Source organism: Streptomyces sp. H39-S7 (assembly GCF_027158205.1).
Classification (GTDB): domain Bacteria; phylum Actinomycetota; class Actinomycetes; order Streptomycetales; family Streptomycetaceae; genus Actinacidiphila.
Window position 1 is genome coordinate 1 of the sequence record NZ_JAPVLU010000049.1, and the last position, 55,898, is coordinate 55,898.

Annotated in this window: 53 protein-coding genes (1 of these 53 running past the window's edge); 33 read left to right on the forward strand and 20 right to left on the reverse strand. The window is 72.7% G+C overall.

Annotation, left to right across the window (positions count from 1 at the left end):
- Both O3X23_RS34685 and O3X23_RS34690 read left to right on the forward strand, forming a co-directional pair.
- A partial coding sequence (locus tag O3X23_RS34685; RefSeq protein WP_269276508.1) for a PucR family transcriptional regulator occupies positions 1 to 468 on the forward strand: 468 nt, incomplete at its 5' end.
- 193 nt (positions 469 to 661) lie between these two features.
- Entirely contained in the window at positions 662 to 1,399 is a 738-nt protein-coding gene (locus O3X23_RS34690; RefSeq protein WP_269276510.1) for a hypothetical protein, read from the forward strand.
- 54 nt (positions 1,400 to 1,453) lie between these two features.
- Here the strand turns inward: O3X23_RS34690 and O3X23_RS34695 are convergent, their stop codons facing one another.
- Positions 1,454 to 2,215, reverse strand: coding sequence for a GntR family transcriptional regulator (locus tag O3X23_RS34695; protein WP_269276511.1), 762 nt, complete (start codon positions 2,213 to 2,215; stop codon positions 1,454 to 1,456).
- Between the two features lie 120 nt (positions 2,216 to 2,335).
- Between O3X23_RS34695 and O3X23_RS34700 the strand changes: the two genes are divergently transcribed.
- Both O3X23_RS34700 and O3X23_RS34705 read left to right on the forward strand, forming a co-directional pair.
- Positions 2,336 to 3,160: a (2Fe-2S)-binding protein gene (locus O3X23_RS34700; protein ID WP_269276513.1), complete on the forward strand. Its 825-nt coding sequence runs from the start codon at positions 2,336 to 2,338 to the stop codon at positions 3,158 to 3,160.
- Between the two features lie 133 nt (positions 3,161 to 3,293).
- Positions 3,294 to 4,424 (forward strand): DUF2637 domain-containing protein, encoded by a 1,131-nt coding sequence (locus O3X23_RS34705; protein WP_269276515.1) that lies wholly within the window; start codon positions 3,294 to 3,296, stop codon positions 4,422 to 4,424.
- A 50-nt stretch (positions 4,425 to 4,474) separates the two neighbouring features.
- On the opposite strand, the gene O3X23_RS34710 is transcribed toward O3X23_RS34705, so the two are convergent.
- The 3 genes from O3X23_RS34710 to O3X23_RS34720 form a co-directional block, all read right to left on the reverse strand.
- Positions 4,475 to 4,924: an ATP-binding protein gene (locus O3X23_RS34710; protein WP_269276516.1), complete on the reverse strand. Its 450-nt coding sequence runs from the start codon at positions 4,922 to 4,924 to the stop codon at positions 4,475 to 4,477.
- Between the two features lie 122 nt (positions 4,925 to 5,046).
- Positions 5,047 to 6,789: a pyruvate dehydrogenase gene (locus tag O3X23_RS34715; protein ID WP_269276518.1), complete on the reverse strand. Its 1,743-nt coding sequence runs from the start codon at positions 6,787 to 6,789 to the stop codon at positions 5,047 to 5,049.
- A gap of 286 nt (positions 6,790 to 7,075) precedes the next feature.
- A complete protein-coding gene (locus tag O3X23_RS34720) occupies positions 7,076 to 8,512 on the reverse strand; it encodes a protein phosphatase 2C domain-containing protein (RefSeq protein WP_269276520.1) in 1,437 nt (478 codons plus the stop codon).
- 240 nt (positions 8,513 to 8,752) lie between these two features.
- On the opposite strand from O3X23_RS34720, the gene O3X23_RS34725 reads away from it, so the two are divergent.
- The 3 genes from O3X23_RS34725 (at position 8,753) to O3X23_RS34735 (ending at position 10,780) form a co-directional block, all read left to right on the forward strand.
- Positions 8,753 to 9,736 carry a helix-turn-helix transcriptional regulator gene (locus O3X23_RS34725; RefSeq protein WP_269276521.1) on the forward strand — a complete coding sequence of 328 codons (984 nt, stop codon included), beginning with the start codon at positions 8,753 to 8,755 and terminating at the stop codon, positions 9,734 to 9,736.
- Between the two features lie 54 nt (positions 9,737 to 9,790).
- The gene (locus O3X23_RS34730) at positions 9,791 to 10,273 is read left to right on the forward strand and encodes a DUF456 domain-containing protein (protein WP_269276523.1); all 483 of its coding nucleotides are present in this window, start codon (positions 9,791 to 9,793) and stop codon (positions 10,271 to 10,273) included.
- 84 nt (positions 10,274 to 10,357) lie between these two features.
- Entirely contained in the window at positions 10,358 to 10,780 is a 423-nt protein-coding gene (locus O3X23_RS34735; RefSeq protein ID WP_269276526.1) for a PPOX class F420-dependent oxidoreductase, read from the forward strand.
- On the opposite strand, the gene O3X23_RS34740 is transcribed toward O3X23_RS34735, so the two are convergent.
- Both O3X23_RS34740 and O3X23_RS34745 read right to left on the reverse strand, forming a co-directional pair.
- On the reverse strand, positions 10,754 to 11,275 hold the full coding sequence (locus tag O3X23_RS34740; RefSeq protein WP_269276527.1) for a methylated-DNA--[protein]-cysteine S-methyltransferase: 522 nt from the start codon (positions 11,273 to 11,275) through the stop codon (positions 10,754 to 10,756). The genes O3X23_RS34735 and O3X23_RS34740 overlap by 27 nt on opposite strands.
- Entirely contained in the window at positions 11,272 to 12,669 is a 1,398-nt protein-coding gene (locus O3X23_RS34745; RefSeq protein ID WP_269276528.1) for a DNA-3-methyladenine glycosylase 2 family protein, read from the reverse strand. The genes O3X23_RS34740 and O3X23_RS34745 overlap by 4 nt, the downstream gene beginning before the upstream one ends.
- Positions 12,670 to 12,814: 145 nt before the next feature.
- Here O3X23_RS34745 and O3X23_RS34750 point away from each other — a divergent pair, with 145 nt between their 5' ends.
- Both O3X23_RS34750 and O3X23_RS34755 read left to right on the forward strand, forming a co-directional pair.
- On the forward strand, positions 12,815 to 13,861 hold the full coding sequence (locus O3X23_RS34750) for a LacI family DNA-binding transcriptional regulator (protein WP_269276530.1): 1,047 nt from the start codon (positions 12,815 to 12,817) through the stop codon (positions 13,859 to 13,861).
- Positions 13,862 to 14,051: 190 nt separating this feature from the next.
- Positions 14,052 to 14,180: a hypothetical protein gene (locus O3X23_RS34755; RefSeq protein ID WP_269276532.1), complete on the forward strand. Its 129-nt coding sequence runs from the start codon at positions 14,052 to 14,054 to the stop codon at positions 14,178 to 14,180.
- A gap of 69 nt (positions 14,181 to 14,249) precedes the next feature.
- Here the strand turns inward: O3X23_RS34755 and rsgA are convergent, their stop codons facing one another.
- Complete coding sequence (gene rsgA / locus O3X23_RS34760; protein WP_269276534.1) at positions 14,250 to 15,350, reverse strand: ribosome small subunit-dependent GTPase A; 1,101 nt, start codon at positions 15,348 to 15,350, stop codon at positions 14,250 to 14,252.
- Positions 15,351 to 15,632: 282 nt separating this feature from the next.
- Here rsgA and O3X23_RS34765 point away from each other — a divergent pair, with 282 nt between their 5' ends.
- The gene (locus O3X23_RS34765; protein ID WP_269276536.1) at positions 15,633 to 16,040 is read left to right on the forward strand and encodes a VOC family protein; all 408 of its coding nucleotides are present in this window, start codon (positions 15,633 to 15,635) and stop codon (positions 16,038 to 16,040) included.
- A gap of 35 nt (positions 16,041 to 16,075) precedes the next feature.
- Here the strand turns inward: O3X23_RS34765 and O3X23_RS34770 are convergent, their stop codons facing one another.
- Entirely contained in the window at positions 16,076 to 16,765 is a 690-nt protein-coding gene (locus O3X23_RS34770; protein WP_269276538.1) for a helix-turn-helix domain-containing protein, read from the reverse strand.
- An 88-nt stretch (positions 16,766 to 16,853) separates the two neighbouring features.
- Positions 16,854 to 17,993 (reverse strand): YihY/virulence factor BrkB family protein, encoded by a 1,140-nt coding sequence (locus O3X23_RS34775; protein ID WP_269276540.1) that lies wholly within the window; start codon positions 17,991 to 17,993, stop codon positions 16,854 to 16,856.
- Positions 17,994 to 18,114: 121 nt separating this feature from the next.
- Between O3X23_RS34775 and O3X23_RS34780 the strand changes: the two genes are divergently transcribed.
- Positions 18,115 to 19,752: an acyl-CoA dehydrogenase family protein gene (locus O3X23_RS34780; RefSeq protein WP_269276541.1), complete on the forward strand. Its 1,638-nt coding sequence runs from the start codon at positions 18,115 to 18,117 to the stop codon at positions 19,750 to 19,752.
- Positions 19,753 to 19,910: 158 nt separating this feature from the next.
- On the opposite strand, the gene O3X23_RS34785 is transcribed toward O3X23_RS34780, so the two are convergent.
- Positions 19,911 to 20,855, reverse strand: a complete 945-nt coding sequence (locus O3X23_RS34785; RefSeq protein ID WP_269276542.1) for a carbohydrate kinase family protein — start codon at positions 20,853 to 20,855, stop codon at positions 19,911 to 19,913.
- A gap of 101 nt (positions 20,856 to 20,956) precedes the next feature.
- On the opposite strand from O3X23_RS34785, the gene O3X23_RS34790 reads away from it, so the two are divergent.
- The 13 genes from O3X23_RS34790 (at position 20,957) to O3X23_RS34845 (ending at position 33,879) form a co-directional block, all read left to right on the forward strand.
- A complete protein-coding gene (locus tag O3X23_RS34790; protein WP_269276543.1) occupies positions 20,957 to 21,529 on the forward strand; it encodes a GNAT family N-acetyltransferase in 573 nt (190 codons plus the stop codon).
- 92 nt (positions 21,530 to 21,621) lie between these two features.
- Positions 21,622 to 21,705, forward strand: coding sequence for a putative leader peptide (locus tag O3X23_RS44030; RefSeq protein WP_331283982.1), 84 nt, complete (start codon positions 21,622 to 21,624; stop codon positions 21,703 to 21,705).
- Between the two features lie 166 nt (positions 21,706 to 21,871).
- The gene (locus O3X23_RS34795) at positions 21,872 to 23,569 is read left to right on the forward strand and encodes a nitrite/sulfite reductase (RefSeq protein WP_269276544.1); all 1,698 of its coding nucleotides are present in this window, start codon (positions 21,872 to 21,874) and stop codon (positions 23,567 to 23,569) included.
- Positions 23,566 to 23,760, forward strand: a complete 195-nt coding sequence (locus O3X23_RS34800) for a hypothetical protein (protein WP_269276545.1) — start codon at positions 23,566 to 23,568, stop codon at positions 23,758 to 23,760. The genes O3X23_RS34795 and O3X23_RS34800 overlap by 4 nt, the downstream gene beginning before the upstream one ends.
- Positions 23,757 to 24,461, forward strand: a complete 705-nt coding sequence (locus O3X23_RS34805; protein WP_269276546.1) for a phosphoadenylyl-sulfate reductase — start codon at positions 23,757 to 23,759, stop codon at positions 24,459 to 24,461. Before O3X23_RS34800 ends, O3X23_RS34805 begins: the two co-directional genes overlap by 4 nt.
- On the forward strand, positions 24,461 to 25,051 hold the full coding sequence (gene cysC / locus O3X23_RS34810) for an adenylyl-sulfate kinase (RefSeq protein ID WP_269276548.1): 591 nt from the start codon (positions 24,461 to 24,463) through the stop codon (positions 25,049 to 25,051). Before O3X23_RS34805 ends, cysC begins: the two co-directional genes overlap by 1 nt.
- A complete protein-coding gene (cysD, locus tag O3X23_RS34815) occupies positions 25,048 to 25,974 on the forward strand; it encodes a sulfate adenylyltransferase subunit CysD (RefSeq protein WP_269276550.1) in 927 nt (308 codons plus the stop codon). The genes cysC and cysD overlap by 4 nt, the downstream gene beginning before the upstream one ends.
- Positions 25,975 to 27,333 carry a sulfate adenylyltransferase subunit 1 gene (locus tag O3X23_RS34820; protein WP_269276552.1) on the forward strand — a complete coding sequence of 453 codons (1,359 nt, stop codon included), beginning with the start codon at positions 25,975 to 25,977 and terminating at the stop codon, positions 27,331 to 27,333.
- A 211-nt stretch (positions 27,334 to 27,544) separates the two neighbouring features.
- On the forward strand, positions 27,545 to 28,669 hold the full coding sequence (locus tag O3X23_RS34825) for an aliphatic sulfonate ABC transporter substrate-binding protein (RefSeq protein ID WP_269276553.1): 1,125 nt from the start codon (positions 27,545 to 27,547) through the stop codon (positions 28,667 to 28,669).
- A gap of 113 nt (positions 28,670 to 28,782) precedes the next feature.
- Complete coding sequence (locus tag O3X23_RS34830; protein WP_269276555.1) at positions 28,783 to 29,592, forward strand: ABC transporter ATP-binding protein; 810 nt, start codon at positions 28,783 to 28,785, stop codon at positions 29,590 to 29,592.
- Positions 29,579 to 30,499 carry an ABC transporter permease gene (locus tag O3X23_RS34835; protein WP_269276558.1) on the forward strand — a complete coding sequence of 307 codons (921 nt, stop codon included), beginning with the start codon at positions 29,579 to 29,581 and terminating at the stop codon, positions 30,497 to 30,499. The genes O3X23_RS34830 and O3X23_RS34835 overlap by 14 nt, the downstream gene beginning before the upstream one ends.
- Complete coding sequence (locus O3X23_RS34840; RefSeq protein ID WP_269276560.1) at positions 30,500 to 31,249, forward strand: sirohydrochlorin chelatase; 750 nt, start codon at positions 30,500 to 30,502, stop codon at positions 31,247 to 31,249.
- 386 nt (positions 31,250 to 31,635) lie between these two features.
- A complete protein-coding gene (locus O3X23_RS34845) occupies positions 31,636 to 33,879 on the forward strand; it encodes an MMPL family transporter (protein WP_269276594.1) in 2,244 nt (747 codons plus the stop codon).
- 89 nt (positions 33,880 to 33,968) lie between these two features.
- Here O3X23_RS34845 and O3X23_RS34850 read toward each other — a convergent pair whose 3' ends face one another.
- Complete coding sequence (locus tag O3X23_RS34850) at positions 33,969 to 34,523, reverse strand: CGNR zinc finger domain-containing protein (RefSeq protein WP_269276562.1); 555 nt, start codon at positions 34,521 to 34,523, stop codon at positions 33,969 to 33,971.
- A gap of 131 nt (positions 34,524 to 34,654) precedes the next feature.
- On the opposite strand from O3X23_RS34850, the gene O3X23_RS34855 reads away from it, so the two are divergent.
- Positions 34,655 to 35,914, forward strand: a complete 1,260-nt coding sequence (locus O3X23_RS34855) for an MFS transporter (protein WP_269276564.1) — start codon at positions 34,655 to 34,657, stop codon at positions 35,912 to 35,914.
- Positions 35,915 to 35,920: 6 nt separating this feature from the next.
- On the opposite strand, the gene O3X23_RS34860 is transcribed toward O3X23_RS34855, so the two are convergent.
- Genes O3X23_RS34860 through O3X23_RS34870 form a run of 3 tightly spaced genes read right to left on the reverse strand, consistent with a single transcriptional unit; the run spans position 35,921 to position 38,987 of the window.
- Positions 35,921 to 37,231, reverse strand: coding sequence for an ABC transporter substrate-binding protein (locus tag O3X23_RS34860; protein WP_269276566.1), 1,311 nt, complete (start codon positions 37,229 to 37,231; stop codon positions 35,921 to 35,923).
- Complete coding sequence (locus O3X23_RS34865; protein WP_443048066.1) at positions 37,231 to 38,085, reverse strand: carbohydrate ABC transporter permease; 855 nt, start codon at positions 38,083 to 38,085, stop codon at positions 37,231 to 37,233. The genes O3X23_RS34860 and O3X23_RS34865 overlap by 1 nt, the downstream gene beginning before the upstream one ends.
- A complete protein-coding gene (locus O3X23_RS34870; protein ID WP_269276568.1) occupies positions 38,082 to 38,987 on the reverse strand; it encodes a carbohydrate ABC transporter permease in 906 nt (301 codons plus the stop codon). The genes O3X23_RS34865 and O3X23_RS34870 overlap by 4 nt, the downstream gene beginning before the upstream one ends.
- A 210-nt stretch (positions 38,988 to 39,197) precedes the next feature.
- On the opposite strand from O3X23_RS34870, the gene O3X23_RS34875 reads away from it, so the two are divergent.
- A complete protein-coding gene (locus tag O3X23_RS34875; protein ID WP_443048067.1) occupies positions 39,198 to 40,124 on the forward strand; it encodes a phosphotransferase enzyme family protein in 927 nt (308 codons plus the stop codon).
- Positions 40,125 to 40,296: 172 nt separating this feature from the next.
- Here the strand turns inward: O3X23_RS34875 and O3X23_RS34880 are convergent, their stop codons facing one another.
- The gene (locus tag O3X23_RS34880; protein ID WP_269276570.1) at positions 40,297 to 41,082 is read right to left on the reverse strand and encodes a 3'-5' exonuclease; all 786 of its coding nucleotides are present in this window, start codon (positions 41,080 to 41,082) and stop codon (positions 40,297 to 40,299) included.
- A 118-nt stretch (positions 41,083 to 41,200) separates the two neighbouring features.
- Complete coding sequence (locus tag O3X23_RS34885) at positions 41,201 to 42,442, reverse strand: SAV2148 family HEPN domain-containing protein (RefSeq protein WP_269276599.1); 1,242 nt, start codon at positions 42,440 to 42,442, stop codon at positions 41,201 to 41,203.
- A gap of 286 nt (positions 42,443 to 42,728) precedes the next feature.
- Here O3X23_RS34885 and glgX point away from each other — a divergent pair, with 286 nt between their 5' ends.
- Positions 42,729 to 44,849, forward strand: coding sequence for a glycogen debranching protein GlgX (gene glgX, locus O3X23_RS34890; protein WP_269276572.1), 2,121 nt, complete (start codon positions 42,729 to 42,731; stop codon positions 44,847 to 44,849).
- 51 nt (positions 44,850 to 44,900) lie between these two features.
- On the forward strand, positions 44,901 to 47,234 hold the full coding sequence (gene treY / locus O3X23_RS34895) for a malto-oligosyltrehalose synthase (protein ID WP_269276574.1): 2,334 nt from the start codon (positions 44,901 to 44,903) through the stop codon (positions 47,232 to 47,234).
- A 124-nt stretch (positions 47,235 to 47,358) separates the two neighbouring features.
- Here the strand turns inward: treY and O3X23_RS34900 are convergent, their stop codons facing one another.
- Positions 47,359 to 48,120, reverse strand: coding sequence for an SDR family oxidoreductase (locus tag O3X23_RS34900; protein ID WP_269276576.1), 762 nt, complete (start codon positions 48,118 to 48,120; stop codon positions 47,359 to 47,361).
- A 5-nt stretch (positions 48,121 to 48,125) separates the two neighbouring features.
- Between O3X23_RS34900 and O3X23_RS34905 the strand changes: the two genes are divergently transcribed.
- Positions 48,126 to 49,106 carry a helix-turn-helix transcriptional regulator gene (locus O3X23_RS34905; RefSeq protein ID WP_443048068.1) on the forward strand — a complete coding sequence of 327 codons (981 nt, stop codon included), beginning with the start codon at positions 48,126 to 48,128 and terminating at the stop codon, positions 49,104 to 49,106.
- Between the two features lie 116 nt (positions 49,107 to 49,222).
- Positions 49,223 to 50,371: a low temperature requirement protein A gene (locus O3X23_RS34910; protein ID WP_269276579.1), complete on the forward strand. Its 1,149-nt coding sequence runs from the start codon at positions 49,223 to 49,225 to the stop codon at positions 50,369 to 50,371.
- Here the strand turns inward: O3X23_RS34910 and O3X23_RS34915 are convergent.
- Positions 50,314 to 50,823: a GNAT family N-acetyltransferase gene (locus tag O3X23_RS34915; RefSeq protein WP_269276580.1), complete on the reverse strand. Its 510-nt coding sequence runs from the start codon at positions 50,821 to 50,823 to the stop codon at positions 50,314 to 50,316. The two genes, O3X23_RS34910 and O3X23_RS34915, sit on opposite strands and share 58 nt — an antisense overlap.
- Positions 50,824 to 51,000: 177 nt before the next feature.
- On the opposite strand from O3X23_RS34915, the gene O3X23_RS34920 reads away from it, so the two are divergent.
- From O3X23_RS34920 to O3X23_RS34930, 3 genes are all read left to right on the forward strand, one after another.
- The gene (locus O3X23_RS34920; RefSeq protein WP_269276581.1) at positions 51,001 to 51,909 is read left to right on the forward strand and encodes a GNAT family N-acetyltransferase; all 909 of its coding nucleotides are present in this window, start codon (positions 51,001 to 51,003) and stop codon (positions 51,907 to 51,909) included.
- A gap of 141 nt (positions 51,910 to 52,050) precedes the next feature.
- The gene (treZ, locus tag O3X23_RS34925) at positions 52,051 to 53,811 is read left to right on the forward strand and encodes a malto-oligosyltrehalose trehalohydrolase (RefSeq protein ID WP_269276582.1); all 1,761 of its coding nucleotides are present in this window, start codon (positions 52,051 to 52,053) and stop codon (positions 53,809 to 53,811) included.
- Positions 53,808 to 53,996 carry a hypothetical protein gene (locus O3X23_RS34930; RefSeq protein WP_269276583.1) on the forward strand — a complete coding sequence of 63 codons (189 nt, stop codon included), beginning with the start codon at positions 53,808 to 53,810 and terminating at the stop codon, positions 53,994 to 53,996. The genes treZ and O3X23_RS34930 overlap by 4 nt, the downstream gene beginning before the upstream one ends.
- A gap of 15 nt (positions 53,997 to 54,011) precedes the next feature.
- Here the strand turns inward: O3X23_RS34930 and O3X23_RS34935 are convergent, their stop codons facing one another.
- Both O3X23_RS34935 and zapE read right to left on the reverse strand, forming a co-directional pair.
- On the reverse strand, positions 54,012 to 54,941 hold the full coding sequence (locus O3X23_RS34935; protein ID WP_269276584.1) for a polyphosphate kinase 2 family protein: 930 nt from the start codon (positions 54,939 to 54,941) through the stop codon (positions 54,012 to 54,014).
- A 19-nt stretch (positions 54,942 to 54,960) separates the two neighbouring features.
- On the reverse strand, positions 54,961 to 55,898 hold the 3' portion of the coding sequence (gene zapE / locus O3X23_RS34940; protein WP_269276585.1) for a cell division protein ZapE. Its footprint extends 199 nt past the window's final position; the window shows 938 of its 1,137 coding nt (coding positions 200-1,137); the start codon falls outside the window, past its right edge — the gene reads right to left on this strand; it ends in the stop codon at positions 54,961 to 54,963.

Sequence of the window (55,898 nt, forward strand, 5' to 3'; positions counted from 1 at the left end):
ACCCTGCGGGGCCCGCTGAGCCGGGGCCTGGCCGACGACGGGCGCCTCACCATCGGCGTCAGCGCCACCGTCCACTCCGCCGAGGGGCTGCGCGGCGCCCTGGAGGAGGCCCGGCACGCCCGGCGCGTCGCCGCCGCCCGCCCCGGGCGGGTCTGCGTGGCCGGCCACGAGGAGCTCGCCTCGCACGTCCTGCTGCTGCCCTTCGTGCCCGACGACGTCCGCCGCGCCTTCACTGCGCGGCTGCTCGACCCGCTGCGCGCCTACGACCGGCGGCACCGCGCCGAACTCATCCCGACCCTGGAGGCGTTCCTGGAGTGCGACGGCTCCTGGACCCGCTGCGCGACCCGGCTGCATCTGCACGTGAACACCCTGCGGTACCGTGTCGGCCGGATCGAGCAACTGACCGGGCGTGATCTCGCGCGTCTGGAGGACAAGTTGGACTTCTTTCTCGCGCTGCGCATGAGCTGAGCCGGCCCGTGGGAACCTCGACCCTTCGGATCACTCGAATCATTCTGCTTGTTCGGATCATTCCGATCACTCGGATCACTCGGATCGCGAGTAATTGATCACCGCCCTCTTGGCGCGGGCCCTTACGGCATGCTGGACTTCGACCACTGGCTCGACGATGCGCTTGGGGGGATAGGTTGTGGCGGATACCGCCATGCCGGAATCTGTGGTGGGCACGCCCGATGTGTGGCGCCTCAGGGCCCGCGGTTGCTGGGCGGAGGCGGCGGCGATCCTCGCCCCGCACTGCGCCGACAGCCCGGCCACGGCGCTGCACCGGGCCGCCCTGCTCGTCGAGGGGTGCATGTTCACCCTCGACGGCTGGTCCGAGGCGGAGGACGCGCTGCGCTCCGCCGAGGCACTGGCCGGCAGCGACGAGGAGCGGGGCGCCGCCGCGTGCGAGCGCGGCCATCTGGCGTACGCCGCCACCCTCTTCTCCGTCCGCGACCGCGCCGACGAGGCACGGGCCGCGTTCGGCCGCAGCGCGGCGCTGCTGAGCCAGGTGTCGCCGGGACGGCCGCTGCTCGACTTCCGCCGCGGCCTGTTCGCCGAGAACGTCGCCCAGAACCCCACCGCCGCCCGCGCGGCCTACCGGCGCGCCCACGCGGGCGCCGTCGCCCACGGCGACGCGCTCCTGACCTCGTTCACCTGGCGCCACCTGGCCGGCCTCGCCGCCGCCGACGGCGACCTCGCCGAGGCCCACCGGGGCTTCACCGAATCCCTCCGCATCCGCGTCGAGATCGGGTACCTGGTCGGAACGGCCCCGGCCATGCTCGCCCTCGCCGACGTGGAGCCCGAACCCGTCGCGACCGCCCTGCGGGCGGAGGCCGCCCGCCTCCACGCCCTCCTGGGCGGAATCCCGGTCTGGCTCCCCCACCCCGCACCGAGCGCCTGACCGGCGGGGCGCCGGTACGCGGGAGGGACCGCGGGCCCCGGCACGGGGCCGTTCCTAACCCCAGGCAGAGCCGGAGAAGTGTTCGCGGACGAGGGCTTCGACCGTGACCACGTCCCCGGCCACCAGCGCCTCCAGCAGCACGGCGTGCTCCGTCGCGTCGGCGAGCAGCTCCGCAGGACGCGACGGCGTGCGGGAGGGCCCGGAAACCGGCCATTGGGAGCGCCGGTGCAGCTCGTCCGCGACGGCGACCAGTTGGAGGTTCCCGGAGAGTTCGAGCATCGCGCGGTGGAAGAGCCGGTCGGACTCCGCGTAGGCGGCCCGGTCGCCGCGCGCCGCCGCGGCGACGGTGGCTGCGGCGAGCGGCCGCAGCGACTCCCACCGCTCGGGGGCGATGGTGCGGGCGAGGCCGAGGACGACGGGAACCTCGATGAGGGCCCGCACCTCCGCCAGCTCCGCGAGGTCGCGCGCGCTGCGCTCGGCGATCCGGAATCCGCGGTTGGGCATGGCCTCGACCGCGCCCTCCCGGGCGAGCAGCTGCATCGCCTCGCGGACCGGTGTGGCCGACACGCCGTAGCGCTCGGCGAGCAAGGGCGCCGAGTAGACGTCGCCCGGCCGCAGTTCACCGCTGACCAGGGCGCTGCGCAGCGCGTTGAGCACCTGGTCGCGGACGGAGTGGCGCTCGGGCAGCCGCCGCTCCCCGTCGGCCGGCGCGGCGAACGCGCCGCCCTGCGGGCGAGGTGCGCGGAACTGACCGGGGCGGCGGGGCTGCGGGACGGAGGTGGCTCCGGCGGGGCGCGCGGCGGCGGTGTCGTTCACCGGGTCCTTCCCTCTTCGGGCGACACCACTCGTGTGGCGTAGTGCCGTTAGGTTAAACCCCAGCGGGGTCGGCTAAGGTAAGCCTTACCTCCCTTGGAACTTCTTTCAGGACGGTCCGCCATGCTCGCCATGCCTGTCACCGCCCCCGCCTACGCCCGCCTGACCGGGGTGTACCCCTCGTTGCGCGTCACCGAGGAAGCGCCCCGCAGCGGCGACGGCTGGGTGCGCGCGGACGAGCTGGCGGCGGGCGGGCCGGCACTGGACGACTACCTGGTCTGGGACGAGCAGCAGGTGCTGCGCGACCACGGCAGGCGCGCCCGCCCCGATGTCGTCGCCGGCTTCGGCCTGCACCGCTACGCCTGGCCGGCCTGCCTGCTCTTCACCGTCCCGTTCTTCCTGCACCGCAGGGTCCCGCGGCTGCCGGTGTCCGACGTGTCGTTCCACCGCACCCAGGGCCGGCTGACGGTCCGCACCGGAGCCTTCAGCTGCCTGCCGGACGACCCGGCCGCCGTACTGCCCGGGGCCCGCGTCGTGCCGTCCGAGGAGGCGCTGCGCCTGGAGCTGCGCTCCGCGCTCGCCGAGCACCTGGAGCCGCTGCTGGACGGGTTCCGGCCCCGGCTGCGGCGCGGCCGGCGCGCCCTGTGGGGCATGGCCACCGACGAGGTCACCGAGGGCCTGTGGCGGATCGGGCACCTGCTCGGCGAGGGCGAGCGGGCGGAGGCCGAGCTGACGGCCCTGCTGCCGGGCACCACCGCCCCGTACACGGGCGGCGCGGACTTCCGCGCCCTGCGCGCGCCGCGGCCGCTCCCCGACCGGGTGCCGGCCCGCACCCGGGACCGGATCTCGTGCTGCCTGTTCTACACCGTGCGCCCCACGGAGACCTGCGGCACCTGCCCCCGTACATGCGACGCCGAACGCATCGAACGTCTGGCCGCCACCGGCTGATCTGTTCGACTTTTCCATTCAAAAGCGTGCTATTCCGGCGAAACCTCTTCAAGCGCGTGCGCTCTTCGCCAAGATGGCGCCCGTGAGCCGTCCCGCGGCCCGAGCGCGACGGAAGCGACGCTAGGAATCGCACATGAGACTTACCGACATATCGCTGGACTGGGCGCTCTCGGGGGCCGTGGGCCTGGCGGTCCTCGCGGCCTCGGCGGTCGCGCTCCGCAACCGCCGGGCACGCGGCGGCGACGAGAACGTACCCGGCAGCGATTCATGGGAGCGCAGCGAGGAACGCCGACGCCGCAAGGAGGCGGTCTACGGGAGCGCTTCGTACGTCCTGCTCTTCTGCTGCGCGGCGGTCGCCGCGGCGCTCTCCTTCCACGGGCTGGTCGGCTTCGGCCGGCAGAACCTGAACCTCGACGGCGGCTGGGAGTACCTGGTCCCGTTCGGCCTCGACGGCGCGGCGATGTTCTGCTCGGTGCTCGCGGTGCGGGAGGCCAGCCACGGCGACGCGGCGCTCGGCTCCCGGATGCTGGTGTGGATGTTCGCGGGCGCCGCCGCCTGGTTCAACTGGGTGCATGCGCCGCGCGGTATCGAGCACGCCGGCGCCCCGCAGTTCTTCGCCGGGATGTCCCTGTCGGCGGCGGTGCTGTTCGACCGGGCGCTCAAGCAGACCCGGCGGGCAGCACTGCGCGAACAGGGCCTGGTGCCCCGTCCGTTGCCGCAGATCCGGATGGTCCGCTGGATGCGTGCCCCACTGGAGACCTACGGCGCGTGGTCCCTGATGCTGCTGGAGAACGTGCGCTCGCTCGATGAGGCGGTGGAGGAGGTCCGCGAGGACCGCAAGCAGAAGGAGGTCAACGACGTTCGCCGCCGCGACCACGTGCGGCTGGAGCGGGCCCGCGTCAGGGCGCTCAACCGCCAGCACCGCGGCTGGAACCGGGACCGGGGCGAACGCCGCCCGGAACTGACCGGCGGGGGTTCGGGCGGCAGCGGTCCCGGGGGCACCACGGAGCCCGTCATAGCCGCCGGCACGGCCGAACTGCCGGTGCGCCCGCGCCCCGCGCTGCCGCCGACGGAACACTCACGGTCGGAACGGCGCTGGGCACGGCTGTCGGAACGCTCCGAACCGCCGGCGCCGTCACCCGCGCCCGCCTCCGAGGAGGAGCCGTACGTCGTCGACCTGACGGCCGAGGACGACACGATGACGATCCCCCGGCTGGACTCGCTGGAGCGCAAGCTCCAGGATCTGGAGCGGCAGTTCGGCTGAGAGTCGCGTCGAGCCGCGTCGCATGCCGAACCGCGTCGAGCCGAACCGTGTCAGGCGGCCTCGACGTCCAGTTCGAACCAGACGACCTTCCCGGTGCCCTGGGAGCGAACGCCCCAGGAATCGGCGAGCGCCTGCACGAGCAGCAGCCCGCGGCCCGACGTGGCGTTCTCACCCACGGGGTGCAGCCGGGGTCGCCTGGCCGTGTGGTCGTGCACCTCGACGCGCAGCCGGTGCACGGGGCCGTCGGAGAGCGTGGCGGTGAGCACCGCTCCCTCATCGGTGTGCTGAAGGGCGTTGGTGACGAGTTCGCTGGTGAGCAGCTCGGCGATGTCGACCAGTCCTGGTACGCCCCAGCGCCGCAGCTGCTCGCGCAGCAGCCTGCGCGCCTCGGCTATCGCCGACAGATCCGCGTGGCCCAGCGCGTGCCGTAACTCCCGCGCCTCGCTGGCGCCTTGGCCATGGTGAAGCCGGCCGCCCATGTGCTTTGGCTGACGCTCCATCACTCCGCTCCGACCGCAGGCCTCGTCCCCCCTCGAACACCCTGTCGGGATGCATTCCCACCACGGGGCCATCCACGCATGGGACCGGGAAGCCGGCGGCGGGACACGGGCGGCGGCGGAGCTTACGGCCGGGGTACGTTCCGCAGGTTGGAGCGTGCCAGCTGCAGCATTCTGCCCACTCCGCCGTCGAGCACGGTCTTGCTCATCGACAGGGCGAAGCCGCCGATCTGCTCGCCGGTGATCTTCGGCGGGATGGAGAGCGCGTTCGGGTCGGTGACCACGTCCACCAGCGCGGGCCCCTTGTGCTTGAACGCGCCGCGCAGCGCGGCCCGCAGCTCCTTCGGCTTCTCCACCCGGACCCCGTAGGCACCGCACGCCCGCGCGACCGCCGCGAAGTCCGGGTTGTGGTTGGACGTTCCGGAGGCCGGCAGGCCCGCCACGAGCATCTCCAACTCGACCATGCCGAGCGAGGAGTTGTTGAAGAGCACGATCTTCACCGGCAGATCATGCTGCACCAGGGTCAGGAAGTCGCCCATCAGCATCGAGAACCCGCCGTCGCCGGAGAGCGCGACGACCTGCCGGCGCCGGTCCAGGAACTGCGCGCCGATCGCCTGCGGCATCGCGTTGGCCATCGAGCCGTGGGTGAACGAACCGATCACCCGGCGCCTGCCGTTCGGGGTGAGGTAGCGGGCCGCCCAGACGTTGCACATGCCGGTGTCGACGGTGAAGACCGCGTCGTCGGCGGCCTCCTCGTCCAGGACCGATGCCACGTACTCGGGGTGGATCGGAACGTGCTTGTCGACCTTGCGGGTGTAGGCCTTGACGACGCCTTCCAGGGCGTCACTGTGCTTCTTCAGCATCCGGTCGAGGAACTTGCGCCGGGTCTTGACCCGCACCTTGGGCGTCAGGCAGCGCAGGGTCTCCCGCACGTCGCCCCACACCGCCAGGTCCAGCTTGGAGCGCCGGCCGAGGTGCTCGGGGCGGACGTCCACCTGCACGATCTTCACGTCGTCCGGCAGGAAGGCGTTGTACGGGAAGTCGGTGCCCAGCAGGATCAGCAGGTCGCACTCGTGCATCGCCTCGTAGGCGGCGCCGTACCCCAGCAGTCCGCTCATGCCCACGTCGTACGGGTTGTCGAACTGGATCCACTCCTTGCCGCGCAGCGCGTGGCCCACCGGCGCCTTCACCCGTTCGGCGAAGGCCATCACCTCGTCGTGCGCGCCGGCCGTGCCGCTGCCGCAGAACAGCGTCACCTTGTCCGCGGCGTCCACCATCCGGGCGAGCGCGTCGAGCTCGGCGTCACCGGGCCGGACCGAGGGCCGGCGGGTCACGAGGGCGTGCTCGATGCTGCGCTGCGGGGCCGGCTGCGCCGCGATGTCGCCCGGGAGGCTGATGACGGAGACGCCGCCGCGGCCGATGGCGTGCTGGATGGCGGTCTGCAGCACCCGGGGCATCTGCTGCGGGTTGGAGATCAGCTCGCTGTAGTGGCTGCACTCCTTGAACATCTGGTCCGGGTGGGTCTCCTGGAAGTAGCCGGTGCCGATCTCGCTGCTGGGGATCTGCGCGGCCAGCGCCAGCACCGGGGCCATCGAGCGGTGCGCGTCGAACAGGCCGTTGAGCAGGTGGACGTTGCCGGGCCCGCAGGAGCCGGCGCAGGCCGTCAGTTTCCCGGAGATCTGGGCCTCCGCGCCCGCCGCGAAGGCCGCCACCTCCTCGTGGCGCACATGTACCCATTCGATGGCCGCGTTGCGCCGGATCGCGTCCACTACGGGGTTCAGGCTGTCGCCGACCACCCCGTACATCCGCTCCACCCCGGCACGCACCAGGACATCGACGAACTGCTCGGCCACGGTCTGCTTCGCCATCGGGCGCACCAATCGCTCGTCGCGGGACTTGCCCCCATCTCCCCACGCGGGGAGCGGACCCGCCACTTAAGCGCCTGCGGCGCGCGCTTCGACGACGAACCCGGGACGCGTTCCCGCTACCGCGGGGGTGCCCGGCGGGAGCCTCGGCGCCGCCCGCGCCGCCGGTGGCGTGCCCCCGCGAGCGCGGGCCTTCCGGCGGCAGCCGGGAAGCCCGCGGCTCAGGGACCGCGGCGCGCGGGCATCCTGGCGGCGGGCCGCCTGGAATCCGGCCGGTAGCCGGTTGGCGTTACGCGTCCCAGACGCCGACTGCTGTGCGGTCGTCCGCGTAGCCCTTGACCCGGGTCTGGGCTTCGGCCAGGAAGGCGGTGAGGCCTGGGGGGTGGCCGTTGCCCCACTGGTGGGCCAGGCGGGCGGCGAGGGCCGGCTCGCCGCGCAGCGGTTCGGCGAGGCCGCCGCTGCACAGCAGCAGCGCGTCGCCGGGGTGCGCGACCGAGGCCCGGAAGCGGAAGCGTTCTTCCGGCTCCGCGTCCTTGTTCACCGGGTCCAGGTCCTGCCAGCTGCCGTCGCGGATCCGGAACAGTCCGCCGTCCCCGACGCCGAAGAACAGCCGGATGCGGCAGGACGGGTCCACCGGCAGCAGCAGGCAGCGCAGCGAGGCCGTGTACTCGCCCTCGTCGAGGCCGAGGTCCTCACCGCGGGCCCGCAGCCGCCCGTAGCAGCGGTCGGTGAGCCGGTGCAGTCCCGACTTGAGCGAGCCGCGGCGGGCGGCGCGGATGTCCTCGGACAGCCGCTGCCGGCTCCGGCCGACCGCGCCCGCGATCCACCGGCAGGCGTCCTGGGCGGCCCGGGGGGCGTCTTCGGAGGCCCGTACTCCGCTGGCGACCGCCAGCAGCAGCAGGCCGTCGTCACCGGTGCCGAAGCGCGCCGTCAGCAGCGCGTCCCGCCGGGGCTGGCCCCGGTACCGCGCGGAGTCCCCGCGCATGGAGGCGGTCCGCAGCGTCAGGACGCCGTACTGCGCCCCGTCCAGCACGGTGTCGGGGACGAGGCTGTCGAGCTCGTCCGGGTGCGCCACCGGCCAGGCCGTCGGCTCCGCGGCGTACGTCGGGGGCCGGTCGCCGACGAACGGCGGCGCCGTCTCGACGGGCGGCTCCGCCGCCGCCCACCCCGGCGGCAGGTCCGGCGCCGGACCGGGATCCGGATCGCTCCACGTCACCGGGCCCTCGCCGAAGGCGGTCGGCGCGAGCGTCGTGCGCCGCTCCGGGGGCGGCGGAACGACGGCTTCCGGCGGCAGCGGTGGTGCCGGGGCGTCGGGCCGGGCGGCCGGGCCCGGCTGCTCCGGCGCCGCGTAGGGCTGCTGCCGGTACGCCTGCTGTCCCCACGCCTCGCCGGCGGCGGGAGTCACCCCGCCGTGCGGCGACCGGTCCTGCGGGGCCGCGCGGCGGAGCCGGATGGTGTCCGGCGGGCCGTGGTCGTCGTGCTCGGCCGTTTCCTGGTCGTAGGGCTCCCGGGCGGGCGGCACCGCGTCGGCGGGCGGTTCTGCTCGAACAGGCGGATCGTCCCGAACAGGCGGATCGTCCGGGGCGCCGACGGCGGACAGGACCGAGGCGTAATGGTCGTCGACCGTGTCGGCCGACGCTTGGGGTTCGCCCGTCTCCGGGCCCCCGTACAACTGGCGCCACCACTCGTCCTCTTGACGAGGGTGCGTCTCCCCCTGCTGGCTCATGCCCTTATTGTCCACCGCGAAGGGCCTTCGGAAACGGTGGACGGCATACCTGACGCGGGTCCGTCGGCCGGCCCTCCCCCCACGGTTGGGTCGGCCGACGGCGCTCGAGCGAAACGACCCAAGTCGTGCCAAGTCATGCCCGCATCGCCGCCACACTGGCAGAACAGGGGGGTGAGCAGGGAAGATGTCCGCGGCGGGAAACCGCCGTGGCTCATTCCCGCCACCTTGGGAGGGGGCGCCGTGCTCGGTGCCATAGGACTCGACGACGTCCAGGAGTCCGCCTACCGCGCCTTGATCGGTCTCGGCGCCGCCGAGATATCCGATCTCGCGCAGCGCCTCGGCAGGTCCGAGGAGGAGGCGGCACGCACCTTGCGGCGGCTGGAGGGGCACGGGCTGGTGGCCCAGTCCTCGGCCCGGCCGGGCCGCTGGGTGGCCGCGCCGCCGGGCGTCGCGCTGGCCGCGCTGCTCACCCAGCAGCGGCACGAACTCGAACAGGCGGAGCTCGCGGCGGCCGTGCTCGCCTCGGAGTTCCGGGCCGAGGCCACCGAACCGGCCGTCCACGACCTGCTGGAGGTGGTGACGGGCGCGAAGGCCGTCGCCCAGCGCTTCCTGCAACTGCAGCTCGGCGCGGAGAAGGAGGTCTGCGCCCTGGTCACCGGCACCCCCGTGGCCGTGACCGGCATGGACAACAGCGCCGAGGAGCAGGCCGCGGTGCGCGGCGTCGCCTACCGCGTGGTGATCGAACGCGAGATCCTCACCAGCCCGGACGGCATCACGGAGCTGTCCGCCGCGATGAACCGCGACGAGCAGGTACGGGTGATCGACCGGGTCCCGACGAAGCTGGTGGTGGCCGACGCGTCGCTCGCCATGGTGCCGCTGACCCGCCGCACCGGGCAGCCCGCCGCGCTGGTCGTGCACGCCAGCGGCCTGCTCGAATCCCTCATGGGGCTCTTCGAGGGGGTGTGGCGCACCTCGATGCCGCTCCGGTTGAACGGTCTCGGCGTCGACGAGGTACCACTGGACGCGCCCGACTTCGTCGATCTGCAGATCCTCTCGCTGCTCCTCGCGGGCCTCACCGACGCCAGCGTCGCCAAGCAGCTCGACCTCGGGCTGCGCACCGTGCAGCGCAGGGTCAAACACCTGATGGAGATCGCCGGGGTGACCACCCGGCTCCAGCTCGGCTGGCACGCCTACGAGCGCGGCTGGATCGCCCGGCACGGCTGACCGGCCGGCCGATATCCGGGGGCGGCCACGGCGACTATCCGGCAGGGTGAGTCCATGGGGACCCCACAGCTGTGCCTGATCGGCGTCGTGATGCTGCTCGGCCTGCTCGGCGTGCTGGTTCCGGGTGTGCCCGGGACGCTGCTGTGCTGGGGCGCCGTCCTGTGGTGGGCGACCAATCTGCACACCACGCTCACCTGGGGCATCCTCGCCACCGCCACCGGGCTGCTCGCGCTCAACCACGTGGTCCAGTGGCTGCTGCCCGCCCGCCGCGTCCGCGACTCGGGACTCACCTGGCGCAACCTCTTCGCCGCCGGCTCCGCCGCCATCGTGGGGTTCTTCGTGGTCCCGGTCATCGGCGCGCCCATCGGCTTCGTGGCGTACATCTACGGCGTGGAACGTGTCCGGCTCGGCACCCACGGCGGCGCCTGGACCGCCACCCGCACCGCCATGCGCGCCGTCGGCCGCTCCGTCCTCGCCGAACTCTTCGCCTGCCTGCTGGTGGCGGGCGCCTGGCTCGGCGCGGTCGTCCTCGGCTGACGCGCGGGACCCGTGGCATCCGGGTCCGAAGGCCTAGGTCAATGAGCCGATGCCCGGCCCGCGTCCCGGTGTGAGGGTGGCCGTATGACGATTTTCAGTGCGGGCGAGCGGGCGTATCTGGACGGGCAGCAGCTGGGACGGCTGGCGACCGTGGACCGGAAGGGGCAGCCGCAGGCGAACGCGGTGGGGTTCGCGGTGCGGGACGACGGTTCGGTCGACATCGGCGGGTTCGCGATGGGGACGACGAAGAAATGGCGGAACATCGCGGGCAATCCGCTGGTGTCGCTGGTCGTCGACGATGTCGTGAGCCGGCAGCCCTGGGTGGTGCGCGGGATCGAGATCCGGGGCGAGGCGGAGCAGGTGGTCGGTGCGCACGACCTCGGGGCCCACTTCGGCCCGGAGGTGATCCGGATCCGGCCGCGCCGGGTGATCGCCTGGGGCCTCGAGGGCGGGGAGCCCGGGATGCACGGGCGGACGGTGTCAGAGGACGCCCTCCAGCGTGAGTAGCGTCCGCTTGCGGTCCAGGCCGCCGGAGTAGCCGGTGAGGCTGCCGTCCGCGCCGATCACGCGGTGGCAGGGGCGGATGACGAGCAGCGGGTTGGAGCCGACCGCGCCGCCGATGGCGCGGACCGCGCCGGGCGATCCGGCGGCTTCGGCGAGCCCCCGGTAGCTGACGGTCGCGCCGTACGGAACGTCGTCGAGGGCGTTCCACACCCGCTGCCGGAAGTCGGAGCCCACGGGCGCGATCGGGAGCTCGAACGTGCGGCGTTCGCCCGCGAAGTACTCCCCGAGCTGGCGCTCGGCCTCGGCGAACGCCGCAGGCTCGCGGCGCCAGCCGGGCAGGACCGTGGCGCCGCCGCGCTGGCCGGGGACGGAGAGCGAGGTGAGGGCGATGCCGTCGCCGGTGAGCAGCAGCTCTCCGACGGGGCTGTCGACGGTGGTGTACAGGGTCACCGGGGCGGCGGGGACCGCGGGGTTCACGAGGGGTGCGGGCGTGCTCATGTGGTCGTCAACTCCAGTCGGGGACGGGCGCGGTGGCCCGCGGCCCAGAGGTGGTGCAGGGCGTAGCTCCGCCACGGGCGCCACGCGTCGCTGAGCGGTGGTTCGTTGGGCAGGGCGACGTCGGGGTCGCCGAGGGCGCGGAGCCGGATGTATCCGGCCGTCCAGGCGTCGATGCCCGGCAGGGCCGCCAGCGCGCGGCCCGCCTCGGCGCGGTCGGCGCCCGGGTCGAGGCGCAGGGTGCCGGCGGCGAGGGCGCCGGTCAGCGGGCGCAGGGCGGGGTCGTCGATGCGGGCGGGTTCGGGGAACAGGTGGGTGAGCCCGCCGTCGGGGGCGGGGAGCGGGTCCCCGTACGCCATGACGAGCTTCCCGGCCGCGGCCGGGTCGCCGAGTACGGCGCGCACGGCGAGTTCGTCGGGGTCGGCCGCCCCCGGTGAGCGCAGCCCGGGCCGGGCGGCGACCAGCGGGCCGAGGAGCGGGTCTCCGCGCAGCAAGTCCGCGATGGCGAACGGGTCGGCGTCCAGGTCGAACAGCCGGCGTACCCGCTGGACGGCGGTGGTCAGGTCGCGGAGGTCGGCGAGGCGGAGCCGGCAGTCGAGCCAGCCGTCCCGGTGACGTTCGTCGACCTCGGCCACGCCGGAGCCGTGCGGCAGCCGCAGGGTCCGCCGGTAGGTGCGCCGGCCGGGCGGTCCGGTGATCTCCTCGATCCCCGGCACCAGGTCGGCGCGCAGGAAGTCGAAGACGCCCGCCGCGTCGTAGGTGCCCCGGTAGGCGAGCCGCAGGGGCACTCCGGAAGCGGAGCCGGGCTCCGCCGCCCGCCCGGCGGTGGGGGTGCCGGTGCGGGCGGCGGCGCGCAGTTCGCTCGGGGTGCGGGCGTAGATCTCCCGGATGGTGTCGTTGAACTGGCGGACGCTGGCGAAACCGGCCGCGAACGCCGTGTCGGTGACGGAGAGGGTCGTGGTCTGGAGCAGGACCCGCGCCGCCAGGGCACGCTGCGCGCGGGCCAGGGCTACCGGGCCGGCGCCGACCTCGGCGGTGAGCTGGCGGTGGACCTGGCGGGAGCTGTACCCCAGCCGGCCGGCCAGGCCCGCCACGCCTTCGCGGTCGACCACGCCGTCGCCGATCAGCCGCATGGCGCGGCCCACGACGTCGGCCCGGACGTTCCACTCCGGGGAGCCGGGGACGGCGTCCGGGCGGCAGCGCCGGCAGGCGCGGAAGCCGCCGGTCTGGGCGGCTGCGGCCGTGGGGTAGTAGCGGACGTTCTGCTGCTTGGGCGTCACCGCCGGGCAGCTGGGACGGCAGTAGATGCCGGTCGTCGCGACCGCGAAGAAGAACACGCCGTCGAAACGGGCGTCACGGCCGCGTACCGCCGCATATCCGGTCTCCTCGTCAATCATGTATCCCAGTCTGCGGCATCGGACGGCCGTGGACTGGCGGGAATCGGACAGGGCGATCGTGGGTGCGAGCAGCTTGTGAGAGCGCTCTCCCGACATCGGACCGGAGCGATACCCTGTCCGCATCCAGCTCGCAGAGGAGCGTGCAGTGTCCGAGCAGACCTTCCCGTCCCGCCCCACCCTGGAGGCCGTCGCCGAACGGGCCGGGGTGTCCCGGGCCACCGCCTCACGCGTGGTCAACGGCGGCGCGGGAGTGCGCGCACTGCTGGTCGACCGGGTGCGGAAGGCGGTCGAGGAGCTGGGCTACGTACCGAACCAGGCGGCCAGGACGCTGGTCACCCGCCGCAACGACGCGGTGGCCGTCGTGGTCGCGGAACCCGAGACCCGGTTCTTCTCCGACCCGTTCTTCGCCCAGCAGGTGCGCGGCATCAGCAAGGAGCTGACGGCCCACGACAACCAGCTGGTGCTGCTCCTCGTCGAGGGCACCGCCGACTACGACCGGGTCGGCCGCTATCTGGCGGGCGGCCATGTCGACGGCGCGCTGATCTTCTCCCTGCACGCGCACGACCCGCTGCCCGAGCTCGCCCGCAAGGCGGGCATCCCCACCGTCTTCGGCGGGCGGCCCGGCTGGGCGGAGACCGAGCGCGACCGCAACGCGCTCTACGTCGACTGCGACAACCGGGGCGGGGCGCGCACCGCCGTACGGCATCTGACCGGGCTCGGCCGCGGCCGCATCGCGCACATCAGCGGGCCGCTCGACCAGACCGCGTCCGTCGACCGGCTCGACGGTTTCCGCGACATCCTTCCGCAGACCGACCCGGCGCTGATCGTCGAGGGCGACTTCACCCCCGACGGCGGCGAGCGCGCGATGGCAGAGTTGCTGGACCGCTGCCCGGACCTGGACGGGGTGTTCGCCGCCTCCGACCTGATGGCCTCGGGGGCGCTGCGGGTGCTGCGGCAGCGCGGGCGGAGCGTGCCCGACGACGTGGCACTGGTCGGCTTCGACGACATGGTCCAGGTCGCGCAGCTGACCGATCCCCCGCTCACGACGGTCCGCCAGGACATCGAGGAGATGGGCCGGCTGATGGCCCGGCTGCTGCTGCGCAGCCTCGATCCGCGGCGCGACGCCCCCGGCGCCCTGCCGCTGTCCTCGGTGGTCACCCCCACCCACCTGGTCAGACGGCAATCCGCCTGACGCGGCGGGCGGGAGGGTCCGACGACGGGGTCTGCGGGATGCCGGGCCGATGCCGTCGAGGCCGGTGCGTCCGGCGAAGTACTGGTCCCCATGGGGACGGTTGGGAACGTGGGGCAACGGGAAGGTCACGGAACGACAGCGATTGTGAAGGTGCGGTGATGGAACGCACCCCGCCGACAGGAGGACGCTCATGGTCTACACGATCATCCTCGGCATTGTGATCGTGGCCCTCGGTATCGCGAGCGTCGTGGCCACGTTCTGGAGCGAGGGAAGCCCGATCGCGATCCGGCGCCGTCATCGCCATAACGGCGCCGGCTGAACCCGCGCTCGGCACCACCTGATCGAAGGCCGGGCCGGGCCCGTGACCGGACCCGGCACCGGAGCCTTCTCAGGCCTCCCTGCGGTGGCCTCCACCGCGCTTCGCCTCGTACATCGCCCGCCCCGCCGCCGACTTCATCTTCCAGTCACGGCGCATCTCGGCGCGCAACCGCTGGTCGGTGCGGGAGGCGATCCACGCGTTCTCCCGGAGGAGCTTGCGGTAGCTCTCCAGCCTGCGGTGCGGCAGCGTGCCGTCCTCCAGGGCGGCGAGCACCGCGCAGCCGGGCTCGGCGACATGCGCGCAGTCGTGGAACCGGCAGTCGGCGGAGAGCGCCTCGATCTCCGAGAAGACCTGTGAGAGCCCGGACTCGGCGTCCCAGAGCCCGACCCCCCGCAGCCCGGGAGTGTCGATGAGCACCCCGCCGGACGGCAGCGGCAGCAGATCCCGCGTGGTGGTGGTGTGCCGCCCCTTGCCATCGGCGTCACGGATGGTCTGCACCTCCTGCACCTCCTGACCCAGCAGGGCGTTGGTCAGGGTGGACTTGCCCGCGCCCGACTGTCCGAGGAGCACGGAGGTGGTGCCGGCCAGAACGGCGGCGAGCACGTCGATGCCCTCGCCGGTCGTGGCGCTCACCACGAGCACCTGCACACCGGGCGCCGCACCTTCGGCGTCGGCGAGCAGATGGGTCGTGTCGCCCGCGAGGTCCGCCTTGGTCAGCACGACGAGCGGCTGCGCGCCGCTCTCCCAGGCCAGCGACAGGAACCGTTCCAGCCGGCCCAGGTCGAGTTCGGCGGCCAGCGACACGGCGATCACGGCGTGATCGATGTTGGCTGCCAGCACCTGCCCCTCGGAACGGCTGGACGAGGTCGAGCGGACGAACGCCGTCCGGCGCGGCAGCAGCGCCCGCACCACGGGACCGGTCGGAGCGTCCCGGTCGACGGCCACCCAGTCGCCGGTGCAGGCCAGCTTCATGGGATCGGAGGAGGAGTTGACGAAGGCGGTGTCCGCGCGCAGCGCGCCGTCGGGCGTGACGACGTCGCAGAGCCCGCGGTCGACCCGGACGATCCGGCCGGGCAGCAGGCCCTGGGCGGCGTACAGCTTGAATGCGGTGTCGAGAATGGAGTCCCAGCCGTACGAGGTGAACGGCAGGGAAGCAGATCCGTTGGTCAACGGAATGCCCTTCGAAAGGGCGGCCCCGGAGCTGAGGTTCAGGAAGTGGTCAGCCGGCGACCGCGGAGGTAAGGATGCTGTGCGACGGGATCAGGGCAGCGCCCTGCGCAAAGACAGTCATCGAGATACACCTCCACGTATGTGTGCCGGCCGCGGTCTTCCACCGCTGCGGTCCTGAGGAGATTACGACGGGCCGCAGACACTGTCCACCGATTTACGGCCCCCGCCGGATGTCCGATTCGTTCAAGACCCCGGGCCCGTGGCGCGCCTAACGTGGCGGGCATGACTCCTCGTTTCGCGTTCATCGGCCTGCTCGCCTCAGACATGGCCGCGTCCCTCGCCTTCTACCGCCGGCTGGGGCTGGACATCCCGGCGGAGGCCGACAGCCGGCCGCACGTCGAGGCGGCGCTTCCCGGGGGCCCGCTGCTCGTCTGGGACACCGAGGAGGTCGTGCGGTCCTTCTCCCCGGACTGGCAGGCCCCGCCGGCGGGCGGCGGGCGGGCCGGGCTGGCGTTCACGTGCGACGGCCCCGCGGAGGTCGACAAGGTGTACGCCGACCTCACGGGCGCCGGCTACACCGGGCACCTCGCGCCGTTCGACGCGGTCTGGGGCCAGCGCTACGCCACCGTCCTGGACGCCGACGGCAACCACGTCGACCTGCTGGCCGTCCTGCCGGATGCTTCCGCCTAGTCCTTCTGCCCGGTCCTTCCACCCGGTCCTTCCGTTCAGCGGACGAGTTCGCCGAGCGGCACCCCGGCCAGCGCCTTCACCTCGCGCGCGAGGTGGGCCTGGTCGGCGTAGCCCGCCGCCACCGCGACCTCGGCGAACGGGGTCCCCCGCCGGGCCAGTTCCAGCGCGCGCTGCAGGCGCAGGACCCGCGCGAGCGTCTTCGGGCCGTAGCCGAACGCCGCCAGGCTGCGCCGGTGCAGCTGCCGTTCGCCCAGCCCGGCGGCCGCGGCCGCGGCGGCCACGCTGCCGCCGGACGCGAGCCGGGCCGCCGTCGCGGCCAGCAGGGGATCCGCCGTACCCGGGCCGCGTACGGCGCCGGTCACCGCGTCCTCCAGGGCGCTCCCCGGATCAGCCGCGTCGCCGATCCGCTCGGCGATCCGCCGGGCGGCGGCGCCAGGCCACACCGCGTCCAGCGGCACCCGCAGGTCACGCAGTTCGTTCGCCGGGACGCCCAGCGCCGCGGGCCCCCTGCCGGGCGCGAACCGCAGCCCGGCGAAGCGCGCGCCGGCGGGGGTCCGCGCCACGTGGGCGCGGGTGTCGGGGCCGGTGACGATCAGCTCCCCGTCGCACCAGATCACGTCCATGCAGCCGTCGGGCAGCACGCGGTAGGGCCCGCCCTCCGCGGCACCGACGGTCCGGGTCCAGAGCACCGCGCCCGCGACCCGCGACAACCGCTCCTCGTACACCCCTTCATTCTGCCCCGGACGCCCCGGCAACAGGACGCCCGCACGGCGGCGGCCGGTCGCCGCCGTCAGTCGCCGTCGGTCGCGGCCGTCAGTCGCGGCGGCGCAGGCGCGAGCGGACGTCCGACGGCGGCAGGAAGCGTGTCCAGCGCTCGGGGAACTCGGCGGGCGGGGGGTCGTCAGGACCGAGATCGCCGTCGTCGTCGAAGTCGTCGTCGCGGCCGTCCTCCGCGGCCCGCCGCCTGGCGGCGTCGGCGACCACCCGGACCGCGGCCGCCTCCCGGGCGCGGGCGTTCTGCTCGCGGGCGGCAGCCGTGGCGAGGGACGGCCAGATACGGTCCACCGCCGCGTTGACGGCGGCGCCGACCAGCACCGCGAAGGCCGAGATGCCGATCCACAGGAGCACCGCGACGGGCGCGGCCAGCGAACCGTAGATCGTCGGTCCCTCGACGGTGTTGGTGAGGTAGATGCGCAGCAGGAAGCTGCCGAGGACCCACATCATCAGCGCGATGAGCGCGCCGGGCACGTCCTCGTACCAGGGCGACCGCACGGGCACCGACACGTGGTAGAGCGTGGTGAGGAAGGCGATCGACACCAGCAGGACGACCGGCCAGTACAGGACGTGGATCGTGCCCTGGCTGCGCGGCAGCACCGACACGAACGCGTCGGGGCCCGCGACCATCAGGGGCAGCACCAGCGCGCCGACCACCAGCGCGATGATGTAGAGCAGCAGGGCGAGCAGCCGGGTCTTGACGATCCCGCGGTGCCCCTCCAGGCCGTACATGATCGTGATGGTGTCGACGAAGACGTTGACGGCGCGGGAACCCGACCAGAGCGCGATCACAAAGCCGAGCGAGATGAGGTCGGGCCGCCGCCCGTGGAAGACGCTGTCCACCAGCGGGCGGACCAACTGGTTCACACCCTTGTCGGACAGGACCGTCGCGGACGCGGTGAGGATGTTCTCGCGCAGATGCGCGATCGTGTCGGTGCGGATGACGGTGTCCACGTAGCCGAGCGCGCCGACGAGGCCGAGCAGCAGCGGTGGCAGGGACAGCAGGACGAAGAAGGCCGCCTCCGCGGCGAGTCCGGTCACCCGGTACTCGATGGAGGAGTTGACGGTGTCCTTCAGCAGCAGCCAGCCGACCTTGCGCTTCGACACATTCCGGTACAGGGCCCGAGCCCTGCCCCAGCGGCCGGGAGGCCGCCCTTTTCTTCCATCCGCTGCGTGCACCCGCCTACGGTATCCGCCCCCGGCGGAGCCGGACCCATCCCCTGTAGGGCGCACGGCCCGGCCGGGCGGCGGCGGGGCGTCGCCTTCCGCCCGGCGCGCGCCGACGCCTACGGTGAGTGCCATGAGCGCCCCCACACACACGGTGACCAATCAGCCTCCGCCGCTGGTCGGATATGACGTCCACGCCTCCGACGCCGCGCTCGTCGAGGCCGTGGAACGCCACGCGGCCCCGGAGCGGCTGGCGGAGATCCAGGGCGAACTGGGCGAGCTGGGCCGGGCCGCGGGCTCGGCCCAGGGGCAGCGCTGGGGGGACGAGGCGAACGCCAGTCCCCCGGTGCTGCGCACCCACGACCGGTACGGCAACCGGGCCGACGAAGTCGACTTCCACCCGTCCTGGCACCGGCTGCTGGGCCACGCCGTGTCGTCCGGTCTGACGGACGCCTGGTCGCGCCCCGACGGGCATCTGCGCCGCGCGGCCGGGTTCCTGGTGTGGTCGCAGGCCGAGGCCGGGCACGGCTGCCCGGTGTCGATGACGCACGCGGCGGTGCCGGCCCTGCGCGCCGATCCGGCGCTGGCCGCCGAATGGGAGCCGCGGCTGCGCTCACGGATCTACGATCAGCGGCTCGCCCCGGCCGGCGAGAAGCCGGGCGCCCTGTTCGGCATGGGGATGACGGAGAAGCAGGGCGGCTCCGACGTCCGGGCCAACACCACCCGCGCGCTGCCGCTCGCCGAGGACGGCGCCTACGCGCTGACCGGCCACAAGTGGTTCTGCTCCGCCCCGATGTCCGACGGCTTCCTGGTACTGGCCCAGGCGCCGGAGGGCCTCACCTGCTTCCTGCTGCCGCGGGTGCTGCCGGACGGCACCCGCAACGTCTTCGCGATCCAGCGGCTGAAGAACAAGCTGGGCAACCGCTCCAACGCCTCCTCCGAGGTGGAGTTCGACGGGACGTGGGCGCGCCGGGTCGGGGACGAGGGCCGCGGGGTGGCGACCATCATCGAGATGGTCGCGGCGACCCGGCTGGACTGCGCGATCGGTTCCGCGGCCATCATGCGGCAGGCCGTCGCCCAGGCGGTGCACCACACCACCCACCGCAGCGCGTTCGGCGGCCCGCTGGTCGACAAGCCGCTGATGCGCAACGTCCTGGCGGACCTCGCGCTGGAGTCGGAGGCCGCCACGACCACCGCGATGCGGCTCGCCGCCTCCTACGACACCGGTACGGAGCAGGAGCGGCACTTCCGGCGGCTGGCGGTGGCCGTCACCAAGTACTGGGTGACGAAGCGGTGTCCGGCGGTCGCCGTGGAGGCGCTGGAGTGCCTGGGCGGCAACGGGTACGTCGAGGAGTCGGGGATGCCCCGGCTGTTCCGCGAGTCGCCGCTGAACTCGGTCTGGGAGGGTTCCGGCAACGTCCAGGCGCTGGACGTGCTGCGGGTGCTGCGGCGCGATCCGATGGCCCTGAACGCGTTCCTCACCGAGATCGGCCTGGCCCGCGGCGCGGACCACCGGCTGGACGGTGCCATCAAGAACCTGCTGACCGAGCTGGCGGACCTGGAGGGCGTGGAGGCCCGCGCCCGGCGCATCGTCGAGCGGATGGCCCTGATCCTCCAGGGCTCCCTGCTCGTACGGTTCGCCCCGCCCGCGGTGGCCGACGCGTACTGCGCCTCGCGCCTCGGCGGTGACTGGGGAGCGGCGTTCGGCACCCTGCCGCACACCCTGGACCTGACCTCGATCGTGGACCGCGCCCGGCCGGTCACCGACTGAGCGGGGCGGGGGCAGGGGCCGCAGCGGCTCCCCTCGCGCGGAGAGAAAGAGGGTGGCGCCGCGCCGACTCGGCACCACCCCCGGTTTCTGCTGCCCCCGATACCCAGCGGCAGTCGGGCCGTTTCCGCCATGCCCGCCGGGCGCGGTGGCGCGTCGGGTCAGAGGTCGTGCCGCCATGGAGGGTTCGGGCCCCTTACCGCGCAGGTGGCCGCGGCCACTGCCGTGCCCAGCGTGACCGCGTCCTGGACGTCTTCCGGGGTGAGTGCGGCCAGTCGGCCGCCGAGGCGGCCCGCGGAGTGGAGGTGGTGCAGGAGGCCTGCCATGAAGGCGTCGCCCGCGCCGACGGTGTCGACGACGTCGGACGGGTGGGCCGGTACGTGGAGCCGGGTGCCGTCCAGGGAGGCGAGGGCGCCCTTCTCACCGAGGGTGATGACGACGAGGGGGACGCCGAGGGCGTGCCACTCGTCGCAGGCCTTCTCCGGCGGGGTGTCGGGGTGGAGATGGGTGAGGTCGTCGTCGCTGAGCCGCAGGATGTCGGCCGCCGCGCACCAGCGGGGCAGGCGCCGGCGGTAGCGGTCGGGCGGTACGAGCCCCGGGCGGACGTTGGGGTCGATGCTGATCGTGGTGCGGGGACGGAGGTCGTCGAGGAGCTCTTCGACGCGCTCCGCCCCGGGGTCGCGCACGAGCGCGAGGGAACCGGTGTGCAGGCAGACGGGGTCGGCGGGCAGCCCGGCTGTCAGCTCGGTCGCCGTCCACTGCCAGTCCGCGGTTCCTTCGGCGTGGAAGGAGTAGCGGGCGCGGCCCGCCGCGTCGAGGTCGGCGACGGCGAGCGTGCTGGGCTCGGCCGCGTCCGGGCAGCCGGTCAGGTCGACGCCGGAGCCGGCCAGCCGCTCGCGGAAGAGCCGGCCGAAGACGTCGCCCGACAGCCGGCCGAGGAACCGGGTGGGCGTGCCGAGCCGGGCCAGCGCGACCGCGGTGGTGGCGGGGCCGCCGCCCGGGACGACGGCCAGGTCGAGCCCCGCGGCGGGGTCACCGGACCGGGGGGCGGCGAAGGCGTCGGCGACGCATTCGCCGAGGACGACGACGGGACGGGTCGGACTCATGCCGGACAGCGTACGAGCCCGTGCCGGGTGCGCGGCAGGGCTCACAGGCGCGCGGCCGCGGCGATTCGGCCGGCCCGACCGCGCCGACCTAGGCTGTCGGCATGAGCATCAGCGTGACCACCTGGTCCCTCGAGCAGACCTCACCTGCGGATCTGCGGCCCTCGGCCGTGCCCGCCGCCGGGGACGGGGTGCGGATCGTGGCCGCCGAGGTGCCATCGCCCGACTTCAGCCGCTTCCTCTACGCGTCGGTCGGCGCCGACTGCCTGTGGACCGACCGGCTGGGCTGGACGTACGGGCGCTGGCAGGCGCATCTGGAGCGGCCGGGCGCGGAGACGTGGGTGGCGTACGAGCGGGGCACGCCGGCCGGGTTCGTCGAGCTCGATCCGCAGGACGACGGCGTCGTGGAGATCATGTACTTCGGGCTGTTGCCGGCCTTCCGGGGGCGCGGGATCGGTGGTCACCTGCTGTCGTACGGGACCGCCCGCGCCTGGGACCTGGCCGGCCGGTGGCCGGGGCGGGACGCGACGAAGCGGGTGTGGGTGCACACCTGCGATCTTGACGGGCCGCACGCGATGGCCAACTACGAGCGGCGCGGCTTCCGGCTCTTCGACACCCGGACGACGGACGAACCGGACCAGGCGGTCCCTGCGGGGCCGTGGCCCGTGGAGCAGTGACGCAGAACACAGCGTCTCACTTAGTGGGATATTCTGGTCCACATGCTGGACGACGGTGGACTGCTCCGAGACCCGCATGCCACGCTTCCGACATGTCCCGCACTGGAATCGCCTTGGTAGGTCGGCCGCACGTCGACTTCTGCCGCGTGTCCAGCGCCATCTGTCCGGCGAGCTGATCGCGCCGCGCCGATCGGCGCCGGCAACCCGCCACCCTCTCGCGTCGTGGTCGCGCACGCGCCCCGCCGCTGCCGACTGCCCTGATCGTTTTCAGGTTTCCGCAGGCCATAGGGTGCATCCGCGCTAACACCGACGTATTCGCCGCTGCCCGAAGGACGCATCGCCATGGCCTCCACTCCTGATCAGCCAGCCGACACCACGGCCCGTCGCAAAGCCGGACGCCACCGTGGTGAAGGCCAGTGGGCGATGGGCCACTTCACGCCGCTCAACGGCAATGAGCAGACGAAGAAGGACGACGACGGTCTCAACGTGCGGACACGCATTGAGACGATCTACTCCCAGCGCGGCTTCGACTCGATCGACCCCGCCGACCTCCGCGGCCGCATGCGCTGGTGGGGTCTCTACACCCAGCGCAGGCCCGGGATCGACGGCGGCAAGACCGCCGTTCTGGAGCCGCACGAGCTGGACGACGAGTACTTCATGCTGCGGGTCCGCATCGACGGCGGCCGGCTCACCACCGAGCAGTTGCGCGTCATCGGCGAGATCTCGCAGGAGTTCGCCCGCGGCACCGCCGACCTGACGGACCGGCAGAACGTCCAGTACCACTGGATCCGGATCGAGGACGTCCCGGAGATCTGGCGCCGGCTGGAGGCCGTGGGCCTGTCCACCACCGAGGCGTGCGGCGACACCCCGCGCACCATCCTCGGTTCGCCGGTCGCGGGGATCGCGGCCGACGAGATCATCGACGGCAGTTCCGCGATCGACGAGATCCACACGCGCTACATCGGCTCCAAGGACTTCTCCAACCTCCCGCGCAAGTTCAAGACGGCGATCTCCGGGTCGCCGCTGCTGGACGTGGCGCACGAGATCAACGACATCGCCTTCGTCGGGGTCAACCACCCCGAGCACGGACCCGGCTTCGACCTGTGGGTCGGCGGCGGACTGTCCACCAACCCCAAGCTCGGCGTACGGCTCGGTGCGTGGGTCCCGCTCGACGACGTCTCCGACGTGTGGGCCGGTGTCATCGGCATCTTCCGCGACTACGGATACCGGCGGCTGCGCACCCGCGCCCGGCTGAAGTTCCTGGTCGCCGACTGGGGTCCCGAGAAGTTCCGGCAGATCCTGGAGGACGAGTACCTCCAGCGCAAGCTCACCGACGGGCCCGCGCCCGTTCACCCCGAGCAGCAGTGGCGCGACCACGTCGGCGTGCACCGCCAGCAGGACGGCCGCTTCTACGTGGGCTTCGCGCCGCGGGTCGGCCGGATCGACGGCTCCACGCTCACCAAGATCTCCGAACTGGCGGCGGCGCACGGCTCGGGCCGGCTGCGCACCACGGTCGAGCAGAAGATGATCGTGCTGGACATCGAGGAGCCCCGGGTCGAGTCGCTGGTGGCCGGTCTCGAGGCGCTCGGTTTCCAGGTGAAGCCGTCCCCGTTCCGGCGCGGCACCATGGCCTGCACCGGGATCGAGTACTGCAAGCTGGCCATCGTCGAGACCAAGGCGCGCGGCGCCTCCCTCATCGACGAGCTGGAGCAGCGGCTGCCGGACTTCGACCAGCCGCTGACCATCAACGTCAACGGCTGCCCCAACTCCTGCGCCCGTATCCAGGTGGCGGACATTGGTCTCAAGGGCCAGCTGGTCACCGACGAGAACGGCGAGCAGGTCGAGGGCTTCCAGGTGCACCTGGGCGGCAGCCTCGGCCTGGAGCCCGGCTTCGGCCGCAAGGTCCGCGGGCTGAAGGTCACCTCCGCCGGCCTGGACGACTACGTCGAGCGGGTGCTGCGGCGGTTCGAGAGCGAGCGCGAGGGCGACGAGCGCTTCGCGACCTGGGCCGCCCGCGCCTCCGAGGAGGCGCTGTCATGACCGAGCGCGCCGCGCCGTTCAACTGCCCGTACTGCGGGGACGAGGATCTGCGCCCCTCCGAGGAGAAGGTTCCGCACGGATCGGGCGCCGCCTGGGAATGCCGGGCGTGCAATCGGGCCTTTCAGTTGAAGTTCCTCGGCCTGCTGGCCCAGGGACTTCGGAAGAACCCCCCGACCGGAGGCGAGTCGTGACCACCGCACAGCACACCGCCGAAGACCTGCGCGATCTGGCCGAGCAGGCGGGCCGCGACCTGGAGGACGCGTCCCCCCTGGAGATCCTGCGCTGGGCCGCCGAGACGTTCGGCCCGCGCTTCTGTGTCACGTCCTCGATGGAGGACGCCGTCGTGGCGCACCTGGCGTCCCGCGCCTTTCCCGGCGTGGACGTCGTCTTCCTCGACACCGGCTACCACTTCCCCGAGACCATCGGCACCCGCGACGCCGTGGGTGCGGTGATGGACGTCAACCTGATCACGCTGACCCCGGTGCAGAGCGTCGCCGAACAGGACGCCGAGTACGGGCCGAAGCTGCACGACCGCGACCCCGACCTGTGCTGCGCCCTGCGCAAGGTCAAGCCGCTGGAGCAGGGCCTGACCGCGTACGACGCCTGGGCCACCGGGCTGCGCCGCGACGAGTCGCCGACCCGCGCGGGCACCCCGGTCGTCGGCTGGGACGAGAAGCGCCGCAAGGTGAAGGTCTCCCCGATCGCCCGCTGGACGCAGGCGGACGTGGACGCGTACGTCCTGGAGCACGGGGTGCTGACCAACCCGCTGCTGATGGACGGATTCGCGTCGGTCGGTTGCGCGCCCTGCACCCGCCGGGTGCTGGAGGGCGAGGACGCCCGCGCCGGCCGCTGGGCCGGCCGTGGCAAGACCGAGTGCGGGCTGCACGGCTGATGACTACTCAGATATCCCAGGAGCGAGAGATGAGCGCGACAGCGAGCCCGCGGGAGGCAGGCGCCACGGTGTGGCTCACCGGGCTGCCCAGCGCCGGCAAGACCACGGTCGCCTTCGCGCTGGCGGACCGGCTGCGCGACGCGGGCCACCGGGTGGAGGTGCTGGACGGCGACGAGATCCGCGAGTTCCTCTCCGCCGGGCTGGGCTTCACCCGCGAGGACCGGCACACCAACGTGCAGCGGATCGGCTTCGTCGCCGAACTGCTGGCGTCCAACGGGATCAAGGTCCTCGTCCCCGTCATCGCTCCCTACGCGGACAGCCGCGAGGCCGTCCGCGGGCGTCACCAGAAGCAGGGCACCCCGTACCTGGAGGTCCACGTGGCCACGCCGGTGGAGGTGTGCTCAGAACGCGATGTGAAGGGGCTGTACGCGAAGCAGGCCGCGGGCGAGATCTCCGGGCTCACCGGGGTCGACGACCCGTACGAGGCGCCCGAGGCACCGGATCTGCGCCTCGAGACCCACGGGCGCACCGTCGAGGACTCCGCCGCGGCGCTGCAGGCGCTGCTCGTCGAGAGGGGACTGGCCGCATGACCACCGTTGCCGCACCCAGTGAATCCGCGTACGCGCTCAGCCACCTGGACGCACTCGAGTCCGAGGCGGTGCACATCTTCCGCGAGGTCGCGGGCGAGTTCGAGCGGCCGGTGATCCTCTTCTCCGGCGGCAAGGACTCCATCGTCATGCTGCACCTGGCGCTGAAGGCGTTCGCGCCGGCCGCGGTGCCGTTCTCGCTGCTGCACGTGGACACCGGACACAACTTCCCCGAGGTGCTGGAGTACCGGGACCGCACGGTCGCCGAGCACGGCCTGCGCCTGCACGTGGCGTGCGTGCAGGACTACATCGACGACGGCCGGCTGCGCGAGCGCCCCGACGGGACCCGCAACCCGCTGCAGACGGTGCCGCTGCTGGACGCGATCGGCGAGGGCAGGTTCGACGCGGTCTTCGGCGGCGGCCGCCGCGACGAGGAGAAGGCCCGCGCCAAGGAGCGCGTCTTCTCCCTGCGCGACGAGTTCGGCGCCTGGGACCCGCGCCGCCAGCGCCCCGAGCTGTGGCAGCTCTACAACGGCAAGCACGCGGCCGGCGAGCACGTCCGGGTGTTCCCGCTCTCCAACTGGACCGAGCTGGACGTGTGGCAGTACATCGCCCGCGAGGGCATCGAGCTGCCGGAGATCTACTACGCGCACGAGCGGGACGTCTTCGCCCGCAGCGGCATGTGGCTGACGGCGGGCGACTGGGGCGGCCCGAAGTCCGGTGAGACGGTCGAGAAGCGGACCATCCGCTACCGCACCGTCGGGGACATGTCCTGCACCGGCGCGGTGGACTCCGACGCCTTCACCATCGACCAGGTCATCGTGGAGATCGCCGCGTCCCGGCTCACCGAGCGGGGCGCGACCCGCGCCGACGACAAGATGTCCGAGGCCGCGATGGAAGACCGCAAGCGCGAGGGGTACTTCTAAATGACCAGCATCACGACCGCCGAGCAGATCGCGGCCACCTCGCAGCTGCGCTTCGCCACCGCCGGCTCCGTCGACGACGGCAAGTCCACCCTGGTCGGGCGGCTGCTGCACGACTCCAAGTCGGTCCTGACCGACCAGCTGGAGGCTGTCGAGCACGCCTCGCGCCGCCGCGGCCAGGAGGCGCCGGACCTGGCGCTGCTCACCGACGGCCTGCGGGCCGAGCGCGAGCAGGGCATCACCATCGACGTGGCGTACCGCTACTTCGCCACCCCGCGGCGCCGTTTCATCCTCGCCGACACCCCGGGCCACGTGCAGTACACGCGCAACATGGTCACCGGCGCCTCGACCGCCGAGCTGGCGGTGGTGCTCGTCGACGCCCGCAACGGCGTCGTGGAGCAGACCCGGCGGCACGCCGCGGTGGCCGCGCTGCTGCGCGTCCCGCACGTGGTGCTGGCCGTCAACAAGATGGACCTGGTGGAGTACGCGGAGCCCGTCTTCGCGGCCATCGCCGAGGAGTTCACCGCGTACGCCGCGTCGCTCGGCGTCCCGGACATCACCACGATCCCCATCTCGGCACTCACCGGGGACAACGTCGTGACGGCATCCGCGAACATGGACTGGTACGGCGGCCCCACCGTCCTGGAGCACCTGGAGACGGTGCAGGTCGGCACCGACCTGACGGACGCCCCGGCCCGCTTCCCGGTCCAGTACGTGATCCGTCCGCAGACCGCCGAGCACCCGGACTACCGCGGCTACGCGGGGCGGATCGCCTCCGGCATCCTGCGGGTCGGCGACGAGGTGACGGTCCTGCCGTCCGGCGCGACCAGCACCATCACCGGCATCGACGCCCTCGGCGAGTCGGTCGGCACCGCCTGGGCACCGCAGTCGGTCACCGTGCTGCTCGCCGACGACCTGGACATCTCGCGCGGCGACCTGATCGCACCGACCGCCTCCGCGCCGGCGACCACCCAGGACGTCGAGGCGACCGTCTGCCACCTGCACGAGCGGCCGCTCAAGGTCGGCTCCCGCGTGCTGCTCAAGCACGCGACGCGCACGGTGAAGGCCGTCGTCAAGGAGCTCCCGTACCGCATCAACCTGACGGCCGGGCTCGCGCACGAGTCGGGACCGGCGCAGCTGGACGTCAACGACATCGGCGCCGTCGTCCTGCGCACCGCCGAGCCGCTCCCGCTGGACGCCTACGCGGACTCGCGGCTGACGGGCTCCTTCCTGCTGATCGACCCGGCGGACGGCACGACGCTGACCGCGGGCATGGCGGGCGAGGCGTTCGCCGCGCCGGCCGCGGCCGGCGCTTCCGCCACGTCCGCCGCGAACAACGAACAAGAGGGGTGGGACTTCTGATGGTCACCGAGGCTTATTCGGGCTTCGCCAAGGAGGGCGGCCGCGTCGGCAGCGGCCTCCTCGGCGCCGGCACGGGCGGGGTGGCGCGATGTGCGCTCTAACCGCTGAACCGCGCTACCGCATGCGAGTACACCCGTACCACCGAAGACCTGACGACCTTCCGGCCGCGCCGAGCTAGGCGCGTTCCGGACCTCCGAGAGGAACACCTCCCGTGTCTGCAAGAACCACCCGCAGCCTGAAGCGATCGATCGCCACTGCCGCGACCCTCCCGCTGCTCTTCGGCGCTCTCGCCGCCTGCGGGTACGGCTCGAAGTCCGACGACACGAAGGACAGCAGCGCTGCTCCGGTCACCAGTTCGGGTGCCGCGAAGCTCTCCGCCGACGAGGTGAAGATCGGCTACTTCCCGAACCTCACCCACGCCACCGCGCTCGTCGGCCTCAACCAGGGCCTTTTCGCGAAGGAGCTGGGCGGCACCGCCATCAAGACCCAGACCTTCAACGCGGGCCCGTCCGAGATCGAGGCGCTGAACGCCGGCTCCATCGACATCGGCTGGATCGGCCCCTCGCCGTCCATCAACGGCTACACCAAGTCGAAGAGCACCAACCTGCGGATCATCTCCGGCTCCGCCTCCGGCGGTGTGAAGCTGGTCGTCAACCCCGCGAAGATCAAGACCCTGGACGACGTCAAGGGCAAGAAGATCGCGACCCCGCAGCTGGGCAACACCCAGGACGTGGCCTTCCTCAACTGGATCGCGGAAAAGGGCTGGAAGGTCGACGCGCAGAGCGGCAAGGGCGACGTCTCCGTCTTCCGCACCGACAACAAGGTCACCCCCGACGCCTACAAGTCCGGTTCCATCGACGGCGCGTGGGTGCCGGAGCCGACGGCGTCCAAGCTCGTCTCCCAGGGCGCCAAGGTGCTGCTCGACGAGCGTGACCTGTGGCCCGACAAGAAGTTCGTGATCACCAACGTGATCGTGTCGCAGAAGTTCCTTTCCGCGCACCCGGACGTCGTCGAGGCGGTGCTGCGGGGCTCGGTGAACACCAACGCCTGGATCACGGCCAACCCGGACAAGGCGAAGGCCGCGGCGAACGACCAGCTGAAGAAGGACACCCAGAAGGCGCTGCCGGCCGAGGTGATCGACCCGGCGTGGACGAGCATCCAGGTCATCGACGACCCCCTCGCGAAGTCGCTGACGGCCGAGGCCGACCACGCCGTCAAGGCCGGTCTGCTGAAGAAGCCCGACCTCGCCGGGATCTACGACCTGACGCTGCTCAACAAGGTCCTCAAGGCCGCGGGCAAGCCCGCGGTGGACGCGGCGGGGCTCGGCAAGCAGTAGCAGGACCCGCGACACGGAAGCTCGACGACGCGCAGCCGGTGTCCGACCCGCACGGGTCGGACACCGGCGGCCCGCACCACGCACCGCCCGCCCACGTACCAGGAGGTGACCGGATGGCCACGGCAGTCAGGACCACCGAGCAGCACAGCGCGGACACCGCCGTCGCAGACGGCGCGCCCGCCGTTCGGATCGACCACGTCCACAAGGTCTTCGGCCGTCCGGGCTCCGCCCAGGCCGTCCTCGAAGACATCACGCTCGACGTCCATCCCGGTGAGTTCGTCTGCCTCCTCGGCGCCTCCGGCTGCGGCAAGTCGACGCTGCTCAACCTCGTCGCGGGCCTCGACCAGCCGACCGCGGGCACCATCACGGTGCCGGGCGGCGGCCGTCCCGCGCTGATGTTCCAGGAGCACGCGCTGTTCCCCTGGCTCACCGCGGGCAAGAACATCGAACTCGCGCTGCGGCTGCGCGGTGTGCCGCGCGCCGAGCGCCGCCCGGAGGCCGAGCGGCTGCTCAGCCTGGTGCGCCTCGACGGCTCCTACGGCAAGCGCGTCCACGAGCTGTCCGGCGGTATGCGGCAGCGCGTCGCGCTCGCCCGCGCGCTCGCCCAGGACTCCAACGTGCTGCTGATGGACGAGCCGTTCGCGGCGCTGGACGCCATCACCCGGGACGTCCTGCACGGCGAGCTCACCCGCATCTGGGCCGAGACCGGCGTCTCCGTCCTGTTCGTCACCCACAACGTCCGTGAGGCCGTCCGGCTCGCCGAGCGCGTGGTGCTGCTGACGTCCAGGCCCGGCCGGGTCGCCCGCGAGTGGACCGTGGACATCCCGCAGCCGCGCCGTATCGAGGACGCCGCCGTCGCGGAGCTGTCCATCGAGATCACCGAAGAACTGCGTGGGGAGATCCGCCGACATGGCCAGCACTGACACCGTTCCCGGCGACCGGGAGGCCAAGGAGGACGCCGGCGCCCCGGCGCAGGACCTCGCGGGTCTGGAGGCCGGGCTCGACGCCCTGGACGCGGTCCAGGTCCGGAGCACCCCGTTCACCCAGATCCTGGTCAAGAAGGTCCTGCCGCCGATCTCGGCGGTCCTCCTGGTCCTCGCGGTGTGGCAGCTCGCCGTGCTGGGCGGGTTCGCGCCGGAGACCAAACTGCCCGCCCCCCGGGCGGTCGGCGACAGCTTCATGACGCTGTGGAACGACGGCGACCTCTTCGGCATCATCTGGACCAGCGTCGAGCGCGGGCTGCTGGGCTTCCTCGCCGCGGTCGCCATCGGCACCCCGATCGGGCTCGTCGTGGCCCGCGTCCCGTTCGTCCGCTCGGCCATCGGGCCGATCCTGTCGGGCCTGCAGTCGCTGCCGTCGGTGGCCTGGGTGCCCGCCGCGGTCATCTGGCTCGGCATCACCGACTCCGCGATGTACGCCGTCATCCTGCTCGGCGCCGTGCCCTCGATCGCCAACGGCCTGATCTCCGGCATCGACCAGGTACCGCCGCTCTACCTGCGCGCCGGCCGCACGCTCGGCGCCTCCGGGGTCAGCGGCGCCCGGCACATCCTGCTGCCGGCCGCACTGCCCGGCTACCTGGCCGGCCTCAAGCAGGGCTGGGCCTTCTCCTGGCGTTCGCTGATGGCCGCCGAGCTCATCGCCTCCTCCCCCGACCTCGGCACCGGCCTGGGCCGCTATCTGGAGAACATGCGCGAAGGCTCCGACATGCCGGGCATCTTCCTCGGCATCATCCTCATCCTCGTCGTCGGCATCGCCATCGATCTGCTGATCTTCAGCCCGCTGGAGCGGCGCGTGCTGCGCAGCCGCGGCCTGGTGTCCCGGAGCCAGTGAATGAACGCGCCCGTACTTCTCGTCATCGCCCACGGCAGTCGCGATCCGCGCCATGCCGCGACCGTTCACGCGCTGACCCAGCAGGTACGGGCCGCCCGGCCGGGGCTCCGCGTCGTCACCGGCTACCTCGACTTCTGCGCGCCGACCGTGGCGCAGGTCGTCGACCGCCTCGCGGCGGAGGGGGTCCGCGACGTCGTCGCGCTGCCGCTGCTGCTCACCCGCGCCTTCCACGCGAAGGCCGACATCCCGGCCGTGCTGCGCGAGTCGACCGCCGCGCACCCCCGGCTGAGGGTCGCGGTGGCCGATGTCCTCGGCCCCTCGCCCCTGCTGACCGCCGCCCTGGAGCGGCGGCTGGCCGAGGCCGGGGTCACCCCCGGCGACCGCTCGACCGGGGTCGTGCTGGCCTCGGCGGGCTCCACCGACCCGGAGGCGATCGCAGTGATCGCTGACATCGCGCGGGAGTGGCGGCACACCGGTTGGTGCGCCGTGCGGCCTGCGTTCGCCTCCGCATCCCTTCCCCGCACCGAGGACGCGGTGCGGCAGCTCCGGGCCGAGGGTGTGCGGCACATCGCCGTCGCCCCCTACGTCATCGCGCCGGGCCGCCTTCCCGACCGCATATTCCGCGGTGCCCGCGAGGCCGGCGCCGACGCCCTGGCACCGGTGCTGGGCGCGGCCCCGGAACTCGTCGAGCTACTGCTGGAGCGGTACGCGGGGGCCATCCTCCCCCGCCGGATGCTGCTCTCGGCCTGACCGTCAGGGGCGCGGGCCTCAGGGGTGCGGGCTTGATCCCTCCCGGGGGATCCGCCTCGTGAAGACCGGAATCATGCGACCACTGCCCGGCCGGCACGGGAGACAACTCCCGCAAAACACCCTGCTGCGCCCGGAAGTTGACCGATTCATCGGAGCACTGCACAACTGGTTTCCTTAGGCGATCTTTATAGGTGTAAGGGACCGGCGCCTTCAGGGGGTGGGGATAGCCTCCCCTGGATGGGGGAGAACCCCCACCCTCAAGTCACCTGGAAGCCTGATGGGTGGACCACCTCCCAACCCCTAGCGTCATGGGTGAAGCAAGCGGCTCGGTGCCGCTGCCATGACGAGGGGGAACCGTGAGTCGCCAACGCGCACACGGCAGCAAAATGGGAATCGCCGCGGCGATGGGTGGCTGGAGCGCCCGGCACCGCTGGACCGCTGTGATCGGCTGGCTGGTCTTCGTGGTCCTCGCGCTCGCCATCGGGCAGATGGCCGGGCGGGTGGACGCGAGCCAGGAGGAGGGCCTGCCGGGCGAGGTCAGCCAGGCGGCCGGGATCATCGACGACGCGGGCATCAAGGGCTCCGCGGACGAGATGGTGCTCATCCAGGTCAAGTCCGGCGGCACGGTCGCGGACCCCGCGGTCCACACCGCCGTGGACGCGGTCATAGCGGCGGTCAAGGGCACCGGCCAGACCGCGAAGATCACGTCGCCCTACGACACCAAGGCGATCTCCGCGGACCAGAAGTCCGCGCTGATCCGGTTCGAGATGACCGGTGACAAGGAGACCGCCAAGGACCGCGTCACCAAGGTCACCGACGCGGTGGCGGGGACGCAGGCCAAGTACCAGGACCTGCGGATCGAGGAGTTCGGCGAGGCGAGCGCCGAGAAGGTGCTCGGCGACGCGTTCGGCGACGACTTCAAGACCGCCGAGTTCTCCGCCGTCCCCGTCGCGCTCGGCATCCTGCTGGTCGCCTTCGGCGCCCTGGTCGCCGCCCTGCTGCCGGTCCTCCTCGCGGTGACCGCCTTCGTGGCCACCACCGGCCTGGTCGCCGTCGTCAGCCACCTGGTGCCGATGAGCGACACCGCCAACTCCGTGATGCTGCTGGTCGGTCTGGCCGTCGGCGTCGACTACTGCCTGTTCTACCTGCGCCGCGAGCGTGAAGAACGGGCCGCGGGCCACGACGCGCAGACCGCCATCAAGATCGCCTCGGCGACGTCGGGCCGCGCCATCCTCATCTCCGGCATCACCGTGATCGTCGCGATGGCCGGCATGCTCTTCACCGGGATCGCGGACTTCAAGGCCATGGGCGTGGCCACCATGATGGTCGTCGCGGTCGCCATGTTCGGCTCCGTGACCGTCCTGCCCGCACTGCTCTCGCTGCTCGGCCACCGGGTCGAGAAGGGCCGGCTGCCCTTCCTGAACCGGGGCCGGAAGAACGCCTCCCAGGGCGCCGCCAACGGCAACAGCCGCTTCTGGACCGCCGTCCTCACCCCGGTGCTGCGCAACCCGAAGACCGCCACCGTCATCGCCGGCGGCGCACTGCTCCTCGTCGCCGCCCCGGCACTCGGGCTGCACACCGCCAACCTCTCGATGAACCAGGAGCTCGGCAACGGGCTGCCCATCATCCAGACCTACGACCGCATCAGCGCGGCGTTCCCCGGCGGTCCCGACCCGGCCCACGTGGTCATCAAGGCCGACGACATCAACGCGGCACCCGTCAAGCAGGCGATCGAGGACTTCCGCGCCGAGGCCGTCGCGAAGGGCGCCAGCAAGGGCCCGGTCACCGTCGTCGTCCACGCCAAGGAGAACATCGCGCAGATCGACGTCCCGCTGGCGGGCGGCACGGACCGGGCGAAGGCCGAGGCCGGGCTGGTCCAACTGCGCGACGAGGTACGGCCCGACACGCTCGGCAAGGTCCCGGGGCTCGAAGCGCCCATCACCGGTGAGACGGCCGGCTCGATGGACTTCACCAACAAGATCACGAGCAGCGTGCCGCCGGTCTTCGCCTTCGTGATCATCTTCGCCTTCCTCCTGATGCTGCTGTCCTTCCGCTCCCTCACCATCGCCGCCACCTCCATCGTCCTCAACCTGCTGTCGGTGGGCGCGGCCTACGGTGTCCTGGCCGCCGTCTTCCAGCACGGCTGGGGCGCGGGGCTGGTGGGTGCCACGGGGACCGGCGCGGTCGTCGCCTGGCTGCCGCTCTTCCTCTTCGTGATCCTCTTCGGGCTGAGCATGGACTACCACGTCTTCGTGGTCTCCCGGATCCGCGAGGCCAGGATGCGCGGCCTCAGCACCCAGAACGCCATCCAGCACGGCATCACCACCACGGCGGGCGTCGTCACCAGCGCGGCGGTCATCATGGTCGCGGTGTTCGCCATCTTCGGAACGCTCTCGATGCAGAGCATGAAGCAGATGGGCGTCGGCCTGGCGGTGGCCGTCCTCATCGACGCGACCATCATCCGCGGGGTCCTGCTCCCCGCCGTCATGGCCCTGCTCGGCGAGCGCAACTGGTACCTGCCCAAGTGGCTCGGCTGGCTCCCGGACATGACCCACGACGAGGCCGTCCTGGCCCCGCCGGCCCCGGCGGCCACCCGCCCCTCCGAGGAGTACGACGCGGCCCGCGTCTGACCTTCCCCCCACTGCCGGCCCGGTCTCTCACGGGGGAGACCGGGCCGGCCCACGTCCGTCACCGCCGCTCCCCCGCCACCGCCGGCCCCTCAGCCGGCGGTGGCGGCGTGTCTGGCCGCGTACCGCCGCGCCTTGGTGCGGTTGCCGCAGACGCGCATGGAGCACCAGCGGCGGCTGCGGTTCCTGGAGACGTCCCAGAAGACCCAGGCGCACGCGTGCTCGGCGCAGCGCTTGAGGCGGTCGGCGTCGCCGGTGACGACCAGTTCGGTCCAGGCGACGGCGATCAGCGCCAGCGCCCTGCGGGCGGGCGGCAGTTCCGGCGCCGGGAGCAGGGCGGCGGACGGACCCCGCCGCACGGTGCTCAGCAGCGGGAGTTCGCGCAGCGCCTCGTCCGCGGCGAGGGACAGGTCCGGATCCGGGGTGTCGCCCACGTGGACGCCCAGCTCCTCGCGGATGCCGGCGCGCAGCCGCAGGCAGAGGTCGTGGTCGGCGGCGGAGACGGTGCTGCCGGTTTCGAGCAGCCCCCGGTCGGCGAGCCAGGCGGCGAGCCGGCCGGGCGCGTCGAGGTCGTCGGTGCCGAGCTCGACGTCGACGGTGTTGGCGAACGCCTCGACCAGCTGGGCCGAGGGCGGTGCTTCGATCACGGGCCACCTCCTGAGAGCGCCAGTCTACCGCGCGGATAACCAGCTAACCGCTTGACCGGTTCGGCCGCCGATGGAATGCTCGGCCGTGCGCTCGAAACCAGTCAAAGCGTTAGACGGTTAGGGGACCTCGCATGACCACCCAGGCCCTGCCCGCCGCCGGAACACCGGCGCGGCCCGCCGATCCGCGCGGGACCCGCAACACCGTCGTGCTGCTGGTGTTCACCGCGATCACCAATCTCGCGGACGGGATCACCAAGATCGCCCTGCCGGTGCTGGCCACCCGCGTCACCAGCTCCCCCGGCGCCGTCTCCCTGGTCGCCCTCACGCTCACCCTCCCCTGGCTGCTCGCTTCCCTCCCGGTCGGCGTGCTCGTCGACCGCGCCGACCGGCGCCGGCTGCTCTGGCTGGCCAACGGCATCCGGCTGCTCGCGATCACCGGGCTGCTGCGGATCGTGGCCACCGGCGACGTCACACTCTGGGCGCTCGCCGCCGCCGGGACCGTGCTCGGCGTCGCCGAGGTGATCGCCCTGACCTCGGAGTCGGCGCTCGTCCCCGCGATCGTGCCGCGGGCCGGCCGGGAGCGCGCGAACGCCTGGATCACCGGCGTCGAGACCGCCGCCAACGAGTTCTGCGGCCCCTTCGTCGGCGGGCTGCTGCTGGCCGCGGGCACCGGCGTCGCCCTCGGCGCCACCTGGGTCGCGTACCTTGCCGCCGCCCTGGTCCTGCTGCTGCTCACGGGCCGCTTCCGCGCGCGGCGGGAGCCCGCACCGGACAGCGGGCCGGCGGGGGCCCGGCAGTTCACCGAGGGACTGCGCTACCTGTGGCGGCACCGGCTGCTGCGCACCATGGCGCTCATCCTGACGGTGCTGTGCGCGAGTTGGGGCGGCTGGCTGGCCCTCATGCCACTCATCGCGAAGGAGCTGATGGGGCTGTCGCCCCGGGAGTACGGCGTCGTTCTCAGCGCGCTCGGGATCGGCGGCCTGGTCGGCGCGCTCACCGTCGGCCGGGTGAACCGGCTGCTCGGCCGCCGCTGGGCGATGTTCGCCGACCTCGTCAGCACGCTGGCGATGATGGCCGTCCCGGTCCTCACCACCAGCCTGGGGGCCGTCGCGGCGGCCGCCTTCCTCGGCGGCATGGGCGGCACCCTGTGGTCGGTCAACGCCCGGCTCGTCGCGCAGAACACCGTGCCGGACGCCATCATGGGCCGCTTCAGCAGCGCGGCCCGCCTGCTGAGCTGGGGCGCCATGCCGCTGGGCGCCGGACTGATCGGTGTGCTCGCCGAAGCGTTCGGGATACGGGTCGCCTTCCTCGTCTTCGCCGCCGCTGTCGCGGCCACCGTCCCGCCGTTCCTGCGCGTCGTCACGGCGGGCGAACTCGGCGAGGCCGTCTGACGCGGGCTACCGCTGGTAGCGGGCCAGCACGCGGTTGCCGTCGGAGACCAGGCGGTGGCGCAGGTCGTCGAGGCCGATGGCGCCGCTGTAGTACTCCTGGAAGGCGGGGGTGGCGACCTTGTCCTTCCACTCCGGGTAGCCGCGGACGGACTGGGCCGGCGCGGAGCGGAGATAGGGGGCCAGCGCGGTGCCGGTGGACCAGCCGTTCCGCTCCGTGTGCAGCGCCGGGTCGCGCAGGGCGGCCGTGGCGGTCGGCAGCATCCAGTCGCCCTTGGCGAGCCGGACCACGTTGTCGGTGCGCAGCAGGAAGTCGATGAACGCGACGGCCTCCTTCTTGTGCGCGCAGTCCTCCGAGACGGAGAGGGTCTGCGGGCTGACGCCCTGCGCGCGGTTGCCGCCGGGCCCCGCGGGGGCGGGCAGCACGATCCAGTCGAAGCCCTTCGGGGCCTGCTGCTGGATCTGCTGGCGGTAGGAGAAGCCGAGCGGGACCATGGCGTACCTGCCGCCGAAGAACCCGGGCAGCGTGTCGGAGCCGCCCATGCCCAGCGTGGTGCGCGACGCGCTGTGGTCGGTGTTGACCAGGTCGTGGATGACGCGCGGTACGACCTGGTCGGCGGCGTCGAAGCGGACGGTGACCTTGCCGTCGGCGCCGCGCGCGAAGATCTGCCCGCCGGTGGACAGCGAGAGGTTGAGGGTCGAGCTGACCGGCTCCTTGAGCGGCCAGGCGACCCCGTAGGTCCCGTCGGCGGTCAGCCTCTTCGCGGACTGCCGGAACTCGTCCCACGTCCAGGGGGTGTCGGCGGTCGGGATGCGGACGCCGGACTTCACCAGCAGCGCCCGGTTGGCCATGATCATGCGGGGTTCCTGCAGGAACGGCACTCCGTAGACGCCCTTGCCGAACGTCGTGGTCTGCCAGGAGGCGGCCGGGATCGCGTCCCGCAGGGTCGGCGGCAGCAGGCCGCCCAGGTCGGCGAGGTCGCCGCCGTACGCGAAGTCCGCGAGGTCGTCGGAGGCGTCGTGGATGATGTCTGGCGCCTCCCCGCCCTCGAAGGACGTCAGGAGCTGGTCGTGGACGCTGTCCCAGTTGCCCTGCACGTACTCGACCTCGACGGCCGGATGGGTGCGGTTCCACTCGGCCACGAGCTGCTTGTTGGCGGCGACGGAGTCCTGCTGCCAGGCCAGGCTCTGGAAGCGGAGCGTGATCCGCCCGTCGTCGGAGCCGTCGCCGCCGCCCGCGCAGCCCGCCGTGAGCAGGGCGAGCGCGGCGGCGATCGCGGCCACCGACCTCCCGAGCGGGCGGGACGAGGGCCGGCGCATCAGCCCTTCACCGCCCCGGCCACCATGCCGCCGGCGATCCGCCGCTGGATCAGCGCGAAGAGCAGCAGGCTGGGGAGGGTCGCGAGCAGCGCGGCGGCGGCGAGCGGACCGAGGTCCGCGACGCCCTCGGCGCCGATGAAGTGGGTGAGGATGATCGGCATGGTCTGCTTCTCCGGGGTTTTCAGCAGCACCAGCGCGAAGAAGAACTCGTTCCACGCGGTGATGAAGGCGAACAGGCCGGTGGCGACGATGCCGGGGGCGAGCAGCGGCGCGGTGATCGAGACGAGGGTGCGGAACCGGCCGGCGCCGTCCACCGCGGCGGCCTCCTCCAGCTCGCGCGGCACGGCGCGGACGTACCCCGTCAGCATCCACAGCGCGAACGGCAGCGTCCAGACGACGTAGACCAGCACGAGACCCGGCAGCGCGTTGATCAGGTGCAGCCGCTTGAGGATCAGGAACAGCGGGATGATCACCAGCACGAACGGGAACGCCTGGCTGACCACGACCCACCCGGTGGCGGTCCGGCTCAGCCAGGAGCGGTGCCGCGCCATCACATACGCCATCGGCGTGGCGAGGAGCACCGCGATGGCTGCCGAGCTGAGGGCCACCAGCAGGCTGTTCAGCGCGGCGTGCAGCAGCGGCTGCTCGTCGAAGGCCTGCCGGAAGTTGTCGAGGGTGGGGTTCTCCGGCCACCAGGTGGGGTGCAGGGTGGCCAGCTCGCGCGGCGGCTTGAAGGCCGTCGAGACCAGCCACAGCAGCGGGAAGCCGAGGAAGACCAGATAGCCGAGGAGCGCGAGGTACTGGCCGGTGCGGCCGGCCCGGCGCTTGATCAGCCGGTTGCGGGCGGTGGTCACTGGTCCTCCCCCTTGAGCCGGCCGGCCAGGTACACGGCCAGGAGTACGGAGACCACCGCGACCATGACGCAGCCCATCGCCGCCGCGTAGCCGAACTGGCCGTAGCGGAAGGCCTCTTCGTAGGCGAAGAGCATCGGCAGCCGGGTGCGGCCGCCGGGGCCGCCGTTGGTGAGCACGTAGACCAGCGCGAACGAGTTGAAGTTCCAGATGAAGTTGAGCGCCGTCATGGCGAGCGCCACCGGCCGGATCGCCGGCCAGGTCACGGTGCGGAACCTGCGCCAGGCGCCGGCGCCGTCCACCGCGGCCGCCTCGTGCAGCTCGCGTGGCACGTTCTGCAGCCCGGCGAGGAGCGAGACGGTGGTGGTCGGCATCCCGGCCCAGATGCCGACGACGATCACGGCGGGCAGCGCCGTCGACAGTCCGGCGAGCCAGTCGGTTCCGTTGCCGAGGTGGAGTTGGCGCAGCGTCTCGTTGAGCACGCCCGCGTCCGGGTGGTAGACCAGCCGCCACATGATGCCGACGACGACCTCCGGCATCGCCCACGGGACGATGGCCAGCGCGCGGGCGAGCCAGCGCATCCGCAGCGGCTGGTTGAGCAGCAGCGCGAGGCCGAGCGCGAGCAGGAACTGGGGCACGGTCACCCCGACCGCCCAGACCAGGCCGATCCGGAACGAGTCCCAGAAGAGGGAGTCGTGCAGGAGGTCGGAGAAGTTCTGCAGCCCGATCCACCGGGTCGGCTGTATTCGGCCCGACTGGGAGTCGGTGAACGAGAGGCCGATCCCGTACAGCAGCGGTCCGACGCTCAGCAGCAGGATCGGGATCAGGGCGGGGAGGACGAGGAACCACACGCCGCGGTCGGGTCGCCGGGGGCGGTTCCTGGGTGGCGCGGTCGCCAGGGTCACGGCAGGCGGGCTCCTTTGCGCGGCTCGTCGGACGGTCCGCCCGGCAGGCGCGAGGCCCCGGCGGGCCCCCGTCATGGTGCGGACCCCCGGGCGGCCCGTCAAGACCATGTGACGACGCGTCGGCTCCCGGCGAGTGGTCGCGGGCGGGTGGTCGCGGGCAGATGCGAGACTGTCGGTGATCATTCGGACGGGGAACGGCGGAGGGCAGTCGTGGAGCAGACGGGCACGGCGTTCACGGAGGAACGGGCACGGGCCGTGCTGGTCGCGGCGGCGAGGCCGTCGGCGGCGGCTCCCGTCTCCGACGCGTCGCCGGACGCCGCCGGGGCGCGGCTGCTGGCGCTCGGCGAGAACGCGGTGTTCGCCGTGGGCGACGGCCTCGTCGTCAAGATCGGCCGCAGCGCCGAGCTGCTCGAGCGCGCGGAGCGCGAGGTGCTGATCGCCGGCTGGCTGGCGGAGCACGGTGTGCCGGCGGTGCGTGCGGCCACGCCGCGGGCCCGGCTGGTCGACGGGCATCCCGTCACCTACTGGGTGCGGCTGCCCGAGCCGGTGCGCTCCGCCGGGCCCGCCGACCTCGCCGGGCTGCTGCGGCTGGTGCACGCGCTGCCGGAGCCGTCGGGGCCGTCCGCTCCCGTGCTGCCGCCGCGTGAGCTGCTGGGCGGGGTGGAGCGCTGGCTGCGCCTGGCGGGCGAGGCGATCGATCCGGCGGACGCCGCGTTTCTGCGCGACCGCCGGGACGGATTCGCCGCGGCGGCCGCCGCGCTGACCCCCCGGCTTCCGCGCGGCCCGATCCACGGCGACGCGCTGCCGCGCAACGTACAGGTCGGTCCCGAGGGGCCGGTCCTGGTGGACCTGGAGACGTTCTCCACCGATCTGCGCGAACACGACCTGGTGGTGATGGCCCTCAGCCGGGACCGCTACGGGCTGGACCCGGCCGCCTACGACACCTTCACCGCGGCCTACGGCTGGGACGTGCGCGAGTGGGACGGCTGCGCCGTGCTGCGCGGCGCGCGGGAGACCGCGAGCTGCGCCTGGGTCGCCCAGCACGCCCCCGCGAACCCCGCGGCTCTCGCCGAGTTCCGCCGCCGCGTCGCGTCGCTGCGCGACGGCGACCCAACGGTCCGCTGGTACCCGTTCTGACGCACGGGACCTTCGGACCGGGCGTCCACGGCAGGCGCCGGATCGCCCGGCACGTCCGCCGCGCGCACGGCATGCCGGCCGGCCCAGGGCCTGTCCTCACGAGCACCCGCCCGGCGGGATCGGGCACGTCGACCCGGGCGCGGGATGCCGGCCCGGCGCAGGCGACCCTGCGTCAGCGTCCGCCCTGGGCGTCCGGTTCGTCCGGCAGCCGGGCGCCGGTGCCTGCCGGGGCGGTGCGCTGCTGCGGCAGCAGCGCGTCCAGCCGCAGCGGCCAGGAGGCGTCGACGACGGCCTGCGGGTCGCGGTCGCGGCGCAGCCACTTCTGGTAGCCGGTGGCCCAGTCGGTGTACCAGCGGATCTGGGAGCGGTGCAGGTCCCAGAGGTCGGCTTCGCCCGCTTCCGCGTACCGCTCGCCCAGGGCGCGGGCGACCCGGACGGCGGCGAGGGCGTCGGCGCCCGCCTCGTGCGCGTCGTCCAGCACCACCCCGTACACCGCGCAGGCGGCCTCCAGATTGCGCTTGCCCTTGCGGTACTTGTCCAGCGCCCGGTCCATGACCAGCGGGTCCAGGACCGGGCCGACGGCGGGGCCGGGGGCGCCGCCGAGGCCGGGCAGGTCGTGGCGGCGCAACTCTGCGGCGAGCAGGCTCAGGTCGAAGGGGGCGTTGTAGACGACGACCGGCACGCCGTCCGCCCAGTACTCGCGCAGCGCGCGGGCTATCTCGGCGACGGCCTCGCGGGCGGGGCGGCCTTCGGCCACGGCGCGCTCGGTCGTGATGCCGTGGATCGCCGTTGCGCCCTCGGGGATGGCCACGCCGGGATCGACGAGCCACTCCCGGTGCCGTATCGGCTCACCGCCCTTGACCTCGGTGACGGCGGCCGTGACGATCCGCGCCTCGTGCGGGTCCGTCCCCGTCGTCTCCAGGTCGAAGCCGACCAGCAGCTCCCGATGCCATGCCATGCGCCTACCTCCCACTGATCCCCCGTGTGCTCCGCCATCCTCTCGTGCACCACTGACAGTGGGTCCCCCGGGTCCGCGCCGCCCACCGGTGCTCCGGCTGCCGTGGGGGCCCCGGAGGTCAGGACACCGGCCGGGAGTCGGCCCAGACTCCTTCGAACTCCTCGCGGTAGACGTCGAAGAGGCCGGTGTGCTCGCCGCGCCGGTCGTCCTTGACGACATGGCGCGAGGGACCGCGCAGCACCATCACCGGAACCTCCATCCCCCGCGCCTTGCGCAGATAGGACTGGACGACGGCGAGTCCGTCGGCGCTGTCCCCGTCCACGAGGTACGCGGTGAAGCGCGGTGTCTCGTCGAAGACGCGGATCTCGAAGGCCGCCGGGTCGCGCAGCCGGGCCCGGACCCTGCGCATGTGCATGATGTTCATCTCGACGGAGCGGCTCAGCTCGCCGCGCCCGAGCCCCAGCTCGCGCTCACGGCGGCGGACGGCGCTGCTGGCGGGGTTGAGGAAGAGCAGCCGGACCCGGCAGCCGGTCTCCGCGAGCCGCATCAGCCGGCGGCCGGAGTAGTTCTGCACGAGGAGGTTCAGGCCGATGCCTATCGCGTCCAGCCGGTGCGCGGAGCCGAAGAGGTCCTCGGCGGGCAGCTGGCGCTGCAGCCGGACCCGGTCGGAGTAGACGCCGACGACGTCGGCGTAGCGGTCGGCGACCAGTTCCTCGACGACGTCGACGGGGAGCCGGTCGGCCGCGGCGTAGCCGGCCCCGGCGCCGAGGATGTCCAGCAGCCGGGCGGCGGCCCGTTCGGCCTGGGCGAGGACGGTGCGGGACAGCGCGCGGTTGCGGGAGACGACGTGCCGGGCGACCTCGAGCTCGTCGAGCGCCAGTTCGAGATCGCGGCGCTCGTCGAAGTACGGCTCGAAGCACGGCCAGTGCTGCACGACGAGTTCCCGCAGCTGCGGGAGGGTCAGAAAGCTGAGGATGTTGTCGTCGGCGGGGTCGAGCAGGAAGCCCTTGCGGCGGCTGACCTCACGGACGGCGGCAGCGCGCTGCACCCATTCGTGTCCTGCCGGGCCCGCCGCGGCGACGACCCACTCCTCGCCGTGCACGGGCTCGTAGATCGGGCGCAGCACGGCGTTCACGACGGCGCGCAGGCGCTGCTCGACGAGGTTGAGCCAGACGTAGGCCCGTCCGGCCCGGCTGGCACGGGTGCGCACCTCCGCCCAGGCGTCGGCGCCCCAGTCCAGTTCCGCTCCTATCTCCAACGGCTGCGCGAGAGTGACCGCGCCGGGCGCACCGTCGGCAGTGGCGCCGCTCCGGTCGCCCTGATCCCCGCCACTGGGGAGCACAAGGCCTCCCGACGTCACCACGCCACCGCCTCCCTCCCCCGTCCACGATCAAGGAAGGCTACTGCCCACCGGATGGCACCGCAGCCCTATCGACCCTACTTGACTACAACCGCACCGCGTCATCACCCTTGCGGTTTCCGGCTGTTGGGAGCCGGGCAGGCATACCGCACCCCTCCCAGGGAAGATCCCCCTTGCGCAAATGGCACTTTTGCGCCCACATCTACGCGAAGATGCAAGCGTTGACAACGATGTGACCGGGCGAACGGCCTACCGTCATCCGGTCCGGGAGTGGAAGAGTCGCGACATGCAAGTCTGGCCGGGTACGGCATATCCCCTCGGCGCCACGTACGACGGCGCGGGCACCAATTTCGCCCTCTTCTCCGAAGTAGCCGAACGCATCGAACTGTGTCTGCTGCACGACGACGGCTCCGAGACCGCCGTGGAACTGCGGGAGGCCGATGCCTTCGTGCGGCACGCCTATCTGCCGGGCGTGATGCCGGGCCAGCGGTACGGGTTCCGGGTGCACGGCCCCTACGAGCCGGCCAAGGGCCACCGCTGCAACTCGTCGAAGCTGCTGATGGACCCTTATGCGAAGGCCGTGAGCGGGTCCATCGACTGGGACGAGGCGGTGTACGGCTACCAGTTCGGACGGCCGGAGGTCCGCAACGACCAGGACTCGGCGCCGCACACCATGACCTCGGTGGTGGTGAACCCGTACTTCGACTGGTCCGACGACCGGCCCCCGCGGATCGACTACCACCGCATGGTGATCTACGAGGCCCACGTCAAGGGCCTGACGATGCTCCACCCCGACCTGCCCGAGGAGATCCGCGGCACCTACGCGGCCCTGGCGCACCCGTCGGTCATCGGCCACCTGGTGGAGCTGGGCGTCACGACCCTGGAGCTGATGCCGGTCCACCAGTTCGTGCTGGACCACCGGCTGGCGGACGCCGGGCTGAACAACTACTGGGGTTACAACACCATCGGTTTCTTCGCCCCGCACAACACCTACTCCTCGCTGGGCGACCGGGGCCAGCAGGTCCTGGAATTCAAGACGGCGGTGCGGGCGCTGCACGCCGCCGGCATCGAGGTCATCCTCGACGTGGTCTACAACCACACCGCCGAGGGCAGCCACCTGGGGCCGACGCTGTCCTTCCGGGGGCTCGACAACGCGTCGTACTACCGGCTGAGCGACGACAAGCGCTATTACATGGACACCACCGGGACCGGCAACTCGCTGCTGATGCGCAGTCCGCACGTATTGCAGATGATCATGGACTCGCTGCGCTACTGGGTCACCGAGATGCACGTGGACGGGTTCCGCTTCGACCTCGCGGCGACGCTGGCCCGGCAGTTCCACGAGGTGGACCGGCTGTCGTCCTTCTTCGACCTGGTGCAGCAGGACCCGGTGGTCAGCCAGGTCAAGCTGATCGCCGAGCCCTGGGACGTCGGGGAGGGCGGCTACCAGGTCGGCAACTTCCCGCCGCTGTGGGCCGAGTGGAACGGCAAGTTCCGCGACACGGTCCGGGACCTGTGGCGGGGCGAGAACGCCACCCTGGCGGAGTTCGCCTCCCGGCTGACCGGCTCCTCCGACCTCTACCAGGACGACGGCCGCCGCCCGCTGGCCTCCATCAACTTCGTCACCTGCCACGACGGTTTCACCCTCAACGACCTGGTCTCGTACAACGACAAGCACAACGAGGCCAACGGCGAGGACAACCGGGACGGCGAGAGCCACAACCGCTCGTGGAACTGCGGGGAGGAAGGCGAGAGCGACGATCCGGACATCCTGGCCCTGCGCGGCCGCCAGCTGCGCAACTTCATCGCCACCCTGATGCTCTCCCAGGGCGTCCCCATGCTCTCCCACGGCGACGAGTTCGGCCGCACCCAGCGCGGCAACAACAACGCGTACTGCCAGGACAACGAGCTGGCGTGGGTGAAGTGGCCGGAGGCGGACGACACCGGGGCGGCGCAGCTGCACGAGTTCATCCGCACCATGGTCTGGCTCCGCCGCGACCACCCCGTCTTCCGCCGCCGGCGCTTCTTCCACGGACGTCCGGTGGAGGGCACCCACGACGAACTCTCCGACATCGCCTGGTTCACCCCCGAGGGCGAGGAGATGGCCCAACGGGACTGGCAGGCGGCGCACGCCAAGTCGCTGGCGGTGTTCCTCAACGGCAGCGCGATCTCCGAGCCGGGCGCGCGCGGCGAGCGGATCACGGACGACTCCTTCCTGCTGCTGGTCAACGCGCAGGCCGAGGAGATGGAGTTCGTGGTCCCGGTCGACCACGGAAACGAGTGGCAGCTGGTCGTGGACACCGGCCGGCCCGAGGGCGTGGAGCCGGGCACCGGGAAGAAGGTCACGGCCGGCGACCGGCTGCACCTGACCGACCGGAGTCTGGTGGTGTTGCAACGGCCGGCGTAATCGATCGGCCGATGTGATCGTAGGACCGTGCGGCGGGGTACGCACTCCTGCATGACCCCGCCGACGGCCGCCGTGCCCACCGCCACCTACCGGCTGCAGCTGCAACCGGACTTCACGTTCGCCGATGCCGAGGCCGCGGTGCCCCGCCTCGCCGCGCTCGGCGTCTCCCATCTGCACCTGTCCCCGGTGCTCCAGGCCGCGCCCGGCTCCACGCACGGGTACGACGTGGTCGACCACACCCGTGTCAGCGAGGAGCTGGGCGGCGAAGAGGGGCTGCGGGCGCTGTCCCGCACCGCCCGCGCACACGGCCTCGGCCTCATCCTCGACACCGTGCCCAACCACATGGCGGTGCCGGTTCCGGAACACCTCAGCCGGCCGCTGTGGTCGGTACTGCGTGAAGGGACGGACTCCGCCTACGCCCGGTGGTTCGACATCGACTGGGCGGTTCTGGACGGCAGACTCCTGATGCCGGTCCTGGGCGCCCCGCTCGACGAGGTGCTGGACCGGCTGACCGTCGAGGACGACCCGGCGCTCGGCGAGCCGGTGCTGCGCTACTACGACCACGCCTTCCCGCTGCGTGCCGACACCGAGGGGCTGCCGCTGCGCGAACTGCTGGACGCCCAGTGGTACCGGCTGGCCCACTGGCGGGAGGCCAGGACCGATCTCAACTACCGGCGCTTCTTCACCATTTCCGACCTGATCGCGGTCCGGGTCGAGGACCCGGAGGTCTTCGACGCGACCCACGCCAAGCTCCTGGAACTGCTGCGCGACGGCGTCGCGGACGGCCTGCGCATCGACCACCCCGACGGCCTCGCCGACCCCGCCGGATATCTGCGCCGCCTCGCCGCCGCGTCCGACGGCCGCTGGACCGTCGTGGAGAAGATCCTCGGCCACGACGAACGGCTGCCCGCCGACTGGGCCTGCGCGGGGACCACCGGGTACGACGCGCTGGACCGGGTCGACGGGCTGTTCGCCGATCCGGCCGGGGTGGAGCGGATCACGGCGAACTACGCCGACTTCACCGGCCAGGAAGCCGACCGGGGCGGCGAGTGGGGGCCGACCGCGCGGCGCGCCGCGTACAAGATCGTGACCCAGGACCTGGCCGCCGAGGTCAGCCGACTCGGCCGCACCGCCGCCCGCGCGCTGCCCGGGCACGATCCGGCCGTGCTGCGCCGGGCCATCCGCGAACTGCTGGTCCGGCTGCCGGTCTACCGCCCCTACGTCGTGCCCGGCCAGGACGCGCCCGCCGAGGCCGTCACCCTGCTGGAGACCGCGGCCCGCGAGGCGGGCGTGCCGGCCGCGGCGGAGATCCGCGACCTCGCGCTCGGCGCGGACGCCGGGTTCGCGGTCCGCTTCGCCCAGGTCGCCTCGGCGCTGCACGCCAAGGCCGTCGAGGACACCGCCTTCTACCGCTGGTACCCGCTGCTGCCGCTCAACGAGGTCGGCCGCGACCCCGCGCACCCCACGACCACGCCCGAGGAGTTCCACGCGTTCTGCGCCCACCTGCAGCGCGACTGGCCGACGACCGGGACCGTGCTCTCCACCCACGACACCAAGCGCAGCGCCGACGTCCGCGCCCGGCTCGCCGCGATCTCGGAGCACCCGGCCCTGTGGCGGTCCTGGCTGCGCCGCGAATCGGACCATCTGCGGTCCTACTTCACCCGTACCGGCATCGAGCTCGTCGACCGGCACGCCGAGTACCTGGCCTGGCAGTACGCGGTGGTCTTCTGCAGCTACGCCGCCGAGGAGGTGGTCGCCTCGACGCTGCTGAAGTCGGAGCGCGAGGCGGGGCTGCGCACCAGTTGGACGGAGCAGGACACGGCGTACGAGAAGCGGCTCGACACCTTCGCCCGCGAGCTGATCACCGGGCCGACCTACTACGCGACCGCCGACATCTCCCGCGCGATCGCGGAGCCCTCCCGGGTCAACCGGCTCGGCGCGGTGCTGCTGCAGTTGACGATGCCGGGTGTGCCCGACATCTACCAGGGCGACGAACACCCCCAACTGCTCCTCGTCGACCCCGACAACCGCCGCCCCTACCAGCCGGCGGACCGTCGTGACGGCCCGAAGGAGCTGGTGACGACGACCGCGCTGCTGCTGCGCCGCGAGCACCCCGACTGGTTCGGCGCCGAGGCCACGTACGAGCCCCTGCACGCCACCGGTCCGGCCGCCGCGCACTGCCTCGCCTTTGCCAGGACCGGGCGCTCGGTCACCGCCGTCACCCGCCTCTCGCACGGCCTGGAACTGGCGGGCGGCTGGGGCGGCACCGAGCTGACGCTGCCGCCGGGCGACTGGACCGACCGGCTGACGGGCACCCACCACCGCGGCACCGTCCCCGTCGCGGACCTGTTCGCGACGCACCCGGTGGCGCTGCTCACGTCGTAGGGCTGCCGGGAAGGGCTCCCCGACCGGTGTCGGGGAGCCGGTGCCTGGCCGGGTCCCGGGGAACCGCTGCCCGGCGGGGGTCAGGGCAACGCCGTGCCCGGTGCGGACGCCCGGCCGGTGCGGCTCACGCCTGCCGGGTCGGCAGCACGACCACCTGGCGCAGGTTGACGTGCGCCGGCCGGCTGGCGACAAACCCGATGATGTCCGCGATCTCGTCCGACGACAGGGTGCCCATCTGCTCGAACATGCCGCCGAGCTGCGCCGACAACTCCTGGTTGTCGATGTGGTGGCCGAGCTCGGTGTCGGTCAGCCCCGGCTCGATGTTGGTGACGCGGACGTCGCGCGGCCCGAGTTCGGCGCGCAGCAACGTCGACAGGTGGGTGAGCGCGGCCTTGGTCGCCCCGTACACGGCGTAGTTGGGGAACGTGAGGTGTGCGCCGACCGAGGAGATGTTGACGAGGTCGGCCGGCCGGTGCTCGGCCGCCGCGGCGACGAGGTCGGCGGTGAAGGCGCGGATGATCCGCAGCACGCCCGTCACATTGGTGTCGATCATGCGGGACCACTCGTCGATCCGGCCGTCGTCGAGCGGGTTGGGCAGCATGACGCCCGCCGAGTTCACCACCAGGTCGACGGGCCCGTACGCCTGGTGGATCCGGTCGGCGGCGGCGTCCACGGACGCGCCGTCGGTGACGTCGACCGGTACGGCCAGCGCCTGCCCGCCGGCCGCGGCGATCTTCCCGGCCAGCTCGTCCAGCCGGTCCGCGCGGCGGGCCAGCAGCGCGACCCGGGCGCCGTGCGCGGCGAGCAGCCGGGCGGTGGCCTCCCCCATGCCGCTGGCGGCCCCGGTGACGACGGCGGTGCGGCCGGCGAGGTTGTCGTAACTCATGCGAGGTGCTCCCTGAAGTGGTGGTGCGGGGTGTCCTGCTGACGTGCTCCACTCTGCGGCCGGTCGCGGGGGCTACCCAGGGCTGTGGTTTTCCTGGGTCTGCCAGAACCAGGCAGGCTTCCGGCCGACGACCTAGGCTGCTGCGCATGGACAGTGATCTGAGCGGGTTCCTGCAGTCGCGCCGCGGCCGTATCCAGCCCGAGGACGTGGGGCTGCCGTCGCACGGCCGACGCCGGGTGCCGGGGCTGCGCCGCGAGGAGGTCGCCCAGCTCGCCGGGGTGAGCGTGGACTACTACATCCGGCTGGAGCAGGGCCGCGGCCACAACGTGTCCGACGCCGTACTCGACTCCATCGCGCGGGTGCTGCGGCTCGACGACACCGAGCAGGAGCACCTGCGGGCACTGGCCCGGCCGGCCCGTACCGCCCGGGCGGCGTCGCGCCCCAGCCTGCGGGTACGGCCCGGACTGCGGCTGCTGCTCGACATGATGAGCGGCCCGGCGTTCGTCCTGGGGCGGCGGATGGACGCCCTGGCGTGGAACGCGCTCGCCGACGCGGTCTGCGGATTCTCCGAGTACCCCGACGGCGAGTGCAACATCGCCCGGTCGGTCTTCCTCGACGAGCAGGCGCGCGGCCTGTACCCGGACTGGAACGCGGTGGCCGCCGAGACCGTCGCGTACCTGCGGCTGGACGCGGGACGGCACCCGGACGACCAGCGGATGGCCGCGCTGATCGGCGAGTTGTCGCTCAAGAGCGAGGAGTTCCGGCGGCTGTGGGCCGACCACCTCGTCGCGGAGAAGACGTACGGGGTGAAGCGGATCGCCCATCCGGTCGTCGGCGACCTGGAGTTCGGCTACGAGACGCTCGCGCTGCCCGGCGATCCGGACCAGACGCTCGTCGCGTACACCGTGGCGCCGGGCTCCACGACGGCCGAACGGCTGGCGCTGCTCGCCAGTTGGACCACGGCGCCGGCCGTCCGGCCGCGGTAGCGCCCCGGGGTGCACGGACAGCCGAACGGTGTCGAGACCGCCGAAAGGAACAAGTCCCCTGGGGGACCTGCCCATTCCGTTCCCGCTCGCGTCGGAGATCGCCCATACTCACCGGCGTGACCACCGACCACCTCGACTCCAGCGGCCAGGAGACCCTGCGGGTCAGCCCCCTGGAGCTCTTCTTCGACCTCGTCTTCGTCTTCACCGTCACCCAGCTCACCAGCAGCCTCGCCCACCATCTCGACGGGGGCGGGCTGCTGCGGGTCGTGATCATGCTCGCGTTGATCTGGTGGATGTACGACGCGTTCATCTGGCTCACCAACGCGATGCCGCCCACCACCCACAGCCGGCGCGGGCTGATGCTCGCCGGCATGGCCGGCTTCCTGATCATCTCGCTGGCGATCCCGCACGCCTTCGACGGCAGCGGTGTCGTCTTCGGCCTCGCCTACCTCTTCGTCATAGCCGTGCACTGCGGCACCTTCGCCGTCACCGGCGTGCCGCTGAGCTCGGTGGCCCGCATGGGCGGCCTGAACGTCCTCAACGCCGCCCTCGTCGTGATCGGCGGCTACCTCCAGGGCGGCATCCAACTGGGCCTGTGGACGGTGTCCCTGGCCATCCTGCTCGCCACGCCCCGGCTGGTGGGACTGGGGGAGTTCACCATCCGCTGCGGCCACTTCGTCGAGCGGCACGGCCTCATCATGATCGTGGCGTTCGGCGAGTCCGTGATCGCGATCGGTGTGGGCGTCGGTGACGCGCAACTCACCGCGGGACGGGTCAGCGCCGCCGTCCTGATGCTCTGCGTCTGCCTAGGGCTGTGGTGGGCGTACTTCGGCCACGGGGACGACGAGCGGGGCGAGCACGCCCTGGCGCGACTGCCCGCCGTCCAGCGGAACTTCGCGGCCGTGCGGATCTACAACCTGGGCCACTACGGCCTGCTGCTCGGCGTCCTGCTCTTCGCCGCGGGCGTCAAGGCGGCCGTCGGACACGCCGGCGACCACCTCGGGGACGCCCAGGCCTGGGCGCTCGCCGGCGGCATCGCGCTCTTCCTGGTCGCCGACGCCACCAACCGCCGCGCCATCGGCATCGGGCCGCTCCTCCCCCGGCTCTGCGCCGCGGGCCTGCTCGCCGCCACCGTCCCGCTCGGCACCCGCCTCACCGCGCTCACCCAGGTCGGCGGCGCCGTCCTGGTGCTGGCCCTGTGCTTCGGCTACGAGGAGCTGACCGCGCGCGGCGCGCCCGCGCCGGCCGGCACCGTCCAGGCGTAGCGGCGCTTCTCCCGGGAGGTGGCGCCGAGCCGGTCGTAGAAGCGGATGGCGCCCTCGTTCCACACCGGGGTGTTCCACTGCACCTCCTCGAGGCCGAGCGCCACCGCCTCGGCCGCGACCGCGTCGATGAGCAGCCGGCCGAGGCCCAGGCCGCGGTGGTCGCCGTCGAGGAACAGGCAGTCCATGTGCAGGTACTCGTGGCCGGACCACGTGGCGAACTCGGGGGTGCAGGTCGCGTAGCCGGCGAGGGAGCCGTCCCCCAGTTCCGCCACGAGGCAGATCAGCCGTGGCTCGGGACGGTCGAAGAGCGCGTCGGCGAGCCGTTCCGCGAAGCCTGCGGCGGGCGGGTCGGCCTGCTCGTAGACGGCATGGGCGATGGCGAGTTCCGCGACGCGGGGCAGGTCGGACCTGGTGGCGTGCCGGACGACGGGTACTGCCTGGCTCTGGATCATCCGGCCAAAATAGTCCCTGGACAGGCTCTCCGGGACCGGGCTACGGTAGGGCCACGCCCGTGATCATCATCGGAAGGAGGCGAGAGCGATGTACACCACCACCTGCCCGCGCTCCCGCCCTGCCGTCCGGGCGTCCCACATCTGACCGGGAGCGCACCACTCTCCCGAAGGATCCGCATGTCCGATCTGGTCATCCGTCCGCTCGTCGCGGGCGAAGCACCGCTTTTCCACTCCCTCGCCGACCCCGGCCTCGTCGGCCGCGCCATCCTCGGCGACCCGTACCGCATGGTCGCCGACGGCGGCGACTACCGCCCCGAATGGACCTGGGTCGCCCTGCGCGACGGCGTTGTCGTGGCCCGCGCCGCCTGGTGGGGAGGCCCCGGCGACGAGGGGCCGAAGGCGCTCGACTGGTTCGACTTCGCCGACGGCGAGGCCGACGCGGGGGTGCGGCTGCTCAGGGCCGCGCCGCTGTACGCCGAGTACGACCTGCTGCTGCCGCCCGGCTGGCGCGAGCTGCCGGAGTCGCTGGCCGCCGCCCGCGCCCGGATCGACGCCGTCACCGGGGCGGGCCTCCGGCAGCTCGTCGAGCGCTACCGCTACACCTGGACCGCGAACGACCCGCTGCCCGCGCGCACCGGGCGGCTGGAGTACCGGCCGGTGCCCGACGACGCGGCGGTCCTGGACGTGCTGCTGCGCATCCAGGAGGGCACCCTGGACGCGCACGACCGCGAAGCGATCGGGAAGAACGGCCCCGAGGCCGCCGCCCGGGAGAATCTGGACTTCTTCAACTGGCTCCCCTCACCGCGCGCATGGTGGCGGCTGGCCCACACCCCCGACGGCGAGTTGGCGGGCATCCACGTCCCGGCACGGAATCCGGCGGGGTGGGTCATCGGATACATCGGCGTCGTGCCGGAGCAGCGCGGGCACGGCTACGCCTACGACCTGCTGGTCGAGTGCACGCAGGACCTCGTGGAGCAGGGCGCGGACCGCATCGCGGCCGCCACCGACCAGGGCAACTTCCCGATGGCGGCGAACTTCGCGAAGGCGGGCTATCCGGTCTCCCAGGAGCGGATCAACTTCGTCTGATCCCGCCGCCGGGCGGCCGGGCCCTGATGCCCGGCCGCCCGCCGAACCGTAGGGTGCGAAGGTCCATGAAGGTCTGCGGAGTTCACTGAGGGCCCAGCAGGCCGACGGACGTGCCCGACGGAGCAAGCGGAGGAGCCGTAAGTGCTGTTCGAGGTGTGGGCGCCGAACGCGGCGCGCGTCGAGGTACTGACCGGGGACCGTACCCACCCGCTGGCGCCGGATCCGGCCCGCGCCGGCTGGTGGCGCGCCGAGGCGGAGGCCGGCCCGGACGGCCGCTACGCGTACCTGCTCGACGGCGGGCCGCCGCTGCCCGACCCGCGCTCGCGCCGCCAGCCGGAGGGGCCGGACGGCGCGAGCGCCGTCGTGGACCATGACGCCTACGACTGGACGCTGCCCTGGGACGGCCGCCCGCTGCCCGGCGCGGTCCTGTACGAGCTGCACGTCGGCACGTTCACCCGCGAGGGCACCTTCGACGCCGCGATCGGGCGCCTGCCGCACCTGGCCGCGCTGGGCGTCACCCATGTGGAGCTGATGCCCGTCTGCCCGTTCCCCGGCACCCATGGCTGGGGCTACGAGGGGGTCTCGCTGTGGGCCGTCCACGAGCCCTACGGAGGGCCCGACGGGCTCAAGCGGTTCGTGGACGCGGCCCACGGGTACGGACTCGGTGTGGTCCTGGACGTGGTCCACAACCACCTCGGACCGTCCGGTAACCACCTCCCGCCGTTCGGCCCCTACTTCACCGACCGGCACCACACCCCGTGGGGCGACGCCGTCAACCTCGACGCCCCGGGCTCCGACGAGGTGCGGGCGTTCCTCGTCGGCAGCGCACTGGCGTGGCTGCGCGACTACCACCTCGACGGGCTGCGGCTGGACGCCGTCCACGCGCTCGTCGACACGCGCGCCCGGCACTTCCTGGAGGAGCTGACGGAAGCGGTCGACGGGCTGTCCGAGTCGCTCGGCCGTCCGCTGTTCCTGATCGCCGAGTCCGACCTCAACGACCCGCGCACCACCACCCCGCGCGAGGCCGGCGGCCTCGGCCTGGCCGCGCAGTGGAACGACGACCTCCACCACTGCCTGCACACCGCGCTGACCGGTGAATCGCAGGGGTACTACGCCGACTTCGCGCGCGAGCCGCTGGCCGCGCTCGCCAAGACCCTGACCCGCGTCTTCTTCCACGACGGCACCTACTCGTCCTTCCGCGGCCGGAGCCACGGCCGCCCGGTGGACCGCGCGACGACCCCGGCCCACCGCTTCCTTGCCTACTCGCAGACCCATGACCAGATCGGCAACCGCGCCACCGGCGACCGGCTCACCCCGGACCAGCTCGCCCTCGCCGCCGCGATCGTCCTCACCTCGCCCTTCACCCCGATGCTCTTCATGGGCGAGGAGTGGGGCGCGGGCACGCCCTGGCAGTTCTTCACCGACCACCACGACGCGGAACTCGGCGCGGCCATCACCCGGGGCCGCCGCCGCGAGTTTGCCGGGCACGGCTGGGCCGCCGACGACATCCCCGACCCCCAGGACCCCGCCACCCGCCTGCGCTCCTGCCTCGACTGGTCGGAGCCCGGGCGCGCACCGCACGCCCGGCTGCTCGGCTGGTACCGCGACCTGATCGCACTGCGCCGGGCCGAACCGGAGCTGTCCGGCGCCGGGCTCCTGACGCCGCCGCCCGACATCGGCATCAGCGGCGACGTCCTCACCGTGCGGCGCGGGCGCTTCCTCACCGCGGTGAACCTCGCGGACGAGCCGTCGGCCGTCCCGCTCGCCGGCCCGTTCGCCGACAGGACCGCGGTCGTCACGGTCGCCGCGGCCTGGCTCCCCTGCGACCCGCCGGGCCCGGACGGCGTGCTGCACCTGCCCGGCCGCGCGGCCGTGGTGCTGCGCAGTACGGTGGACGGGTGACCGAGTGCTACGCCGACCCCGGCGAACCCGAGCCGGCCCCCGCCCCGCCCGTCGTCCAGGACGGGCCGCGCGCCGACTGCGTGCTGTGCGGCAGGCCCACGGAGTACCCGGCCTCGCAGCCCGGCATGACCATGTGCCCGGTCTGCGAGTGGCAGGAGGCGCAGCGCACCGCCTGTTCGGGGTAGGGCCTGTCCGGGGAGTCAGCTCGTGAGCAGCCGCGCCCGGCACTCCTCGAGGTCGAAATCGCCCTTCGGGTATTGCGGGTCCATCAGCTCCAGGTGTTCCAGCAGCAGTTTGCTGACCGCCCAGTTCCGGTACCACTTGCGGTCGGCGGGGACGACGTACCACGGGGCGGCGTCGGTGGAGCACTTCTCCAGCGCGACCTCGTACGCCTTCTGGTAATCGGGCCACAGGGCCCGTTCCTCGATGTCGCCGACATTGAACTTCCAGTGCTTCTCCGGGTTGTCGAGCCGCGCCAGCAACCGGTCGCGCTGCTCGTCGTGCCCGATGTGCAGGAAGATCTTGACGATGGTGACGCCGTCGTCGACGAGCGACTGCTCGAACGCGTTGATGGTCCGGTACCGCTTGGACCAGGTGGCGCGGGGCACCAGGTTCCGGACGCGGACGATCAGCACGTCCTCGTAGTGCGAGCGGTCGAAGATGCCGACCTCGCCGGGGCGGGGCAGCGCCCGGCGGATCCGCCAGAGGAAGGGGTGCTGCTTCTCCTCATGCGTCGGGGCCTTGAACGCGCGCATCCGCAGCCCGGACGGGTTGAACTGGCCGACGACGTGTTTGACCGTGCCGCCCTTGCCGGAGGTGTCCATGCCCTGCAGCACGAACAGCAGGGCGCGCGGGTCGCCCGCCGTGCTCTGCGCGTAGAGCCGTTCCTGCAGTTTCGCCAGGCGTACGCCCATCTCCGCGGTCTCGGCGAGCGCCTGCCTCTTGCTGGGCGGCCCGCCGGGGGTGGCGCGGGAGTCGTGCGCCTTCAGCCGGACCGGTTCGCCGCCCGGTGTCACCCGCAGCAGTGAACGGAGGTCGGCGATGGGACCGGCGTCGTCGCCGCCGGTCCCATCGCTCTTGCCCCTCTTATCGTGTTTGCCGCCCTTGCCGCGCTTCCCGTCCTTGGCCATGCCTTGATCCTGCGACGGATCAGGCGGAGGCGCCAGCGCCGGGCGGTTTCCCCTGGCCCTCGGCCTGGGGAACCCCGGCGTCGCGGGCGAGCGCGGTGAGGCGCGATATGGCCCGGAAGTACTTCTTGCGGTAGCCGCCGGCCAGCATCTCCGCGCTGAAGATCTGGTCGAACGCGGTGCCGGAGGCCGCCACGGGCACCTCGCGGTCGTACAGCCGGTCGGCGAGCACCACCAGCCGCAGCGCGGTGGCCTGGTCGGTCACCGGCTGCACGCCCCGCAGGAAGACGGCGTCGACGCCGTCGCACAGCGCGCCGTAGCGGCTGGGGTGGACCCGCGCCAGGTGGTCCAGGAGCGGGCCGAAGTCGTCGAGGGAGGCGCCCGGCGTGCGGTCCGCGAGCTCGGTGACCTGCCGGTCGGACCAGGGGGCCGGGGCCTCGGGGAGCCCGCGGTGCCGGTAGTCCTGGCCGTCGATGCGCAGCGGCAGGAAGCGGGAGGACAGTCCCTGGATCTCCCGCAGGAAGTCGGAGGCGGCGAAGCGGCCCTCGCCGAGCTTGCCGGGCAGCGTGTTCGACGTCGCGGCGAGCTTCACGCCCGCGTCGGCGAGCTTGCCGAGCAGGGAGGAGACCAGCACGGTGTCGCCCGGGTCGTCCAGCTCGAACTCGTCGATGCAGACCAGCCGGTGATTGCTCAGCGCCCGCACCGCCTGCTGGAAGCCGAGCGCCCCGACGAGGTTGGTGAGCTCCACGAACGTGCCGAACGCCTTCAGCTCGCGCGGCGCCGGGGCGGCGTGCCAGAGCGAGGCGAGCAGGTGGGTCTTGCCGACGCCGTACCCACCGTCGAGGTAGACCCCGCCGGGTCCGGCGGGTGCCGGGGGCTCACGCCGGAACCAGCGCCTCTTGCCGCCGTTGACCGCCGTCGCCCCGCCGAGGGTCGCCGCGAAGCCGCTGAGCGCCTTCA

What these genes read in the sequence shown, in the direction of transcription:
- O3X23_RS34790 (WP_269276543.1), top strand. Translation starts at nt 20,957, where the DNA reads ATGAGCATCAGCGTGACCACCTGGTCCCTCGAGCAGACCTCACCTGCG.
- O3X23_RS34920 (WP_269276581.1), top strand. Translation starts at nt 51,001, where the DNA reads ATGTCCGATCTGGTCATCCGTCCGCTCGTCGCGGGCGAAGCACCGCTT.
- O3X23_RS34690 (WP_269276510.1), top strand. Translation starts at nt 662, where the DNA reads ATGCCGGAATCTGTGGTGGGCACGCCCGATGTGTGGCGCCTCAGGGCC.
- O3X23_RS34835 (WP_269276558.1), top strand. Translation starts at nt 29,579, where the DNA reads ATGGCCAGCACTGACACCGTTCCCGGCGACCGGGAGGCCAAGGAGGAC.
- O3X23_RS34740 (WP_269276527.1), bottom strand. Translation starts at nt 11,275, where the DNA reads ATGAGCACGCCCGCACCCCTCGTGAACCCCGCGGTCCCCGCCGCCCCG.
- treY (WP_269276574.1), top strand. Translation starts at nt 44,901, where the DNA reads ATGACCCCGCCGACGGCCGCCGTGCCCACCGCCACCTACCGGCTGCAG.
- O3X23_RS34745 (WP_269276528.1), bottom strand. Translation starts at nt 12,669, where the DNA reads ATGATTGACGAGGAGACCGGATATGCGGCGGTACGCGGCCGTGACGCC.
- O3X23_RS34785 (WP_269276542.1), bottom strand. Translation starts at nt 20,855, where the DNA reads ATGAGTCCGACCCGTCCCGTCGTCGTCCTCGGCGAATGCGTCGCCGAC.
- O3X23_RS34700 (WP_269276513.1), top strand. Translation starts at nt 2,336, where the DNA reads ATGCTCGCCATGCCTGTCACCGCCCCCGCCTACGCCCGCCTGACCGGG.
- O3X23_RS34840 (WP_269276560.1), top strand. Translation starts at nt 30,500, where the DNA reads ATGAACGCGCCCGTACTTCTCGTCATCGCCCACGGCAGTCGCGATCCG.
- O3X23_RS34880 (WP_269276570.1), bottom strand. Translation starts at nt 41,082, where the DNA reads ATGGCATGGCATCGGGAGCTGCTGGTCGGCTTCGACCTGGAGACGACG.
- O3X23_RS34780 (WP_269276541.1), top strand. Translation starts at nt 18,115, where the DNA reads ATGAGCGCCCCCACACACACGGTGACCAATCAGCCTCCGCCGCTGGTC.
- O3X23_RS34900 (WP_269276576.1), bottom strand. Translation starts at nt 48,120, where the DNA reads ATGAGTTACGACAACCTCGCCGGCCGCACCGCCGTCGTCACCGGGGCC.
- O3X23_RS34800 (WP_269276545.1), top strand. Translation starts at nt 23,566, where the DNA reads ATGACCGAGCGCGCCGCGCCGTTCAACTGCCCGTACTGCGGGGACGAG.
- glgX (WP_269276572.1), top strand. Translation starts at nt 42,729, where the DNA reads ATGCAAGTCTGGCCGGGTACGGCATATCCCCTCGGCGCCACGTACGAC.
- O3X23_RS34705 (WP_269276515.1), top strand. Translation starts at nt 3,294, where the DNA reads ATGAGACTTACCGACATATCGCTGGACTGGGCGCTCTCGGGGGCCGTG.
- O3X23_RS34755 (WP_269276532.1), top strand. Translation starts at nt 14,052, where the DNA reads ATGGTCTACACGATCATCCTCGGCATTGTGATCGTGGCCCTCGGTATC.
- O3X23_RS34935 (WP_269276584.1), bottom strand. Translation starts at nt 54,941, where the DNA reads ATGGCCAAGGACGGGAAGCGCGGCAAGGGCGGCAAACACGATAAGAGG.
- O3X23_RS34710 (WP_269276516.1), bottom strand. Translation starts at nt 4,924, where the DNA reads ATGGAGCGTCAGCCAAAGCACATGGGCGGCCGGCTTCACCATGGCCAA.
- O3X23_RS34715 (WP_269276518.1), bottom strand. Translation starts at nt 6,789, where the DNA reads ATGGCGAAGCAGACCGTGGCCGAGCAGTTCGTCGATGTCCTGGTGCGT.
- O3X23_RS34730 (WP_269276523.1), top strand. Translation starts at nt 9,791, where the DNA reads ATGGGGACCCCACAGCTGTGCCTGATCGGCGTCGTGATGCTGCTCGGC.
- cysC (WP_269276548.1), top strand. Translation starts at nt 24,461, where the DNA reads ATGACTACTCAGATATCCCAGGAGCGAGAGATGAGCGCGACAGCGAGC.
- O3X23_RS34915 (WP_269276580.1), bottom strand. Translation starts at nt 50,823, where the DNA reads ATGATCCAGAGCCAGGCAGTACCCGTCGTCCGGCACGCCACCAGGTCC.
- O3X23_RS34855 (WP_269276564.1), top strand. Translation starts at nt 34,655, where the DNA reads ATGACCACCCAGGCCCTGCCCGCCGCCGGAACACCGGCGCGGCCCGCC.
- O3X23_RS34830 (WP_269276555.1), top strand. Translation starts at nt 28,783, where the DNA reads ATGGCCACGGCAGTCAGGACCACCGAGCAGCACAGCGCGGACACCGCC.
- cysD (WP_269276550.1), top strand. Translation starts at nt 25,048, where the DNA reads ATGACCACCGTTGCCGCACCCAGTGAATCCGCGTACGCGCTCAGCCAC.
- O3X23_RS34860 (WP_269276566.1), bottom strand. Translation starts at nt 37,231, where the DNA reads ATGCGCCGGCCCTCGTCCCGCCCGCTCGGGAGGTCGGTGGCCGCGATC.
- O3X23_RS34720 (WP_269276520.1), bottom strand. Translation starts at nt 8,512, where the DNA reads ATGAGCCAGCAGGGGGAGACGCACCCTCGTCAAGAGGACGAGTGGTGG.
- O3X23_RS34795 (WP_269276544.1), top strand. Translation starts at nt 21,872, where the DNA reads ATGGCCTCCACTCCTGATCAGCCAGCCGACACCACGGCCCGTCGCAAA.
- O3X23_RS34765 (WP_269276536.1), top strand. Translation starts at nt 15,633, where the DNA reads ATGACTCCTCGTTTCGCGTTCATCGGCCTGCTCGCCTCAGACATGGCC.
- O3X23_RS34735 (WP_269276526.1), top strand. Translation starts at nt 10,358, where the DNA reads ATGACGATTTTCAGTGCGGGCGAGCGGGCGTATCTGGACGGGCAGCAG.
- O3X23_RS34820 (WP_269276552.1), top strand. Translation starts at nt 25,975, where the DNA reads ATGACCAGCATCACGACCGCCGAGCAGATCGCGGCCACCTCGCAGCTG.
- O3X23_RS44030 (WP_331283982.1), top strand. Translation starts at nt 21,622, where the DNA reads ATGTCCCGCACTGGAATCGCCTTGGTAGGTCGGCCGCACGTCGACTTC.
- O3X23_RS34845 (WP_269276594.1), top strand. Translation starts at nt 31,636, where the DNA reads ATGGGAATCGCCGCGGCGATGGGTGGCTGGAGCGCCCGGCACCGCTGG.